48 protein-coding genes (2 of these 48 only partly in view) are annotated in these 57,466 nt (G+C 73.0%); 19 read left to right on the forward strand and 29 right to left on the reverse strand.

Annotated features, from left to right (window positions below; translation table 11 throughout):
* Window positions 1-19: the 3' portion of a mycoredoxin gene (locus tag MicB006_RS21380; RefSeq protein ID WP_091422205.1), read on the forward strand. 224 nt of this gene lie to the left of the window's left edge; the window shows 19 of its 243 coding nt (coding positions 225-243); its start codon lies beyond the left edge, outside the window; it ends in the stop codon at window positions 17-19.
* A 57-nt stretch (window positions 20-76) separates the two neighbouring features.
* Here MicB006_RS21380 and MicB006_RS21385 read toward each other — a convergent pair whose 3' ends face one another.
* Window positions 77-1,330: an MFS transporter gene (locus tag MicB006_RS21385; RefSeq protein WP_116508465.1), complete on the reverse strand. Its 1,254-nt coding sequence runs from the start codon at window positions 1,328-1,330 to the stop codon at window positions 77-79.
* Between the two features lie 204 nt (window positions 1,331-1,534).
* Between MicB006_RS21385 and MicB006_RS21390 the strand changes: the two genes are divergently transcribed.
* The 3 genes from MicB006_RS21390 to MicB006_RS21400 all read left to right on the forward strand — a co-directional run bounded on the left by MicB006_RS21390 (window position 1,535) and on the right by MicB006_RS21400 (window position 3,292).
* On the forward strand, window positions 1,535-2,515 hold the full coding sequence (locus tag MicB006_RS21390; RefSeq protein WP_073828774.1) for a helix-turn-helix transcriptional regulator: 981 nt from the start codon (window positions 1,535-1,537) through the stop codon (window positions 2,513-2,515).
* Window positions 2,516-2,585: 70 nt separating this feature from the next.
* Window positions 2,586-2,825, forward strand: a complete 240-nt coding sequence (locus MicB006_RS21395; RefSeq protein ID WP_116508467.1) for a DUF397 domain-containing protein — start codon at window positions 2,586-2,588, stop codon at window positions 2,823-2,825.
* Window positions 2,826-3,022: 197 nt separating this feature from the next.
* Window positions 3,023-3,292, forward strand: coding sequence for a hypothetical protein (locus tag MicB006_RS21400; RefSeq protein WP_073828776.1), 270 nt, complete (start codon window positions 3,023-3,025; stop codon window positions 3,290-3,292).
* A 1,020-nt stretch (window positions 3,293-4,312) separates the two neighbouring features.
* Here MicB006_RS21400 and nudC read toward each other — a convergent pair.
* The 3 genes from nudC to MicB006_RS21415 are packed head-to-tail and all read right to left on the reverse strand — an operon-like array spanning window position 4,313 to window position 7,907.
* Window positions 4,313-5,260: an NAD(+) diphosphatase gene (nudC, locus tag MicB006_RS21405; RefSeq protein ID WP_116508469.1), complete on the reverse strand. Its 948-nt coding sequence runs from the start codon at window positions 5,258-5,260 to the stop codon at window positions 4,313-4,315.
* Window positions 5,257-6,600 carry a pitrilysin family protein gene (locus tag MicB006_RS21410; RefSeq protein WP_116508471.1) on the reverse strand — a complete coding sequence of 448 codons (1,344 nt, stop codon included), beginning with the start codon at window positions 6,598-6,600 and terminating at the stop codon, window positions 5,257-5,259. Before MicB006_RS21410 ends, nudC begins: the two co-directional genes overlap by 4 nt.
* Entirely contained in the window at window positions 6,597-7,907 is a 1,311-nt protein-coding gene (locus MicB006_RS21415; RefSeq protein ID WP_073828779.1) for a pitrilysin family protein, read from the reverse strand. The genes MicB006_RS21410 and MicB006_RS21415 overlap by 4 nt, the downstream gene beginning before the upstream one ends.
* A gap of 229 nt (window positions 7,908-8,136) precedes the next feature.
* Here MicB006_RS21415 and MicB006_RS21420 point away from each other — a divergent pair, with 229 nt between their 5' ends.
* Genes MicB006_RS21420 through MicB006_RS21435 form a run of 4 tightly spaced genes read left to right on the forward strand, consistent with a single transcriptional unit; the run spans window position 8,137 to window position 11,296 of the window.
* Entirely contained in the window at window positions 8,137-9,198 is a 1,062-nt protein-coding gene (locus MicB006_RS21420; RefSeq protein WP_116508473.1) for an ABC transporter substrate-binding protein, read from the forward strand.
* Window positions 9,195-9,974 (forward strand): ABC transporter ATP-binding protein, encoded by a 780-nt coding sequence (locus tag MicB006_RS21425; RefSeq protein WP_116508475.1) that lies wholly within the window; start codon window positions 9,195-9,197, stop codon window positions 9,972-9,974. Before MicB006_RS21420 ends, MicB006_RS21425 begins: the two co-directional genes overlap by 4 nt.
* The gene (locus MicB006_RS21430) at window positions 9,964-10,848 is read left to right on the forward strand and encodes an ABC transporter permease (protein ID WP_073828782.1); all 885 of its coding nucleotides are present in this window, start codon (window positions 9,964-9,966) and stop codon (window positions 10,846-10,848) included. Before MicB006_RS21425 ends, MicB006_RS21430 begins: the two co-directional genes overlap by 11 nt.
* A gap of 4 nt (window positions 10,849-10,852) precedes the next feature.
* Window positions 10,853-11,296: an Rrf2 family transcriptional regulator gene (locus MicB006_RS21435; protein WP_116508477.1), complete on the forward strand. Its 444-nt coding sequence runs from the start codon at window positions 10,853-10,855 to the stop codon at window positions 11,294-11,296.
* 10 nt (window positions 11,297-11,306) lie between these two features.
* Here the strand turns inward: MicB006_RS21435 and MicB006_RS21440 are convergent, their stop codons facing one another.
* The 8 genes from MicB006_RS21440 to MicB006_RS21475 form a co-directional block, all read right to left on the reverse strand.
* A complete protein-coding gene (locus MicB006_RS21440; RefSeq protein ID WP_225980443.1) occupies window positions 11,307-11,822 on the reverse strand; it encodes a GNAT family N-acetyltransferase in 516 nt (171 codons plus the stop codon).
* A 52-nt stretch (window positions 11,823-11,874) separates the two neighbouring features.
* Window positions 11,875-12,060 carry a hypothetical protein gene (locus MicB006_RS21445; RefSeq protein WP_116508479.1) on the reverse strand — a complete coding sequence of 62 codons (186 nt, stop codon included), beginning with the start codon at window positions 12,058-12,060 and terminating at the stop codon, window positions 11,875-11,877.
* 277 nt (window positions 12,061-12,337) lie between these two features.
* The gene (locus MicB006_RS21450; RefSeq protein WP_116508481.1) at window positions 12,338-13,591 is read right to left on the reverse strand and encodes a DEAD/DEAH box helicase; all 1,254 of its coding nucleotides are present in this window, start codon (window positions 13,589-13,591) and stop codon (window positions 12,338-12,340) included.
* 178 nt (window positions 13,592-13,769) lie between these two features.
* Window positions 13,770-13,973: a cold-shock protein gene (locus MicB006_RS21455; RefSeq protein ID WP_013288421.1), complete on the reverse strand. Its 204-nt coding sequence runs from the start codon at window positions 13,971-13,973 to the stop codon at window positions 13,770-13,772.
* A gap of 204 nt (window positions 13,974-14,177) precedes the next feature.
* A complete protein-coding gene (locus MicB006_RS21460; RefSeq protein WP_116508483.1) occupies window positions 14,178-17,582 on the reverse strand; it encodes an ATP-dependent helicase in 3,405 nt (1,134 codons plus the stop codon).
* A gap of 55 nt (window positions 17,583-17,637) precedes the next feature.
* Window positions 17,638-21,552, reverse strand: coding sequence for an ATP-dependent helicase (locus MicB006_RS21465; RefSeq protein WP_116511688.1), 3,915 nt, complete (start codon window positions 21,550-21,552; stop codon window positions 17,638-17,640).
* 935 nt (window positions 21,553-22,487) lie between these two features.
* A complete protein-coding gene (locus MicB006_RS21470; RefSeq protein WP_116508485.1) occupies window positions 22,488-23,033 on the reverse strand; it encodes a TIGR00730 family Rossman fold protein in 546 nt (181 codons plus the stop codon).
* A 2-nt stretch (window positions 23,034-23,035) separates the two neighbouring features.
* Window positions 23,036-23,917 (reverse strand): TIGR00730 family Rossman fold protein, encoded by an 882-nt coding sequence (locus MicB006_RS21475; RefSeq protein ID WP_073828788.1) that lies wholly within the window; start codon window positions 23,915-23,917, stop codon window positions 23,036-23,038.
* A gap of 154 nt (window positions 23,918-24,071) precedes the next feature.
* Between MicB006_RS21475 and MicB006_RS32065 the strand changes: the two genes are divergently transcribed.
* Window positions 24,072-24,233 carry a hypothetical protein gene (locus MicB006_RS32065; protein ID WP_192900115.1) on the forward strand — a complete coding sequence of 54 codons (162 nt, stop codon included), beginning with the start codon at window positions 24,072-24,074 and terminating at the stop codon, window positions 24,231-24,233.
* Between the two features lie 48 nt (window positions 24,234-24,281).
* On the opposite strand, the gene dapE is transcribed toward MicB006_RS32065, so the two are convergent.
* On the reverse strand, window positions 24,282-25,355 hold the full coding sequence (dapE, locus tag MicB006_RS21480) for a succinyl-diaminopimelate desuccinylase (protein WP_116508487.1): 1,074 nt from the start codon (window positions 25,353-25,355) through the stop codon (window positions 24,282-24,284).
* A gap of 104 nt (window positions 25,356-25,459) precedes the next feature.
* Here dapE and dapD point away from each other — a divergent pair, with 104 nt between their 5' ends.
* Window positions 25,460-26,419 (forward strand): 2,3,4,5-tetrahydropyridine-2,6-dicarboxylate N-succinyltransferase, encoded by a 960-nt coding sequence (dapD, locus tag MicB006_RS21485; protein WP_073828790.1) that lies wholly within the window; start codon window positions 25,460-25,462, stop codon window positions 26,417-26,419.
* Between the two features lie 51 nt (window positions 26,420-26,470).
* On the opposite strand, the gene MicB006_RS21490 is transcribed toward dapD, so the two are convergent.
* A complete protein-coding gene (locus tag MicB006_RS21490; RefSeq protein WP_192900322.1) occupies window positions 26,471-29,785 on the reverse strand; it encodes a S8 family serine peptidase in 3,315 nt (1,104 codons plus the stop codon).
* Window positions 29,786-29,961: 176 nt separating this feature from the next.
* Between MicB006_RS21490 and MicB006_RS21495 the strand changes: the two genes are divergently transcribed.
* Window positions 29,962-30,528 carry a sugar O-acetyltransferase gene (locus MicB006_RS21495; RefSeq protein ID WP_116508491.1) on the forward strand — a complete coding sequence of 189 codons (567 nt, stop codon included), beginning with the start codon at window positions 29,962-29,964 and terminating at the stop codon, window positions 30,526-30,528.
* A gap of 82 nt (window positions 30,529-30,610) precedes the next feature.
* On the forward strand, window positions 30,611-32,074 hold the full coding sequence (locus tag MicB006_RS32420) for a hypothetical protein (protein ID WP_225980444.1): 1,464 nt from the start codon (window positions 30,611-30,613) through the stop codon (window positions 32,072-32,074).
* A gap of 1,127 nt (window positions 32,075-33,201) precedes the next feature.
* Here the strand turns inward: MicB006_RS32420 and MicB006_RS21505 are convergent.
* Genes MicB006_RS21505 through fdxA form a run of 5 tightly spaced genes read right to left on the reverse strand, consistent with a single transcriptional unit; the run spans window position 33,202 to window position 36,949 of the window.
* Window positions 33,202-33,849 (reverse strand): nucleoside/nucleotide kinase family protein, encoded by a 648-nt coding sequence (locus MicB006_RS21505; protein ID WP_116508493.1) that lies wholly within the window; start codon window positions 33,847-33,849, stop codon window positions 33,202-33,204.
* Window positions 33,849-34,493, reverse strand: a complete 645-nt coding sequence (locus tag MicB006_RS21510) for an SIMPL domain-containing protein (RefSeq protein WP_116508495.1) — start codon at window positions 34,491-34,493, stop codon at window positions 33,849-33,851. Before MicB006_RS21510 ends, MicB006_RS21505 begins: the two co-directional genes overlap by 1 nt.
* A 5-nt stretch (window positions 34,494-34,498) precedes the next feature.
* Window positions 34,499-35,515 (reverse strand): prephenate dehydrogenase/arogenate dehydrogenase family protein, encoded by a 1,017-nt coding sequence (locus tag MicB006_RS21515; protein WP_116511690.1) that lies wholly within the window; start codon window positions 35,513-35,515, stop codon window positions 34,499-34,501.
* A gap of 1 nt (window position 35,516) precedes the next feature.
* Window positions 35,517-36,626 (reverse strand): succinyldiaminopimelate transaminase, encoded by a 1,110-nt coding sequence (gene dapC / locus MicB006_RS21520; protein ID WP_116511692.1) that lies wholly within the window; start codon window positions 36,624-36,626, stop codon window positions 35,517-35,519.
* Window positions 36,623-36,949: a ferredoxin gene (gene fdxA, locus MicB006_RS21525; protein ID WP_007464872.1), complete on the reverse strand. Its 327-nt coding sequence runs from the start codon at window positions 36,947-36,949 to the stop codon at window positions 36,623-36,625. The genes dapC and fdxA overlap by 4 nt, the downstream gene beginning before the upstream one ends.
* A gap of 78 nt (window positions 36,950-37,027) precedes the next feature.
* Here fdxA and MicB006_RS21530 point away from each other — a divergent pair, with 78 nt between their 5' ends.
* On the forward strand, window positions 37,028-38,038 hold the full coding sequence (locus MicB006_RS21530; protein WP_116508496.1) for a GNAT family N-acetyltransferase: 1,011 nt from the start codon (window positions 37,028-37,030) through the stop codon (window positions 38,036-38,038).
* A gap of 15 nt (window positions 38,039-38,053) precedes the next feature.
* Here MicB006_RS21530 and MicB006_RS21535 read toward each other — a convergent pair whose 3' ends face one another.
* The 3 genes from MicB006_RS21535 to mshB form a co-directional block, all read right to left on the reverse strand.
* Window positions 38,054-38,518 (reverse strand): hypothetical protein, encoded by a 465-nt coding sequence (locus MicB006_RS21535; protein ID WP_073828799.1) that lies wholly within the window; start codon window positions 38,516-38,518, stop codon window positions 38,054-38,056.
* A gap of 85 nt (window positions 38,519-38,603) precedes the next feature.
* On the reverse strand, window positions 38,604-39,098 hold the full coding sequence (locus MicB006_RS21540) for a hypothetical protein (protein WP_116508498.1): 495 nt from the start codon (window positions 39,096-39,098) through the stop codon (window positions 38,604-38,606).
* A complete protein-coding gene (mshB, locus tag MicB006_RS21545; RefSeq protein WP_192900116.1) occupies window positions 39,095-40,018 on the reverse strand; it encodes an N-acetyl-1-D-myo-inositol-2-amino-2-deoxy-alpha-D-glucopyranoside deacetylase in 924 nt (307 codons plus the stop codon). Before mshB ends, MicB006_RS21540 begins: the two co-directional genes overlap by 4 nt.
* An 85-nt stretch (window positions 40,019-40,103) precedes the next feature.
* Between mshB and MicB006_RS21550 the strand changes: the two genes are divergently transcribed.
* Window positions 40,104-42,248, forward strand: a complete 2,145-nt coding sequence (locus tag MicB006_RS21550; RefSeq protein WP_116508502.1) for a prolyl oligopeptidase family serine peptidase — start codon at window positions 40,104-40,106, stop codon at window positions 42,246-42,248.
* Between the two features lie 94 nt (window positions 42,249-42,342).
* Here the strand turns inward: MicB006_RS21550 and MicB006_RS21555 are convergent, their stop codons facing one another.
* The 6 genes from MicB006_RS21555 to MicB006_RS21580 form a co-directional block, all read right to left on the reverse strand.
* Window positions 42,343-44,088 (reverse strand): ABC transporter substrate-binding protein, encoded by a 1,746-nt coding sequence (locus MicB006_RS21555; protein WP_073828803.1) that lies wholly within the window; start codon window positions 44,086-44,088, stop codon window positions 42,343-42,345.
* A gap of 107 nt (window positions 44,089-44,195) precedes the next feature.
* Entirely contained in the window at window positions 44,196-45,182 is a 987-nt protein-coding gene (locus tag MicB006_RS21560) for an ABC transporter permease (protein ID WP_073828804.1), read from the reverse strand.
* A gap of 13 nt (window positions 45,183-45,195) precedes the next feature.
* Window positions 45,196-46,200, reverse strand: coding sequence for an ABC transporter permease (locus MicB006_RS21565; protein WP_116508504.1), 1,005 nt, complete (start codon window positions 46,198-46,200; stop codon window positions 45,196-45,198).
* Entirely contained in the window at window positions 46,197-47,219 is a 1,023-nt protein-coding gene (locus tag MicB006_RS21570; protein WP_116508505.1) for an ABC transporter ATP-binding protein, read from the reverse strand. The genes MicB006_RS21565 and MicB006_RS21570 overlap by 4 nt, the downstream gene beginning before the upstream one ends.
* Window positions 47,216-48,319: an ABC transporter ATP-binding protein gene (locus MicB006_RS21575; RefSeq protein WP_116508507.1), complete on the reverse strand. Its 1,104-nt coding sequence runs from the start codon at window positions 48,317-48,319 to the stop codon at window positions 47,216-47,218. The genes MicB006_RS21570 and MicB006_RS21575 overlap by 4 nt, the downstream gene beginning before the upstream one ends.
* Window positions 48,320-48,508: 189 nt before the next feature.
* Complete coding sequence (locus MicB006_RS21580) at window positions 48,509-50,140, reverse strand: hypothetical protein (RefSeq protein WP_152037861.1); 1,632 nt, start codon at window positions 50,138-50,140, stop codon at window positions 48,509-48,511.
* A 144-nt stretch (window positions 50,141-50,284) separates the two neighbouring features.
* On the opposite strand from MicB006_RS21580, the gene MicB006_RS21585 reads away from it, so the two are divergent.
* The 5 genes from MicB006_RS21585 (at window position 50,285) to MicB006_RS21605 (ending at window position 57,212) form a co-directional block, all read left to right on the forward strand.
* Window positions 50,285-51,721: a TldD/PmbA family protein gene (locus tag MicB006_RS21585; protein WP_116508511.1), complete on the forward strand. Its 1,437-nt coding sequence runs from the start codon at window positions 50,285-50,287 to the stop codon at window positions 51,719-51,721.
* On the forward strand, window positions 51,718-53,127 hold the full coding sequence (locus MicB006_RS21590) for a TldD/PmbA family protein (RefSeq protein ID WP_116508513.1): 1,410 nt from the start codon (window positions 51,718-51,720) through the stop codon (window positions 53,125-53,127). Before MicB006_RS21585 ends, MicB006_RS21590 begins: the two co-directional genes overlap by 4 nt.
* Window positions 53,128-53,357: 230 nt before the next feature.
* Complete coding sequence (locus MicB006_RS21595) at window positions 53,358-54,179, forward strand: hypothetical protein (RefSeq protein ID WP_073828811.1); 822 nt, start codon at window positions 53,358-53,360, stop codon at window positions 54,177-54,179.
* 10 nt (window positions 54,180-54,189) lie between these two features.
* Window positions 54,190-56,103, forward strand: a complete 1,914-nt coding sequence (locus MicB006_RS21600; protein ID WP_073828812.1) for a fumarate reductase/succinate dehydrogenase flavoprotein subunit — start codon at window positions 54,190-54,192, stop codon at window positions 56,101-56,103.
* Window positions 56,103-57,212 carry a succinate dehydrogenase/fumarate reductase iron-sulfur subunit gene (locus MicB006_RS21605; RefSeq protein ID WP_116508515.1) on the forward strand — a complete coding sequence of 370 codons (1,110 nt, stop codon included), beginning with the start codon at window positions 56,103-56,105 and terminating at the stop codon, window positions 57,210-57,212. Before MicB006_RS21600 ends, MicB006_RS21605 begins: the two co-directional genes overlap by 1 nt.
* Window positions 57,213-57,301: 89 nt before the next feature.
* Here MicB006_RS21605 and MicB006_RS21610 read toward each other — a convergent pair whose 3' ends face one another.
* Window positions 57,302-57,466, reverse strand: the final stretch of a protein-coding gene (locus tag MicB006_RS21610; protein WP_116508517.1) for a (deoxy)nucleoside triphosphate pyrophosphohydrolase. 222 nt of this gene lie beyond the right edge of the window; 165 of the gene's 387 nt are visible here — the last part of the coding sequence; its start codon lies off the right edge, out of view; it ends in the stop codon at window positions 57,302-57,304.

Consider the following 57,466-nt stretch of genomic DNA (forward strand, 5'->3'; position numbering starts at 1 on the left):
GGCCGCGCTCCCCGGCTGATCTCCCGCGACGCCGCGAGCGGCCGTACCCGATCCGGGTGCGGCCGCTCGTCGTCGTTCAGGAGCCGCCGCGGCTGAGCACGCCGTCGTCGGCCGGCTTCCGGGGCCCTGGGATCCGCACCGGTCCGGCGACCGGCGCGCTCAGCCCGCGGCCCCGCCACAGGTAGAGGCCGGCCGCCGTGGTGACCGCCCCGACCAGGGCGAACAGCAGCCGGTAGTCGAACACGCCGACGAGCAGCGCGCCGGTGCCGATGGAGAGCGCCTGCGGCCCGCTGACCAGGGCCTCCGACGCCGCGGTGACCCGGCCCAGCAGCCTCGGCGGGGTCCGCCGCTGGATCAGCGTGTTCAACCCCACCATGGTCAGCGGCAGCGAGAGGCCGGCCAGCAGCAGCGCCACCACCCCGAGCCAGAGCCGGGGGTACGCCAGCGCCAGCGCGGCCGGTCCGAAGAACGTCACGCCGGCGGCCAGCGCGCCCACTTCGCCGTACCGGCGGACCACTGCGGCCGAGAACAGGCCGCCGACCAGGCCGCCGACGCCCTGCACCATGACCAGCACGCCGACGAACGCGGCCTCGCGGCGCAGACCCAGATCGACGTACGCGAAGATCAGCGACTCGGTGAAGCCCATCACCAGCGAGCCGAGCCCGTACCCGAGCAGCGCCCGGCGCAGCGCGGGCTCGCCGGTCAGGTGGCGCAGCCCGGCGCCCAGTTCGGACGGCCCGCGGCGGCCGGACCGCGACGGTTTTCGCTCCTGCACCCGCAGCCGGCCGACCACCGCCGCGGCCACCACGAATCCGGTCATGGCCAGGACGGCGAGCAGCCAGCCGCCGACGGCGGCGTAGACGCCCGCCCCGGCGAGCGGCCCGATCAGCCGCAGGCCCTGCCGGACCGTCTGCAGCAGACCGTTCGCGTCGGCCAGCGAGTCGGCCGGAACCAGATGCCGGATCAGTCCGTTGAGCACGGCGGCGAGCGTGATGTACGACAGTCCGTAGAACGCCGCGACCACGTAGATCACCCAGACGTCGGACCGGTCCCGCACCATGAGCAGCGGGCTGAGCAGCGCGGCCGCGACCAGGTTGGCGGCGATGAAGAAGGGTTTCCGGCGGTAGCGGTCGACCACCCAGCCGACGAGCGGGGCGAGCGCCATCGGGGCGATGACCGCGAAGATGGTCGCCCCCGCCATGCTGTCCGACCCGGTCAGATCCTTGACCCAGACGGCCAGGGCGAGCAGCAGCACCGACTCCGCCGCCATACTCGCCACCAGTGCGGCGAAGAGGCGACGGAAGTCGGGGCGGCGCAGGACGGTGCGCATCGGGTTGCCTCCGGCAGGGGTGCGCCACCAGGGGCGCGTCGGGGGTGGGCGCTGGTGAAGACACCCTCCACAGTCCTCTTTTTGACTCGTGACACGCCCGTGCCGGAACCTCCGACGCCGGTCGCGCCGTCCATACTGACCGTGAGGGGCGAATTTCATACAGTTACCGTCGTGTCCTGCGACGGTCGACGGAAAGAGGACACCGTGCCTCCTGCCGTACCAGGCCCGATTCTGCGCCGCCGTCGACTCGGCATCGAGCTGCGTCGGCTCCGCGAACAGGCCGGTCTGACCGGTGACCAGGTCATCGAGCGGATCGGCTGGGCCTCCGCATCCAAGTTGTCCCGCCTGGAGAACGGCCGCAGCCGACCCGACCCGGACGACGTGGACGTGTTGTTGACGCTCTACGGCGCCGACGAGGAGCAGCGCGCGGACCTGACCGGGATCACCCACGAGGCCGGCGACATGCGCGGGTGGCTGCGCAACTTCCCGGTGATGACGCAGCAGCAGCGCGCCTTCGCCGAGCTGGAGGCCGGCTGCGCGGAGATCTCCGAGTACAACCCGGTGCTGGTCCCGGGGCTGTTGCAGACGCCCGGATACGCCCGGCACCGGATCATGTCGGCCGCGCAGGTCGCCGCCGAGGCCGGCGACCAGGAGCACGAGGACCCGGAGACCGAGGTACGCGCGCGGCAGGCCCGCCAGTCGCTGCTGACCCGCTCCCCCGACGTGCCCCGGTACACGGCCGTGCTGGAGGAGGCCGCTCTCGGCCGGCGGGCCGGCCCGCCGGAGGTGCTGCACGACCAGCTCGTCCACCTGTGCGAGATGGCCCTGCTCCCGAACGTGACGTTGCTGCTGCTGTTGCGGGACACCCGGGTCGGCGACTGGTACCTTCCGCCGACCGCGTTCTCGGTCTACCGGTTCGCCGATCCGCTCGATCCGGAGACATTGGCCATCGAAGGTGGGTTCACCGACGTCATGTCGACCGAGGTGAACACCCTAAATCGCTATAAAGTGGTGTTCGAGTGGCTATGCTCGTCGGCACTCTCCGCATCGGACACCCTCTCCTGGTTGATCGAGGCGACAGGACGGCTGACCGGCACGGCAGTCGAGTCCACGGCGGTGTACGGGCCGGCAACGGCGCCGACCCAGCGCCGCCGGGACTCGGGGCGCCTCACCACGGAGCGGTGATCCGGCAGGACACCGTCCGCGCTCCGGCGTCGCTCGGTCCCATCGGAGCACCTCACCAGGAGCAAGCACCATGAACGAGATCCGTACCAGCACGACCGCCCTCTCGGGAGAGCTCGCCGGCGCCGCCTGGCGCAAGAGCACCCGCAGCCAGACCTCCAACTGCGTGGAGGTCGCGCCGCTCGGCAGCGGGCCGGCGACCATGGCACTGCGGGACAGCAAGGATCCGAGCGGGCCGGTCCTGCTGTTCAACCGGGCCGACTGGCTCGGCTTCCTCGCCGGGGCGAAGAACGGTCAGTTCGATCTGGACTGATCCGGCGAACGTTCGGGGCCGTCGGCGTCACGCCGGCGGCCCCCTCGCGTGTCCGGCCCCGACAACGGTGCTGACCTGGCATCCCCCGATCGGTCGAGCTGGCGAGTTCCACTTGTCGGGAGGACACATCGGCGTAACATGACGCGGGAGTGACGTGGAAGTTCCAGCGGGTAACCGTCCACTCTCCGGGGGACACCATGCGGTTCCTGATCGTCCGCACCGAGATCCGTACCGCCGCCGACGCCGACATCGCCGCCGTCTGGGCCGGCGGGGGCCGCCTGCGGGACGAGACGAGCACGCCGGAACCCCGCCGCCAGGTCGTCCACGCCGAGGACCGGGACGCCGCGCTCCTGCTCGCCCGGGCGCTGTCCGCCGTCGGGGCGGTACGCGCCGGCCGGCACCGGGTCAAGGTGCTGCCCATCGAGGAGCCCGCACCCGGGCACCCGTACCGCTGGGACGGTGGATGACCGGACGCTGACGTCCGTCGTGGCCGGACCGGCTTCCCCCGCCGATCATCGCCTCACCCGGCCACGACGGCCCGTGTTCCCGGCCCGAGACCGTCGCGGCAACGACGGTCCGGGCCGGGACCGTGCCCGCCCGGCCTGTGTCCACCCGGCCCGGCCGGCGGCTTCGCCAGCTCGGCGAGGTGGCTGCATCCCACCGCCCTCGACCACACCACTTCCCCGAGCTGGCACCACCTACCAGCCGAAACCCGCCAACCCGACCCCGAGTCCCGCCACGCACCCGCGGTGGCACGACCACCGAAACTCGGTCCACCCACCAGCTCGGCGAAGTGGTGACATCGCACCCAGCCCGGCCCCACCAGCCCGGCGAAGTGGCGGTAACCACCCACCCCCACCCCACCAGCTCGGGGAGGTGGCGGTATCCCACCGCCCCCGACTACGCCACTCCCCCGAACTGGCGCCGCCCGCCAGCCGAAACCCGCCAACCCGACCCTGAATCCCGCACGCACCGGCCGTGGCACGACCACCGAAACCCGGCCCACCCGCCAGCTCGGCGAAGTGGCGATAACCCACCCACCCCGACCCCGCCAGCTCGGGGAGGTGGCGACACCGCACCCACCCCCGCCTCGCCAGTCCGGGGAGGTGGCGGTATCCCACCGGCCCCGACCACGCCACTTCCCCGAACTGGCGCCGCCCGCCAGCCGAAAACCGCCAACCCGACACTGAATCCCGCCCCACGCACACCCGACGGTGGCACGACCACCGAAACCCGGCCCATCCACCAGCTCGGCGAAGTGGCGATAACCCACCCACCCCCACCCCACCAGCTCAGCGAAGTGGCGGGATCCCATCTACCCCGCCCCCGCCAGCCCGGCGAAGTGGCGGGATCCCACCCACCCCGACCCCGCCAGCTCGGGGAGGTGGCGATATCCCACCGGCCTTGACCACACCACTTCCCCGAGCTGGCGCCGCGGCACCAAGCCGAAACCTGCCAGCTCGACTGGCAGGCAGACGTCGGGTGGGTCAGCAGTGGCCGTCGAGCCAGCGGTGCACCAGAAACAACGCGATCGACGACGGCGGCGGCAGGACCAGCCGGTCTCCCCCGCCCACCGGTACCGGCTCGCCGGCCAGCGCCGCCCCGATCTCCCGGCGGGTGAACCAGCGCGCGTGCGCGATCTCGGCCAGGTCGACCCGGATCGGCGCCTCCGCGTCGGCGCGGGCGAGGAAGCCGAGCATCAGCGAGCCGGGGAACGGCCAGGACTGGCTGCCGACGTACATGATCTCCTCGACCGGGACGCCGACCTCCTCGCGGACCTCGCGGAGCACGGCGGCCTCGGCCGACTCGCCGGGCTCGACGTATCCGGCCAGGCAGGAGTAGCGGCGCTGCCCGGGGGTGCGCGGCCAGGCCGCGTTATTGCCGAGCAGGCAGCGGCCGTCCGGGCCGTCCGCACCGTCGTGCACCAGCACGATCATGGCCGGGTCGGTACGCGGCCAGACCCGGTCGCCGCCCGGGTCGATCCGTGACCAGCCCGCCTCGTCGGCCCGCGTCGCCTTCCCCGTCGTGGACGAGTAGCCGTGCCGCAGGTGCCAGTTGAGCAGCGCCAGCGCGGTGGTGAACAGGCCCGCGTCCCGGTCGGTCATCAGGTGGCCCACCTCGCGCAGGTGCGCCGGGCGGGTCTCCGGCAGCGCCGGCAGCGGCCCGTCCACCGCGAAGACCGGCACGCCGTCCGGCTCGACGCCGAGGAACATCGGCACCGACCGCGGTACCTCCGGCAGGTCGCCGGGGCCGACCAGGACCAGTTCCGGCGGGGCCGCCACGCCCCGGACCAGGGCACGCCCCTCGGCCGCCGAGTCGAGAACCAGCACCCGCGCCCGCTCCCACGCCTCGGCCAGCCAGGCCGGGTCGGTACGCCGGTGGGCGGCCCGGTCGAGCGTGGACCGGGCCAGCGGGGGCGCGGGCTCGCCGCTCATGCGGATTCCGTACGCACCGGTGTGAGCGTGGCGAGCGAGTCGGCCACCCGCTCGGCGTCGCCGAGCACGACGGTGATCGCGCGGGCGGGCGCCAGGTAGCGGGCGGCCACCTCGGCCACGTCGTCCACTGTCGCGGCGGCGAGCCGGGCGGCGTGCTCGGCGAGGAAGTCCAGCCGTAGCCCGTTGCCGGCGTACGCGCTGGTCAGCGACGCGAGCCCGGCCTGGGTTGACATGCCGAGCTGAAGCGTGCCGAGCGCGTACTGGCGGGCCTGCTCCAGCTCGTCGGCCTTCGGCGGCACCGTGGCCAGGCGGCCCAGCTCGTAGTTCGTCTCCACGAGCGCCGCGGCGGTCACCTCGGTGGCCACCTCGGCGCCGGCGATGAGCACCGAACCGGCCACCGAGTGTTCGACGAGCGAGTGCGGCCCGTACGTGTAGCCCTTGTCCTCGCGGATGTTCTCCACCCAGCGGGAGGAGAAGTAGCCGCCGAAGATGAGGTTCGCCAGTTGCAGCGCGGCGTGGTCCGGGTGGGTGCGCGGCACCGCGGGCAGGGCGAGGCGCAGCGAGGACTGCACCGAGCCGGGCCGGTCGACCAGCAGCAGCGGCCCGGGTTCCAGCGGCGGCGCGGGCGGCAGTTCGGCGACGTGCCCGTCGCCGCGCCAGCCGGCGAGCGCCTGCTCGGCCGCGTCCAGCGCCCGTTCCGGCTGTACGTCGCCGACGACCACGAGCACCGCCCCGGCCGGGTGCACCCGCTCGGCGTGCAGCCGCCGCAGCGCGGCCGGCCGGACCGCCCGGACCTGGTCCGGGTCGGGGGTCTGCACGGCGTACGGGTGGCGGCCGTACATCCGCTTGAGCAGCGCGGTGCGGGCCAGGTGCGACGGCTGGCTCTGGGCGACCTGGATGCGGTCGACGAGCCGGTCCCGTTCGGTCTCCACCCAGTCGGCCGGGTAGTTGGCGCCGGTGAGCACCTCGGCGAGCAGTTCCAGCATCCGGTCCAGCCCGGTGACCAGGCCGGCGCCGGAGAGCATCAGCCGGTCCGGGTCGAGACCGGCGGTCAGCCCTCCGCCGACCTTCTGCAGCTCGGCGGCGATCTCGGTGGCGCTGTGCGCCTGCGTGCCGGCGAGCATGGTCTGCGCCAGCATCGCGCCGCGCGCCAGGTGGGCACGGCCGAACGGCATCCACAGTCGCAGCTCGACGAGCGGTACGGAGGAACGGCGTACCGCGATCACGGTGAGGCCGTTGCGCAACGTGCGCTCGGCCTGCTTGGGCACCTTGAGGCGGCGGTTCGGGCGCAGCGCCGGAAGCGGCCGGACGGTGGTGGCGGCGGTCGTACTCGTGCTCATCGGGCTCCTCCGGCGACGACCTCGACGGACGCGCGGCGCTCGGGCCGCAGGGTGGCGGCGGCGGCACGGACCTGGTCCTCGGTCACCGCGCCGACCAGCCGGGGCAGCTCGTTGAGCAGGCCCGGCTCGCCGCGCTGCTGTTCCAGCACCGCCATCCGCAACGCCCGGCCGAGCACCGCGTCGGTGTCGCGCAGCAGGTGGGTGGCCATCCGGGCCTGGGTACGCGCCAGCTCCCCCTCGGTCAGCCCGTCGGTCGCCAGCCGGTCCAGCTCCTCGTCGATCGTGCGCAGCACCTTGTCGACGTCGCCGCCGGGCGGCAGGTGCGCCTGGAGCAGCAGCGCGGTGGGGTCGCGCACGTCGAACGGGTCGCCCATGAAACCGACGTACCCGCCGAGGCTGGTGACCGACCGGTCGCGCTGCACCAGCCGCTCGACCAGCCGGGAGGCGTCGCCGTCGGTGAGCACCTCGGCCAGCACCACATAGGGCAGGTAGCCGGCGAAGTCGCTGATCGGGTCGGGCACCCGCCACGCGCCGGCCACCGCCGGGAGCGGGGCCAGCGCGTCGGTGTACGTGCTGCGCCGCTCGGTGGTCAGGTCGGGCTCGGCGAAGTCGGGCCGCTGCGGCGCGGGACGGGCCGGCACGTCGCCGAAGTGCCGCTCGATGAGCGTGGTCGCCTCGGCCACGTCGATGTCGCCGCTGACCGCCAGTACGGCGTTGCCGCTGGCGTAGTAGCGGCGGAAGAAGTCGGCGGCGTCGGCAACTGTCGCCGACTCCAGGTCGACGAAGGAGCCGTAGCCGTCGTGCGCGTTGGGGAAGGTGTCGAACATCACCGGGGGCAGCGTCAGCCAGGGGAACCCGCCGTACGGCCGGTTCAGCACGTTGACCCGGATCTCCTCCTTGACCACGTCGACCTGGTTGCGCAGGTTCTCCTCGGTCAGCCGGGGGCCGCGCATCCGGTCGGCCTCCAGGAACAGCGCGCGCTCCAGGGCGTTGGCGGGCAGCGTCTCGAAGTAGTCGGTGTAGTCCAGGTGGGTGGAGCCGTTGAACGTTCCGCCCGCGCCCTGGACGTGCCGGAAGTGGGCCAGCTTCTCCAGGTTCTCCGAGCCCTGGAACATCAGGTGCTCGAAGAGGTGGGCGAACCCGGTGCGTCCCTCCGGCTCGGAGCGGATGCCGACGTCGTAGACCACCGCCACCCCGATGACCGGGGCGCTGCGGTCCGGCGTGAGCACCACACGCAGGCCGTTGTCGAGGGTGAGTCGTTCGACCGGGTACTTCGTCGCTGGGATCTTCGCTCTCGGCGTGGGCACGAGATCGACATTAGCGCTTCCGTACCGGCTCTACCGCCGGTGTGCTTCGGCCCGCCGGACGGCGGGGCCGGGGGCCGACCGACCGGCCACGCCTTCTCCACCGAACAGGTGGGAATTATCGGGAAAGCCGAGGTCGCGGTCCCGACCCCCGGATCGGGTCTTGACGCCGCTCGACCTCTGCCCCAGTCTTCCTACCAACTAAATAGGAATACTGCGGATTGGACATTCGATGAGAGGGCTTCCCCTGCGCCGCCTGGTCACCCTGGCGACCCTGGCCGCGGTCGGCGCGGCCACGCTCGGCACCACCGCCGCCTGCGGCGAGGACAGCGACGCCGCCGGCGGGTCCGGCCCGGTGACGCTGCGCCTGGGTTACTTCCCCAACATCACGCACGCCCCGGCCGTGGTCGGCGTGGAGAAGGGGATCTTCAAGGAGAAGCTCGGCAGCGACGTCGAGCTGGACACGAAGACCTTCAACGCCGGCCCGGCCGCCATCGAGGCCGTCTTCTCCGGCGCGCTCGACGCCACGTACATCGGCCCGAACCCGACGGTGAACGCCTTCTCCAAGTCCAAGGGCGAGGCCGTCCGGGTCATCTCCGGCGCGGCGTCCGGCGGCGTCGCGCTCGTGGTCAAGCCCGGCATCACCTCGGTGGAGCAGCTGCGCGGCAAGAAGATCGCCACCCCGCAGCTCGGCAACACCCAGGACGTGGCGCTGCGCTTCTGGCTCAAGGAGAAGGGCCTGGAGACCACCAAGGAGGGCGGCGGCGACGTCAAGATCGTCCCGCAGGAGAACGCGCAGACGATCGAGACCTTCGGCAGCGGCGCCATCGACGGCGCGTGGGTGCCCGAGCCGTTCGTCTCCCGGCTGATCAACGCCGGCGGCAAGGTGCTCGTCGACGAGCGTGACCTCTGGCCGGACAAGAAGTTCGTCATCACCAACCTGCTGGTCAGCACCAAGTTCCTCAACGCGCACCCGGACGTGGTGAAGAAGCTGGTCGAGGGCCAGGTCGCGGCGAACGAGTTCGTCAACACCAAGCCGGACGAGGCGCAGCAGGCCATCTCCGACCACATCGGCAAGATCACCGGCAAGCCGCTGGACCTCAAGCTGATCAAGCAGGCCTGGCCGACGCTGGAGTTCACGAACGACCCGATCCCGGCCTCGCTGAAGGCCGGCCTGGACCACGCCGTCGCGGTTGGGCTGACCCAGCCGGTCGACCTGAACGGCCTCTACGACCTGAAGTTCCTCAACGAGGTCCTCAAGGCGCAGGGCAAGGCCGAGGTCAGTCAGCCGTGACGTCGACGACCACGACCCCGCGCAGCGCGACCGGCTCGGTCGCGCTGCGCGGCGTGACCAAGGTGTACGGCCAGGGCGATCAGGCCGTCCTGGCGCTGGACGGGCTGTCGCTGGACGTCGCGCCCGGCGAGTTCGTCTGCATGGTCGGCGCGTCCGGCTGCGGCAAGAGCACGCTGCTCAACCTGGTCGCCGGCCTGGACCGGGCCAGCGGCGGCACGATCGAGCTCGGCGAGGGCGTCAACCCGGGACTGATGTTCCAGGAGCCGGCGCTGTTCCCGTGGCTCACAGTCGAGGGCAACGTCGAGGTGCCGCTGAAGCTGCGCGGCCTGCCCCGCGACCAGCGCAAGGAGCGGGTGGCCGAGCTGCTGCGCACGGTCCACCTGTCCGAGTTCGGCCGCAAGCGTCCGCACCAGCTCTCCGGCGGCATGCGGCAGCGCGTCGCGCTGGCCCGCACGCTCGCGCTGGAGACACCGGTGCTGCTGATGGACGAGCCGTTCGGCGCGCTGGACGCGATGACCCGCGACATCCTGCACGACGAGCTGGAGCGGATCTGGACCGAGCGCAAGCTCACCGTCCTGTTCGTCACGCACAACGTCCGCGAGGCGGCCCGGCTCGCCGACCGCATCGTGCTGCTCTCCAGCCGGCCCGGCCGGATCATCTACTCCACCGAGGTCGCCGTGCCGCGCCCCCGGCGGATCGACTCGCCGGAGGTCTCGGCCATCGCCGCCGAGGTCACCGACCGGCTGCGCAAGGAGGTGGGCCGGCATGGCCAGTGACACCCTGTCCGCGGCGGCGCGGGCCGACGCGGAGATCTCCGGGCTCGACGCGCTGGAGATCGCCGGCCGGGAGAAGGGCCCGTCCCGGGTACGCCGCCTGTGGTCGGCCACCTGGCCCAAGCTCGCCGCGCTCGCGCTCGCGGTGGCCATCTGGCAGGCGGTGGTCTGGTCCGGATGGAAGGAGCCCTGGGCGCTGCCCGGCCCGGCCGTGGTCTTCGGCGACCTCGGGGAGTACCTGCTCAGCTCGGCGCTCTGGGAGGGCCTGGCCACCACGGCCCGGCGGGCGGCTGTCGGCTTCGCCGCAGCGGTGGCGGTCGGTCTGCTGCTCGGCCTGGGCGTGGCCCGGGTCAAGGTGCTCCGGGCCGCGCTCGGCTCGATGATCACCGCGTTGCAGACCATGCCGTCGATCGCCTGGTTCCCGCTGGCCATCCTGCTGTTCCAGCTCAGTGAGCAGGCGATCTTCTTCGTGGTGGTGCTCGGCGCCGCGCCGTCGGTCGCCAACGGCGTCATCCACGGCGTGGACTACGTGCCGCCGCTGCTGGTCCGCGCCGGCCGCAACCTCGGCGCGCGAGGGCTGAACCTCTACCGGTACGTGATCGCGCCGGCCGCGCTACCAGCCATCGTGGCCGGGCTCAAGCAGGGCTGGGCGTTCGCCTGGCGCAGCCTGATGGCCGGTGAGCTGCTGGTGGTCATCGCCACCCGTACCTCGATCGGCGCTCAGCTCACCTACGCGCGCGAGCTGAGCGAGGCGCCGCGGCTGATGGCCATCATGATCGTCATCCTGGTGGTGGGTCTGCTGGTGGACACCGCGTTCGGGGCCGCCGACAAGGCGATCCGCCGCCGCTGGGGCGTGCTGGACCAGGCCGGCAACTGACGCCGTGTACATCTCCGCGCGCGCCGACTACGCGCTCCGGGCCATGCTCGCCGTCGCCGACGTCGCCGACACCACGGGTGACTCGGGGGTCGGTGGCGGCGAGCTGGTCAAGGCGGCGAGCCTGGCCGAGAGTCAGGACATCCCGCTCAGCTTCCTCCAGGGGATCCTGCTCGACCTGCGGCGGGCCGGACTGCTGCACAGCCACCGCGGCACCGAGGGCGGGTACGCGCTCACCCGCCCGCCGGACGAGATCAGCGTCGGTGACGTGCTGCGCGCGGTGGGTGGCGCGATCACCAGTGTCCGGGGCATTCCCGCCGACCGGACCGGCTACCACGGCGTGGCCACCGGCCTGCGGGACGTGTGGCTGGCGGTGGACGGCGCGATCGCCCTGGTCGTGGACCGGACCACGCTCGCCGACCTGCTGAACGACCGGGCCACGGCGCCCTGACGCGCGTCCGTCACGCCGCCGGCGGCTGCGCCTCGCGGACCATGCGGATCTCGCGTACGCCGTCCTGGACCTGCGTCGTCCCGTCGGCGACGAAGCCGTGCCGGCGGTAGAACGCCTGGGCACGAGGGTTGGGATCGGCGACCCACAGCGCCGCCGGCTCCGCCGGGTCGAGGACGGCCCGCAACAACGCCGGACCGGCCCCGGTGCCGTGATCGGCCGCGTGCACATAGAGGACGTACAACTGCCGTGCCCACCACGCCGCCTCGGCATCGAGCGGCGGGCCCGACATCGCGATCCCCACCAGCTCGCCTGCCCGCTCGGCCACCGCCGCCCGATTCTCGCGGTAGCGCTCGTCGGTCAACGCGGCGGTCCAGAACCGCTCCCGGAAGGCCGGCAGACCCGGATCGTCCAGCACCGCGTCCGGCATGAGCCCGCGATACGTCTCCTGCCAGCACCGCACATGTACGCGCGCCATACCGGCGGCGTCCTCGGCCCGGGCCGAGCGGACGGTGAGCGACGACTGCACCGCCGCATCGTAGGCGGCCGACCGGTTCCGGCATCGCCCCTTTTCGGAGCGGCTACTGAGGGTGCGGGGCGCTCATCCCGGGCGTGAAGCTGCGGGCGGCGCCACGGTCCGGCGGGCCGTCGTCGGACGGCTGCCACGGCCCGAACGCGGCCACCGCGGCGAGCACCAGGCCGGCGCCCGCCACCGCGAGCACCAGCAGCACTTCCCGTGCTCCGCCTGAGCCGGCGTCCCCCGCCATGACCGCTCCCTCCGCGTCCGGCCGACCCCCCGACCGGTCCCCCGCCCGACAGCATCGTCGTCACGGCCAGGCCGGACAGTCGGGCAGCCGACCGAACGTCGACTGATTCCCGACTCAGGAAGGAACGCTCGGCCCGATCGAAGGCGAGCCGGTCAGGCGCGGGCCGCCCGGGCGCGGCCCGGACAGACGCCAGGCCGGGGCCCGGACAGACGCACGGCCGACCGGACGCGAGGCCGAGGCTCGGACACACGCGGGCCGGTCAGCCGAGGGGTCGCGGTCAGCGGCGGCGCGGACGCCGACGGGGGCGGGTCGCCGGGGCGGGATGCGCGGCGGCGGGCGCGGTGATGGTCACCGGCACACCGGACGGCTCGCGGGCGCCGGTGAGCCGGCTCAGCTCGCTGTCGCCGGCGCGTACCCGGGTGTTCTTGGGGTTGATGCCCGCGGTGCTCATCAGCCGGGCGACGTCCCGGCGCTGCTCCGGCAGCACCAGCGTGACCACGGTGCCCGACTCGCCGGCCCGCGCGGTCCGGCCACCCCGGTGCAGGTAGTCCTTGGCCTCGGCGGGCGGGTCGGCGTTGACCACCAGGTCCAGCCCGTCGACGTGGATGCCCCGGGCCGCCACGTCGGTGGCCACCAGCGCGGTGACCTGGCCGGTGCGGAACTGCTCCAGGATGCGGGTGCGCTGCGGCTGCGACTTGCCGCCGTGCAGCGCCGCGGCGCGTACGCCCTTGGCGAGCAACTGCCGGGCCACCCGGTCGGCGCGGTGCTTGGTGGCGATGAAGACGATGGTGCGGCCCTCGCGGGCGGCGATGTGGGCCAGCGCGGCCTGCTTGTCGTCCGCCTCGAGGTGCAGCACGTGGTGGGTCATCGCGGTGACGGTGGCGGTGCCCGGGTCCACGGAGTGCGTCACCGGATTGGCCAGGAAGCGGCGGACCAGCCGGTCCACGCCCCCGTCCAGGGTGGCCGAGAAGAGCATCCGCTGCCCACCGGGCGCGACCTGCTCCAGCAGCTTCGTCACCTGCGGCAGGAAGCCCATGTCGGCCATCTGGTCGGCCTCGTCCAGCACGGTGATGGTCACCTGGTCCAGCCGGGCGTCCCCGCGGTCGATCAGGTCGTGCAGCCGACCCGGGGTGGCCACCAGTACCTCGGCGCCGGCCCGCAGCGCGGCCGCCTGCCGGGTCAGGGAGAGCCCGCCGACCACTGTCGCGCAGCGCAGCCCGAGCGTGGCCGCGTACGGGGTGAGCGCGGCGGTGACCTGCGCGGCCAGTTCCCGGGTGGGTACGAGCACCAGCGCGAGCGGGCGGCCCGGGCGCGCCCGGCGACCGGCCGTACGGTGCAGCATCGGCAGCCCGAACGCGAGAGTCTTGCCGGAACCGGTACGGCCCCGGCCGAGCACGTCCCGGCCGGCCAGGGAGTCCGGCAGCGTGGCCGTCTGGATCGGGAACGGCGCGGAGATGCCCTGCGCGGCCAGCTCGGAGATGAGCGCCGGAGCCAGGCCGGTGGCGGCGAACGTGGGCAGGGTCGTGGTCATGCGGAAAGCCTTCCTCGAGGCGGCACGTGTCGAGGAAGGGCGCCGGGCTGCGGCGCGTCACCGGCGTCACCGGTGGTCACAAGCACGAACCGAAAGGGACGGGCCGGCCCAGCAGAGGCGGGCCGGCCCGTGCACCGCGCCCGAGAGGGCGCGGTGGTGGTACCGGTTGATCCGAAGATCAGAGCGGGCGGATGTTCTCCGCCTGCGGGCCCTTCTGGCCCTGGGTCACCTCGAACTCGACCCGCTGGTTCTCGTCCAGGCTCCGGTAGCCGGAGGTCTGGATCGCCGAGAAGTGGGCGAAGACGTCGGCGCCGCCGTCGTCCGGGGTGATGAAGCCAAAGCCCTTGTCAGCGTTGAACCACTTGACGGTGCCAATTGCCATGTGTTTCGTCTCCTTGACGGAACGGTCGGCCCGCACGTGTTGCGGGCCGGAGAGGAGCACCCCGCGCGTGGAATACGCGGCGTGCTTGTCGCTGCTGGTCGCCCCGCCCGGAGAACTCCGGACACAACAAAGAGCGCCTGGGGCCACAATCCGCCAGGCGCACACAGAGTCTCTGGAAACCAAAACTGCAACCCGGACAACGTATCACGGATTCGTGCGCTGCGGGAGACCTCCCGGGATTTCCGGCACGGCGGCCACCAGATCGGCCAGCCCTTCCGCGTCGAGCAGGTCGGCTGCGCGGACGGTGACGGAGTCCCGGACGTAGTGGAACGCGGCGCCGACCCGCTCCACCGGCACCCCGGCCAGTTCCGCCCAGGCCAGCCGGTAGACCGCCAACTGCACCGCCGCCGCGTCGGCCTCCCGGCCGGTGGGCTGCCGCCCGGTCTTCCAGTCGACCACGTCGTACCGCCCGCCGGGGCGGGCGAACACGGCGTCCATCCGGCCCCTGATCACCACCCCGGCGACGACGGTGGCGAACGGCACCTCCACCTCCACCGGCACCCGGTCGGCCCACTCGCTGGCCAGGAAGCGCTCCTGCAACTCGGCCAGCGCCTCGTCCGGGGCCGCGTCCTCGTCCGCCGCGCCGGGCAGCTCATCCACGTCGAGCAGCCGGTCGGCGCCGAAGCGTTGCTCCAGCCAGGCGTGGAACGCGGTGCCGCGCCGGGCGTACGGTGTCGGTTCGGTGGGCATCGGGCGGCGCAGCGTCCGGGCCAGCGCCTCCGGGTCGCGGCGCAACGCCACGAGCTGGGTCACCGAGAGCTGGCCGGGCAGCTCCACCTCGACAGCCTCGGCCTGCCGGGCCAGCTCCGCCCGCTCGGCGAGCAGCAGCTCGGCCTCGCGCCGCCAGCGCGCCACCTCGGCGTCCTCCGCCGCGCCCGTGGTGGCGAGCAGCGCCGCCTCGCGCCGGGCCACCTCCGGGTCGGCGAGGTACCGGCGGACCAGCGCCGCCGCCTCGGTGAGCGCGGGACGGCGGGCCCCGAGCGGGTCGGCCGGCCACTCGGCCCGCAGCACAGCCTCGGTGGTCGGGTTCACCGCGTCACCGGCCGGCTCGGGCGTCCAGGCGTCGACCACGTGGCCGTCCGGGTCGGCCAGGCAGGCGTCGTGCACCTCGCGCAGGAAGACCGACGGGCCCCGGAACCGCTTGGTCCCCTCCCCCCACCAGTAGCCCGAGCAGAGCAGCAGGCGGCGAGGTCGGGTCACCGCCACGTACGCCAGCCGGCGCTCCTCCCGCTCGTCGTGCGCCCGCCAGGCATCGGTGAACTCGGTCAGCGCCCGGGCCACCCCGCGCTGGTCCTCGGCCTCCGGCAGGGCCAGCTCGGGCAGCCCGTCCGCGTCGCCGCGCAACGGGAACGGCAGCACGCCGAGCCCGCCCAGCCAGTGGTCGGAGTTGCGGACCGGCCCCGGCCAGACGCCCCGGGTCATCCCGGCGACCGCCACCACGTCCCACTCCAGGCCCTTCGCGGCGTGCGCGGTGAGCACCTGCACCGCGCCGGACACCACCTCGACCTCACCGGGCGCCAGCCCGCGCTCCTCGTCCTCGGCCGCGGCCAGGTAGGCGAGGAAACCGGCGAGCGTCGCGCCGGGCGTCTCACCGCTGAACCGGGCCGCGACGTCACCGAGCGCGTCCAGGTGCGCGCGGGCCAGCCCGGCGTCGCCCGCGCCGTCCCGGCCGGCCCGGACCGCCACCTCGACGTCGAGGCCGATGGTCCGCTCGATGTCCGCGATCAGTTCCGGCAGCGACTGGTCCAGGCGGTAGCGCAGCAGCGCCAGCTCCATCCCGTACGAGCGCAGCCGCGCAAAGCCCTCAGCCGAGTACGCCTGCGCCGGCCCCAGGTCGGCGAGCGCCTCCACGAGCGTCGCCTCGTCCAGCGCGTCCACGGTGATCTCCGGGCCCTCGTCCCCGGTCAGCTCCCGGCGGCCGCGGGCGATCGCGCGGGCCCGGCGGTGCAGGGTGACCAGGTCACGCGGGCCGATCCGCCAACGCGCGCCGGTGAGCAGCCGCAGCAGCGCCGCGCCGTCGGTCGGGTCGGCGAGCACGCGCAGCGTGCACACCACGTCCCGTACCTCCGGGGTGTCCAGCAGCCCGCCCAGGCCGACCACGTCGACAGGCAGCCCGCGGGCACGCAACGCCGCCTCGATCGCCGGGATCTGGCTGCGCACCCGCACCAGCACCGCCGTGGTGGGGCGGCGGTCGGCCGGGATGTGCTCGGGCAGCGCGCCCGGCATCCCGGCCGCGCCCCGCCACGCCGCCAGCACGCTGTCCGCGATCCAGTCGGCCTCGTCGGCGTACGTCTCCAGCAGCGCGCAGTGCACGGTGCCGGCGGCCTGCCCGCCCGGAGTGCGATGCGGGATCGGGTCGCGGACGCTGAGCGCGGCGTGCAGTTCCGGCACCCGGGCACCGGCCGCCCGCAGCGGCACCGACAGCGCGTTTGCGACGCCGAGGATCTCCGGCCGGTTGCGCCAGCTCGTGGTCAGGCTGAGCACGTCGGCAGGCCTGCCGTCGGCGCGGGCGAACTCGGCGGGGAACCGGTCGAGCGTGCCGGCGCTGGCGCCGCGCCAGCCGTAGATGGACTGGCACGGGTCGCCGACCGCGGTGACCGGGTGGCCGCCGCCGAAGAGCGCGTTGAGCAGCACCACCTGGGCGTGGCTGGTGTCCTGGTACTCGTCGAGCAGCACCACCCGGAACCGGTCCCGCTCGATCACGCCGACGCCGGGGTGGTCGCGGGCCACCCGGGCGGCGCGGGCCAGCTGGTCGGCGAAGTCCATCGCCTCGAAGTCGTCCTTGCGCCGGGCGTACGCGCGCACCAGCGGCAGCAGCTTCAGCCGGGTCCGCTGGAGCTGGAGCGCCTTGCGCACGTCGGCGTAGACCCGGCCCGGCCGGGACTGCACCTCGGCGAAGAAACGGCCGGTCCAGGCGGCCAGCGCGTCCGGGTCGACCAGGTGCTCGTCCAGCTCACCGGCGAGCGCCAGCACGGCGTCGGTGATCGTGGACGGCATCCGGTCCACCTCGGACATGTCGCCGTCGTAGTTGCGTACCAGCAGGTCGACAAGCTGCCAGCGGGACGCCTCGGTGAGCAGCCGGGTGGTCGGCTCGTACCCGGCGCGCAACCCGTGCTCGGTGACGATCCGCCCCGCGTACGAGTGGTACGTGGACACCGTCGGCTCGCCCGCCAGCGGGTCGTCGTGCGGGTCCCGCCCCTGCCGGCCGAGCCGCCGGATGAGCTGGTCGAGGCGGGTCCGGACCCGGTGGGCCAGCTCACCGGCCGCCTTGCGGGTGAAGGTCAGGCCGAGGATGTGCTCGGGGCGTACGTAGGAGTTGGCGACCAGCCACATCACCCGCGCCGCCATCGTCTCGGTCTTGCCCGAGCCGGCGCCCGCGACGACCAGCAGCGGCTCCACCGGCGCGGCGATGATCGCGGCCTGCTCCCGGGTGGGCGCGGGCAGCCGCAGCAGCCGGGCCAGCTCGACAGGCGTGTAGCGGGGCCCGGCGTCGGCGGTACGCGGCGCGGGCGTGGCGGAGGCGCCGAACAGCGCCGGTTGAACAGTCATGGTCCGGTCCTTGTTCGCGACTGCGCGGCTCGCAGAACCGGCTCACTCCTCGCGCTCACGGCTGACCCTCCGGGGGTGGCTCGACCACCTGGCGGCCCTGGCCGGAGACCGGGCAGCTGGTGCGGACCGGGCAGACCCGGCACTTGGAGTTGGCCACGGCGGCGAATGTCGAGGCGGCCATCGTCTCGGCGGTACGGCGCACCAGCGCGGTGGCCCATCCGGCCTCCGGCCCCTCCCCGGCCGCTGCCTGGGTCTGCTCCTTCGCGTCCCGCGCTCCGGTGCCGAGCTGCACAAGCGCGGCCCCGCCCGGCTCCTCGCCGAACTCGGCGAACCCGCCCGCCTCCACCGCCGCCTGGTACGCGCCGAGCTGCGGATGCTCGGCCACCTCCCGCTCGGTGACCGCCGTCGACTTGCCGGTCTTCAGGTCGATCACCACGAGCCGCCCCTCGGCGTCGACCTCCAGCCGGTCGACCCGGCCGGTCAGCTGGATCGGGCGGGCCGGGTCGTCGAGGCGGACCGCGAACTCGTGCTCGATCGCGAGCAGCCGGCGCGGGTTGCCGGCCAGCCAGCGCAGCAGCTTGTCCACCATCGCCTCGGCGCGCTGCCGCTCCGGGCCGGCCATCCACCGGGCGGCCAGCTCGATCGCGTCGAACCGGGCGGCCACGTACTCCAGCAGCGCCTCCCGGTCGACGCTGGCGTCCTCGGCCAGCATCGCGGCGGCGTGCACCAGGTTGCCGACGCCCTGCGCGGCGCTTGCCGGCGGGCTACCGCCGTGCCGTTCCAGCAGCCAGCGCAGGCTGCACCGCAGCGCGCTCTCCATCGCCGACGGCGTGACCCGCACCGGCTCGCCCTCGTCGACCAGCGGCCGGTCGTCGGAGAGGCCACGCAGCCCCCACCAGTCGTCCGGGTGCGCGCCGGGCACCCCGGCGGCGGCCAGCCGCGCCAGCTCACCCGCCGCCGCGTGCCGCCGGGTGACCGGCGCCGCCGGGTCGGTGACAGCGGTACGCAGCTCCGCCACCAACGCGGACAGGGTGAGCCCGCGCGGCGGCAGGGTGACCGGGAGCGCGGTCGGCGGCCCGTCCTGCGGATGCTCGTCCCCGTGCGGCACCGGCCCGTCCGCGGCTTGCCCGCGGGTGACCTGGCCGGTCGGTCGGTTCCCGGCCGGTCCGTTCCCGGCCGGTCCGTTCCCGGCCGGTCCGGGGCCGGTCGGGCCGGGGCCGGTCGGAGCCGGGGCGCGCGGCGCGGCGTACTCCGGGCCGGTCGGGTTCGGACCGTTCACGCCGTTGCCAGCCCGGTCAGCCGAGCCGTTCCCAGCCGGACCGGTCGGGTCGCTTCCATTCGGAGCCGGGCCGGTTCCGCCGGTGGCGGGTGGGTCGGCGGCCGCCAACTCGTGCAGGAAGCGGCTCGGCTGCTCCTCGTGGTCGTCCCCGCCGACCGCCGCGGACGCGACAGCGGTGACCAGCAGCCGCCGCCGCGCCCGGCTGATCGCCACGTGGAACAGCCGCCGCTCCTCGTCCAGCAGCGCTGACGTCTGCCCGACCAGGCTGGCGCGCAGACCGGCGCCGTCGGCCCGGCCGGCCAGCACGTCGACCAAGCGCTCCGAGCCGAGCAGGCTGCCGCGCAGGCGCAGGTCCGGCCAGACGCCCTCCTGCACCCCGGCCACCGCGACCAGGTCCCATTCCAGGCCCTTCGCGGCGTGCGCGGTGAGCAGGCGTACCGCGTCGCCCCGGTCGGCGGCGGCGGCGAGCGTGTCGGCGGGCAGCTCCTGCCCGAGGACATGGTCGAGGAACACCTCGGTACGCGCGCCGGGCAACCGGTCGGTGAACCGGGCCGCCGCGTCGAAGAGCACGAGTACGGCGTCCAGGTCCCGGTCGGCGGCCTCGGCCCGCCACCGCTGGGCGGTCTCGTGCTCGCCGGTGGCCGCCCGCCCTCGGGTGATCGCCCCGGCCCAGCGTTCGGCCAGCCCGCTCTCCCGCCACACCGCCCAGAGCACGTCCTCGACTGTCGCGCCCGGGCTGGCGGCGGACTGCCGGGCGGTCTCCAGCAGGTGCGCCACGGCCTGCGCGGGGGCCGCCCAACGGCGCTCGATGGTGGACAGCTCGGCCGGATCGCGCAGCGCCTCCACCAGCAACTCGCCGGAGGGACGGCGGTCGCCGCCGGCCAGCGCCAGCGCCCGCAGCCCTTGACGCAGCCGCCGCTCGGCCAGCGGGTCGGCCCCGCCCAGCGGCGAGTGCAGCAGCGCTACCGCCGCCTCCTCGTCCAGCCGGTCCGGTTCGAGCGCGCAGCGCAACAGGAGCAGCAGCGGGGCCACCGCCGGCTGGAGGTGCAGCGGAAGGTCCTCGCCGTGCACGACTGTCGGCACGCCGGCCGTGTGCAGCGCGCGCCGCAGCGAGGGCAGTTGCCGGCCGGTGGAGCGGACCAGCACCGCCATCCGGGACCACGGCATGCCGTCGAGCAGGTGCGCCTCGCGCAGCGCGTGCGCCAGCCAGGCCGACTCGCTCGTGGCCGAGCGGAACGTCCGCACCTCCACGGCGCCGGCCGGCGCCCCGGGAAGCGGGCGCAGCCGCCGGTGCGCCGCCGGGCCGCGCAGCCGCCGGGCCAGCCGGGCGGTGGCCGCCAGCAGCTCGGGCCCGGCCCGGTACGAGGTGGTGAGCGTGACCTGGGCCGCGGGCGCGCCGGAGGCGGTCCGGAAGCGGTGCGGGAACGTGGCGACCCCGGCCGGATCGGCGCCCCGGAAGGCGTACGTGGACGAGTCCGGATCGGCGAACGCCACCAGGGACCGGCCGCCCCCGGCCACCACGGCGAGCAGGTCGAGCTGAGCCGGGTCGGTGTCGGCCAGCTCGTCGACGTAGACGTGGGTCAGGCGGCGGCGCTCGGCGGCGAGCAGCTCGGGATCGTCGAGCAGCATGCCGGTGGCGGCGCGCACCAGCTCCGCCGGGTCGTACGCCACCGAACCCCTGTTGCTCACGTCGCGCAGCGCGAGCACGGCGACGTACTCCCGGAGGAAGCGGGCGGCGGCCGGCCAGTCGGCGCGGCCCAGCTTCTCGCCCAGCCGGGCCAGCTCCACCGGCCCGACACCGCGCTCCGCGGCCCGCATCAGCAGGTCGCGGAGCTGCTGGGCAAAAGCCCGGGTACGCAGCGCGGGGCGCAGGTCCTCCGGCCAGCCGACCGGGTCGTCGCCGGGCTCCTCCCCCACCACGTCGAGCAGCTCACGGATGATCAGATCCTGCTCCGGACCGGTGAGCAGCCGGGGCGAGGGCTCGCCCCGTTCGGCCGCGGCGCGGCGGAGCAACCCGAAGGCGTACGCCGGGAACGTGCGCACCAGCGGCTCGCGGATCACGCGGTGTCCGTCCCCGGCGATCCGCGCCTCGATCCGGTGGCGCAGCTCGGTGGCGCCCCGCCGGCCGAAGGTGAGCACCAGGATGCGCTCCGGATCGACGCCCTCGGCCACCCGGGCGGCGACCGCCTCGACGAGCGTGGACGTCTTGCCGGTGCCCGGACCGCCCACGACGAGCATCGGCCCGTCGGTGTGCGCGACCACCTCGGCCTGCACCGGATCGACCCGGCGCGAAACGTTAGTGCCCTCCCCGGCCTCGATCCGCGGCGGGCCGCTCCCGCTCGACGGCGGGGATGCTCCGACCCCGGTCTGCGGCATGCCGCTCCCGCTCGACGGCGGGGATGCTCCGACCCCGGTCTGCGGCGTGCCGCTCCCAGGCGACGGGGACGGCGCTCCGGTTCGCGGCGTGCCACCCCCGCTCGACGGCGGGCATGCTCCGGTCTCGTTCTGCGGCGAGGCGTTTCCGGGCGGCGTGGCGGTCTGCGGGTGCGCGGCCTCGCCCGCCGACCCCCCGGATCGCGGCTCCGCATCGGCCGGCCCACCGGGCCGACCCACCCCCTGCCCCGCCCCGGCGTCGTGGGTGACCCCCGCCCCCGCGCCGCCGGGCCGGCGCACCAACCGGTACGCCTGCATCACCGACATCCCACCACGCCGGTACGACACCCGGAAACCGCCCGCCGTCCCGCCCGCCACCAGCTAACCCGCCCGCAGCGTGCACCACCGCCAGGCTCCGCCCACGCCCCGGCTTCCCGGGCGTCCGCGCCACTTCGGCGAAGTGGCGGCATCCCACCCCTAGATCAACACCACCACGGGGAAGTGGCCACATCCCACAAGCCCGGACACCACCACCTCCCCGAGATGGTGACGATCAAGCTCGCCAAGATGGTGTGGAACGAGCCCGGGCCGAGCGCACGCGAACCGAACCGCGCCACCGCAGCGAGCAACGCACCCACACCCCCGGCACCAGCGCGTCCGCGCCACTTCGGCGAAGTGGCGGCATCCCACCCCTAGATCGACATCATCACGGGGAAGTGGCCACATCACACACGCCTGGACACCACCACCTCCCCGAGATGGTGTCGATCAATCACCCGAGACGGTGTTGAACAAGCACGGGCCGACCGGGCGAACGCGAACCGAACCGCGCCACCGCAGCGAGCAACGCACCCACACCCCCGGCACCAGCGCGTCCGCGCCACTTCGGCGAAGTGGCGGCATCCCACCCCTAGATCGACATCATCACGGGGAAGTGGCCACATCACACACGCCTGGACACCACCACCTCCCCGAGATGGTGTCGATCAATCACCCGAGACGGTGTTGAACAAGCACGGGCCGACCGGGCGAACGCGAACCGAACCGCGCCACCGCAGCGAGCAACGCACCCACACCCCCGGCACCAGCGCGTCCGCGCCACATCGGCGAAGTGGCGACATCCCACCCCTAGATCAACACCACCACGGGGAAGTGGCCACATCACACAAGCCCGGACACCACCACCTCCCCGAACTGGTGACGATCAAGCACCCGAGACGGTGTTGGACAAGCACGAGCCGAGCGGGCGCGCGTCAGGTCAGGCGGGCGTCGATCAGGTCGAGTGCGGCGGGCACGCTGTCGGCGACCATCAGCAGGTCCAGCGCGGCCGGCTTGAGGAAACGCTGCTCGCCGAGCCCACGGATCCAGTCGAGCAGCGGCCGGTAGAAGCCGTCGACGTCCACGATCACCATCGGTTTGGCGTGCAGGGCCAGGGTGGCGGTGGTCCACACCTCGAACAGTTCGTCCAGCGTGCCCAGGCCGCCGGGCAGCGCCACGAACGCGTCGGACTTCTCGTCCATCAGCGTCTTGCGGTCGGCCAGGCTGTCGGTGACGAGCAGTTCGTCGGAGGCCAGGTCGGCGACCTCCAGGTCGACCAGGGACTGCGGGATGACGCCGATCGTCCGGCCGCCGGCCGCCCGCGCGCCCTCCACCACGGCGCCCATCATCCCGACGCAGCCACCGCCGCTGACCAGCGTGTGACCGCGCCGGGCCAGTTCCTCGCCGGTCTCGGTGGCCAACGTGAGCCAGCGGGCGTCGAGGGTACGGGAGGACGCGCAGAAGACACAGACGTTCGCCACGCTCAGCTCCGTCCGGCCGGGCCCTCGGGGGCGGCCTCGGCGGCGGCTCGCTGGTCGGCGGCGACCCGGGCGACCGCCTCCTCGCGGACCGCCTCCTGTTCGGCGGAGAGCACGGCCTCGGCCTCCACGATGTGCCGGACCGCCTCGTTGACGTCGTCGGTGAGCCGGATCAGGTCGAGGTCGGCCGGGCCGATCTTGCCCTCGGCGGCCATCGTCGCGCGTAGCCAGTCGAGCAGTCCGCGCCAGTAGTCGGTGCCCATCAGCACGACCGGGAACCGGGTCACCTTGCCGGTCTGCACCAGGGTGAGCGCCTCGAACAGCTCGTCCAGGGTGCCGAAGCCACCGGGCAGCACCACGAACGCCTGGGCGTACTTGACGAACATGGTCTTGCGGGCGAAGAAGTAGCGGAAGTCGATGGCCAGGTCGACCCAGTCGTTGAGGCCCTGCTCGAACGGCAGCTCGATGCCGAGCCCGACGGAGAGACCGCCGGCCTCGCCGGCGCCGCGGTTGGCCGCCTCCATCACGCCGGGGCCGCCGCCGGTGATCACCGCGTAGCCGGCCCGGGCCAGTGCCGCGCCCAGTTCCTCGGCCAGCCGGCACTCGGGACTGTCCGGCTTGCTGCGGGCGGAACCGAAGACGCTCACCGCCGGGGGCAGGTCGGCGAGGGTGTCGAAGCCCTCGACGAACTCGGACAGGATCCGCAGGGCCCGCCAGGCGTCCTTGGTCTTCCAGTCACTGCGTCCCCGGGAGTCGAGCAGTCGCTGATCGGCGGTACTCGTCGGAAGCGCCCGGTTGCGCAGCGTCACCGCACCGCGGTGCCGTTCTCCCCGGCGCCGATCCTCCCGCTGCCCCTGCCCGGCCGACTTCCCGCTGCTCTCGCCCATGTGGTCACCGTAATGGAGCGGATCCGGCGCTACGCGCTGGCCCGGGAGCCCGAGAAAATCTGGGATACGGGCAACTAAATCGCTGGCTCGTACGTCTTACTATTCACATACCCGGTATACCCCGGGCGACGCGCCTTCGGGGGAGGAGCCAGCGTTGATCAGTAACAGCGAGATGATCCGGATTCGCCGTCAGATGCAGCGGCGGATCCGCGACGTGGTGGCCGAGCGCCGCCGCGCCCGGATGATGGAGACCCACCGCACCGACCTCACCGGCGAGACCTGCGAGGCGGATGCGCCCCTGACGACCAGCGTCTGACGATCCGGGGCCCGCCAGGCGGGTGCGGGCCCCGGATCGTGGCGCGCGTCAGGCCGGGGCGAGCCAGCGGTGCAGGGTGGCCGCGCCGTCCCGGATCTTGGTCAGTTCGACGTGCTCGTCCTTGTGGTGCGCCAGGTTCGGGTCGCCGGGGCCGAAGTTCAGCGCCGGGATGCCCATGGCCGCGAACCGCGCCACGTCCGTCCAGCCCAGCTTGCCGATCGGAGCGGCGCCGACCGCCGCCAGGAACTCCTGCGCCGCCGGGCTCTCCAGCCCGGGCGGGGCACCGGCGGCCGCGTCGGTGACGGCCAGGTCGAAGCCGGCGAAGACCTCGCGCAGGTGCGCCTCGGCGCCCGCCGGGTCGCGGTCCGGGGCGTACCGGTAGTTGATCTCGATCTCGCACCGGTCGGGGATGACGTTGCCGGCCACCCCGCCGGTGATCCGTACCGCGTTGAGGCCCTCGCGGTAGTCGCAGCCCTCGATCGTCACCCGGCGCGCCTCGTACGTGGTCAGCCGCCGCAGCACCTCGCTCGCGCCGTGGATGGCGTTCACCCCGTGCCAGGAGCGCGCCGCGTGGGCCCGCTCCCCGTGCGTCGTGACCACCGCCCGCATGGTGCCCTGGCAGCCCGCCTCGACGATCCCGTACGTCGGCTCCAGCAGCACCGCGAAGTCGGCCTCCAGCCACTCCGGGTGGCTCTGCGCGACCAGGGTGAGGCCGTTGTACTTCGACTCGATCTCCTCGGCCTCGTAGAAGAAGTACGTGACGTCGTAGCGCGGGTCGGGCAGCGTGACCGCCAGGTGCAGCGCGAACGCCACGCCGGACTTCATGTCGGAGGTGCCGCAGCCGTACATCAGGTCGCCGCGCATGGTCGAGGGGAAGTTGCCGTTGAGCGGGACGGTGTCCAGATGGCCGGCGAGCACCACACGCTGTGCCCGGCCCAGGTCGGTACGGGCCATGACGGTGTTCTGGTGCCGGTACGTGGTCAGGTGCGGCACGCGGCGCAGCACCTCCTCGACGCAGTCGGCGATCGCCTTCTCGTTGAGGGAGACCGACTCGATGTCGACCAGGGCGCGGGTCAGCGCCACCGGATCGGCCAGGACCTCGGGGGTCAACGGGTTCTGCATGTCTCGCACGGTACCGTCAACCTCGGCGGGCCAGGGAACACGTTCGGCGAGGCCCGCGGCCGCGAGCAGCGGCGGACGCCGTTGCCGGAACGAAAGGTGACATCGTGACGTCCGCACCATCCGCCTGGGGCATCGGCCTGGCCACCGTCACCGCCGAGGACCAGGTGCTCGACACCTGGTACCCGACCGGCAAGCTGGGCCTGGGCGAGCTGCCGCTGGTGCCCGGCGAGGACCAGGCCGACGTGCTCGACCTGCCGCCGGGCGCGATCGGCGCGCGTGCGCTGCCCGGCCTGCGCACCGTCGAGGTGACCACGGTGATCGGTTCGCTGGACGACCCGATCAAGGACGCGGCCGACGCGTACCTGCGGTTGCACCTGCTCTCCCACCGCCTGGTGCGGCCCAACGAGCTGAACCTCGACGGCATCTTCGGCAAGCTGGCGAACGTGGCCTGGACGTCGGCCGGGCCGTGCCCGCCGGAGCGGGTGGACGAGCTGCGTGTCATCGAGCGGGCCGCGGGCCGCCACCTGGCCGTGTACGGGGTGGACAAGTTCCCCCGGATGACCGACTACGTGGTGCCGTCCGGGGTGCGGATCGCCGACGCGGACCGGGTCCGGCTGGGCGCGTACCTGTCCTCCGGCACGACCGTGATGCACGAGGGCTTCGTCAACTTCAACGCGGGCACGCTGGGCACCTCGATGGTCGAGGGCCGCATCGTGCAGGGCGTGGTGGTCGGCGACGGTTCCGACATCGGCGGCGGCGCCTCGATCATGGGCACGCTCTCCGGCGGCGGGACCGAGCGGGTGCGCATCGGTGAGCGGAGCCTGGTCGGCGCGAACGCGGGCGTCGGGATCACGCTCGGCGACGACTGCGTGGTGGAGGCGGGCTGCTACATCACCGCCGCCTCGAAGATCACCCTGCCGGACGGCCGGGCCGTGAAGGCCCGCGAGCTGTCCGGCGTCGACGGGCTGCTGTTCTGGCGCAACTCGGTGACCGGCGCGCTGGAGGCGAAGCCGCGTACCGGTCAGGGCATCAAGCTCAACGCGGCGCTGCACGCCAACGACTGAGCCGTACCCCCGTCCGGGTCCGCGCTCACCGCGCGGACCCGGACGGCCGGCTCACCGCAGGCGGTACGCCTGGATGATCCGCTGGGTCACGGTGTTGCCGGCGTCGTCACGGGCGGTGGCCCGCAGCGACGCGTACCCCGGGCCGGCCGGGTGCCGGACGGTGGCCGTCCACGCCCCGCCCTGCTTCTTCAGGGCCGCCTTGTGCCAGGTCTTCCCGCCGTCGTAGGAGACGTCGACGGTGAGCGCGACGACCCGGCCGGACGGAGCGCCGGGCTGGCGCTGCACCGCCACCGGCACGATGAACGTCCGGCCCGCCGGGGCCGAGCTGTCCACCGCCAGCGGCGGGGTGAACCGGACCGCCATGGCCGGCAGCCGGGCCGGCACGTCGCCCGGCACCCGCTTGGAGCGGAACGTCCAGCTCGCCGAGACCTCGGTGCTCAGATCGGTGAAGCCGCGCGTCGCGGTGGTCTCCAGCCGGTAGTTCGCCGCGCCCGGCGGCACTGTGAACTCGCCGTAGCCCGGGTAGGGCGACTCGCCGACCAGCTTGCCGTTGCGGAACAGCCGCGTGTGCTCGGTGTCGTTGAGCGAACCGCCCGGGTGCCCGGCCGCGTCGCTGTGCACCGGCAGCGCGACCACGATGCTGTCGCCGATACGGGTGATGCTCTCCTCCGGCCAGCGCGGCTGCGGGAACGACGGGCCGAAGGGGCCCTTGTTCCACTCCTCTGTGTAGGTGTGCCCGGCCCGGTAGCGGGTGGGCACGGACTGCAGCACCGCCCGCGGCTCCAGCCAGCCGTCCTCGTCCCGCTCACCGAAGTCCAGCTCGGTGCTCCATCGGGTCCGGGTGGTGGTGAGGTGGTCGATCCGTTTGCCGGGCACCTGGACGGGCAGGATGATCGCCGAGCCGCCCATGTTGTAGTCGGGCTCCACGTACACGACCAGTTCGTTGTCCATCCCGGTGTAGCCGGCGGCGAACCGGTTGACGACGGTGGCCAGGTCGGCGGGCCGGTAGTTCCGGACGAAGCCGGTCGGGAAGCGGCCCGGGAACAGCTCGTTCAGCCCGTAGAAGTACGGGCTGCGCTCGGGCGCTGTCGGCTCGGCCCACTGGCTGGCGAGCGCGCCGACGAACACCTTGTCGGAGACGCTGCGGCCGATCTGGGCCGAGTAGAGGCCCTCGAACCTGTCGGTCCACAGCCCGAAGCTGGCGTAGTAGTCGCCGAATCCCCAGGCCGCGGTGAGGTCGATCAGCAGTGGTGCCGCGCCGCGCTGCGGCACCGTGGTGCGGACCGGCTTCGCCCGCCGGGCGTCCAGCGCGAGCCGCTGGTTGCCGGTGACCACCAGCTCCGGCTGGGCGAGGAAGGAGACCTCGGACCAGCCCTGGTCGCCGTCCACGAAGATCAGGCTCTGCACGCCGTAGCGGCCCTTCGGTACCCGGATCCGGGCCTCGCCGTCGGCGTCGTACACGTCGCGGTAGCTGCCGTCGTCGAGCCCGAGCAGGCTCGTGTAGTAGCCGTCGGTCAGGGCGCCGGAGCGGTTGCGGTGCGTGACGGTCAGGTCGTAGCTCTCCACTTCGCGGTCGACAGCGAGCGGGGTCACCGCCACGGCGTCGCCGGCGCGGGCGAGCAGGCGGCCCGTCCAGTAGCCGTCGGCGCCGCCGAGCCGGGTGTCCACGACCACTGTCACCTGGGCGGCGCCGCCCGCCGGGACGGTGAGCCGGGAGGCGCTGAGGGTGAGCATGCCGGCCGGCGCGGACCGCCCGCCGGGACCGGTGAACTCGCTGCTCAGGTCCACCGTGATCGCGGCGTTCCCGCCGTTGCGGTAGGTGACCGTCCGGCTGATCGGCTGGTCGTCGGTGTGCGGCCAGGTCGCCACACCGAACGAGACGGACGCCGGTTCGCTCGTCACCTGCTGGGTGATCGCGCGAGCGAGGTCGACCCGGCCCGCGCCCTGCTGGAACGCGGTCTGCTCCGGGTGCGGCTTCGCCGAGGCCATGAGCGTCGCCTTGTAGCGCTCGGGCGTCCAGCCGGGGTGCTGCTGGGCGAGCAGGGCGACCGCGCCGGCCACGTGCGGCGTGGCCATCGACGTGCCGGACAGCGAGGCGTACTTGTCGCCCACCGGGTCGCCGATCTCGCCGTGCGCCGCCCGGGCGGCCACGATCTCCACGCCGGGCGCGGTGATGTCCGGCTTGATCGCCCCGTCGCCGACCCGGGGGCCGCGGCTGGAGAAGTCGGCGAGCGCGTCGTCGCGGTCCACCGCGCCGACCGCGAGCGCGGCGTCGGCGGTGCCCGGCGAGCCGACCGAGCCGTCGGCGCCGTCGTTGCCGGCGGCGACCACGAAGAGCGTCCCGTGCTGCTCGGTGAGCGTCCCGATCGCCTCCTCCAGCGGGTCCACCTCCGGGGAGTCGCCGCCGCTGAGGCTCATGTTGACCACAGTGGCGTGCTGCTCGGCGGCGGCCCACTGCATGCCGGCCAGGATGGCCGAGTCGGTGCAGCCGTAGATCTCGCACACCTTCCCGGACAGCAGCGTGGCGTCGGGTGCGACGCCCCGGTACTTCCCGCCGGAGGCGGCCCCGCTGCCGGCGATGGTCGAGGCCACGTGGGTGCCGTGCCCGACGATGTCGTCCGGGTTCGTCTCCTCGGTGAAGTTGCGCGACTCGGCGATCTTGCCCGCCAGGTCCGGGTGGGTAAGGTCGACGCCGGTGTCGAGCACCGCGACCCGGACGCCCTTGCCGGTGTATCCGGCGGCCCAGGCGGTCGGCGCGCCGATCTGCGGCACGCTGTGGTCGAGCGTCACCCGCCGCCGGCCGTCGAGCCAGATCCGCTCGACACCCCCCGCCGCGTCGAGCCGGGCTCCGGAACGGTCGGCGCTGACCGCGTTCCAGAGCGCGCCGGTGTCGCTCTTGGACGCGACGACCGCCGCGCCGGTGATCGCCGGCAGGTCGCGGGTCACCCGCGCGCCGGCGAGCGGGGCCGCCGTCCGCCGGTTCACCCCCGGCCGGTACGACACGAGCAGCGGTACGGTGTCGCGCCGTGCGTCGTCGTAGCCGGCCTCGATCAGCCCGGTGACGTCGAACAGCCGCCGGTCGAGCTTGCCGGCGCGGACCAGTGGGAGCGCGTCCTGCGGCAGCACGGTGAGGCGGTCGCGCTCGCGGCGGACCATGAACTCGATGCCGGTACGGCCGGCGCCGGGGCGTACCGCGGCGCGGCCTCCGGCGGCGACGGTGACCCGGTCCCCGGTGATCAGGGTGACTGTGGTCGCGCGGCTGCCGGCCCGGTCGGACGGACCGGTGGGCGCGGACGGGCCGGCCGGGCCGGTGGGCGCGGCGGCCTGCGCGGGCACGGGCAGACCGAGCGCCAGCGCCAGGGCCATGCCCAGCGCGGCCAGTTTTCTGCGATTCCGGAGCAACCTTCCTCCTTCGTCGAACGTTTCATCGATGAGGGACACATCGATGCGGGTATCAGCATTACATACCGCGTATGCATCGGGAAGTCGCTGATCCGACGGAACCGCCACCACGCTCCCGGCCGGGCCGGGACGATCGAGCGATGACCTCCATGAAGGACCGGATGCTGGCGGGCGAGCAGTACATCGCCGACGATCCGGCGATCATCGCCGACCTGGAGCGCGCGGCCCGGCTCAGCGAACGCTTCAACCGCAGTTCCGCCGACGACCCGGCGGGCCGTCTCGCCGCGCTGCGCGAACTGCTCGGCTCGCTCGGCGAGGACGCCTGGGTCCGGCCGCCGCTGTACTGCGACTACGGGTACCAGACGCACATCGGCCCGCGTACGTTCGTCAACTTCAACGCGGTCCTCCTCGACGTCGCCCGCATCACCATCGGCGCCGACGTCCAGATCGGACCGAACGTGCAACTGCTCACCGCCACCCACCCGGTCGAACCGGAGGCACGCCGGGCCAAGTGGGAATCCGCACAGCCGATCACCATCGGTGACAATGCCTGGCTCGGCGGCGGAGTGATCGTCCTGGCCGGGGTGGCCATCGGCGAGAACACGGTGGTGGGCGCCGGCGCGGTGGTGACCCGCGACCTGCCGGCCGATGTCGTGGCGGTGGGCAACCCCGCTCGTCCGATCAGAAGCCTCACCGAACCATCCTGAGCTGCGGAAACACCGTTCCAGCGGATGCGAATTCCGAACCCGGCATGCACTCTGAGTAGTAGGGCGTTCACCGGGAGGCACTATGGAACGGGTCCTCGAACTGCGGGTGCACGGAGTCTCCAACACCCCGCCGGATCAGCTGCTCGGCCTGAGGCCCGGCGCGAACGGTGACGGTGGGCAACCAGCACTTGTCGCCGGCGGTCAGGTGACCGGCTTCTACCGGTCCACCACGGCCGGCCGGGACGACCCGATCACCGTCGAGGCGTACAGCTGGGGGCAGCTGACCTCCGGCGCGCGGACCCGGCGGGACGTGGAACGGGCGCTATGGACGCTGATGCTCCCTTTCGCGCTGGCGAACGTCGCGCTGCACGCCCGCGCGAGCATCCCGCCGGACCCGGACCAGGAACGCTGGGCCAGCCGGTCCGGCATCACCGCCTGGCTCATCCGCCTGTTCTGCCTGAGCCTGACCTGCACCCTCGTCATGACCGTCACCGGCGTCGGCGTGGACCTGATCGGCTGGCAGTGCGTCGAGGCGGACTGCCTCGGCCGGCTCCCCGGTCCGTGGGAGTTCCTCGGCGACCCCTGGTGGCGGCAGGGCACCCGGACGCTCGCGCTCGGGCTGCTGCTGCCGCTGCTCGTGCTGGCCGCGATCGGGCTCGTCGCCTTCCGCACCTACCAGTACGAGGCACAGATGCCCGCCGACCCGCACCACCACGCGCCCGTCGCGGAGAACGGTGAGCCGGCCGAACGACCCGAGCCGCGCGAACCGCCGGAGAACCCACTCCAGGACCCGACGTTCTGGAACGGGGAAGGGCAACTGCGCCGCGCCGCGGTGCTGCACCTGTGCACCGGGGCGGTCACCGCCGCCGCCGTACCCGTCACCGCGGTCCTGATCATGGATCCGCCGCGCGGCCTGCGGGCCGCTGTCGCCTGGCCGACCGTCGCGCTGCTCGCCGCCGTGGTGGCGATCGCCGTGGTCGCGGTGGCCCGGCCTTGGTTGAGCCGACGCCAGGGCGCCACCCCGCTCGGCCGGTGGAGCGTGACGGTCGCGGCGCTCACCGCGCTCGGTCTGGTCGGCACGTTCGTTCTGCTGCTGCTGCCCGAGGGCCCGGCCGGCGAACCGCTGTCGACGTACCGGCCGCCGCTCGGGTGCGCGGCGCAGCCAGAGGCCGCCGGCTGCCGTGCCGACCGGTCACTGCCCGGGTACGACACCGCCACCGCCTGGCTCGTCGCCTACCAGGTGCTGCTGCTGGTGGCCATCGCCGCGGCGAACCGCTCCGGCCGGCGGGCACTGGCGGTCCGGCCGCCGGTGCGCTGCTGCTTCCGCTGGGCGCGGTCTGGATCGAGCACGGGCTCCCCGGCCTGCCCGACGCGCCGGACGCGCTGCACACCTGGATGCTCGTCGGCCCGGCCGCCGCGCTGGCCGGTGCCGGACTGCTCCTGCCCCGCCTGCGCCCGGCGGTGCCGACCCAGCCGCTCGGCGCGTACACCGATCTCGCCTGGCGGGGGTGCGCCCCGGCGGTCATCGCCGGTTTCGGCTGGATGATGGCGGTCGCCTACTGCGCCGGACTGCTCTACTGGGTCAGCGACCGGCTGGACGCGTCGGCCGAGCCGAGCGGCCCGAGCCGGGTGGTTCCGCCACTCGCCGTCTTCTGGGCCGGGCTGGCCTGCGCGGTCGGCCTGCTCGCGCTGCTCGGGCTGCTGATCCGGGTCGCGGTCCTGCTGCACCGCCTGCGCCGGGTGGAGTACGCCCGGCTCACCGCCAACCCCCGCCTGTCCGCGCACGACCGGCGACGCTGCCGCGACGTCAGCACGTACCGGGCACTGCACCGGCTGGTCGGCGAGCACGCGGTCCGGCTGATGGGCTGCTACGCCGCGTTCTGCGCGGTCCTGGTCACGCTCTGCTGCGCCGCCGCGCTCTCCGGCGAACGGCCGAGCCCGCTGTCCCCGTCCGGCTGGCAGACCGCCATCCACTGGACCGCCGAACGGGGGGACGCCATCCTCGGCTGGCTGCCGGTGGTGATGGCGGCGCTCGGGCTGCTGGTCTACCGCACCGACTCGGTACGCCGCTCGGTCGGCGTGATCTGGGACGTGTGCACGTTCTGGCCCCGGGCCGCGCACCCGCTCGCCCCGCCCAGCTACGCCGAACGCGCCGTACCGGAACTCCAGACGCGGGTCGCGGGCCTGCTGGCGCTACCGCCGCACCACAGCGACCGGATGGACGGCGTCATCCTCTCCGGGCACAGCCAGGGCACCGTCATCTGCGCCGCGGTGCTTCTGCAACTGCCCCGGCGGTGGCGGATGCGCACCTGGTTCTTCTCCTACGGCTGCCAGCTCACCCGGCTCTACGGGCGGGTCTTCCCGTCCTACTTCGGCCCGGAGCGGCTCCGTACGCTCGCCGGCGCGCTCACCTGGCCCGGCGGCCACGTGGCCTGGACGAACTTCTGGCGGGACACGGACCCGCTCGGCTGGCAGGTCAGTGCCGGGCAGCGGGACGTACCGGTGGTGGACCCGGAGGCGCTGCACCCGACCGGCGGCGAGGTGGCCGACCCGCCCATCCGCAGCCACAGCGGCTACCCGGAGGCGGCGGAGTTCACCCGCGAGCGCGCCGTGGTGGCCCGGCTGCTGCGCCGCACCGTGCCGTCACCCCGGCAGCGGGCCGGCTGACGCGCGTCACTCCGGCGCCGGGTCGGCCAGGCGTACCACCAGATCGGCGTGCACGGCCGTGCCCGCGACCAGCCGGGCGTTCTCCTCGTCGCTGCCCAGCGCCCAGGCGCGGGCCTGCTCCGACGACTTCCCGTACGCCTCGTGCCGCGCGGTGAGCCGGCGCACCCGCACCTCCGCGTCCAGGTCGAGGAACCACACCTCGTGCAGGAGCGTCCGCACCTCCTCCCACGGGTCGTCCCGCAACAGCAGGTAGTTGCCCTCGGTGACCACCAGGCGCACCTCGGGCGGGACCTCGATCGCCCCGGCGACCGGCTCCTCCAGGTCACGGCGGAACTCCGGCGCCCACACCGACGTCGGTTCGAGCCGCCGCAACCGGCGCAGCATCGAGGCGAACCCGTTGACGTCGAACGTGTCCGGCGCGCCCTTGCGCCCCGACCGGCCGAGCCGCTCCAACGCCGTCCCGGCCAGGTGGAAGCCGTCCATCGGGACCAGCCGGGCGACCGGGCCGAGCGCGGCCACCACCCGCTGGGCGAGCGTCGACTTGCCCGCCCCCGGCGCGCCCGCGATGCCGAGCAGCTGCCGTGGGCCCGCCCCGGCCAGCGTCCGCGCCCGGGCGACCATCTCGTCGAACGGGAGCACCTGTGCCGGCGGCATCAGTCCAGCACCGGCTCGCTGATGGTGAACCGCGCCTCGACCGCCGCCTGCACCGGCTGCGGCGCCGGGTCCAGCTCCAACTCCAGCTCCGGCTGCTCGCCGGAGCGCGCGTACGCCGCCTTGACCATCATCGGCGGGGACGCGCTCAGCCCGGTGTCGGCCAGCTCCCGCAGCGCTGTCACCCGGGCACCGAGCGCCTCGGCGTACTCCCGGGCCCGGACCAGCGCGTCCGCGATCGCGGCCTGCCGCGCCTCCCGGTAGGCCGGGCTGTCCGGCCGCAGCGACCACACCGGGCCGGCCACCTCGACCTGATCCTGATCGGCCAGACGGAGCATCAGCTCGCCGAGCGCGGTGAAGTCGCTCGTCGTGACTGTGGTGCTCACGCTGCCCTGGTAGGCCACCACCCGGTCGCCGGAGCGCCTCGTCACCGGCCAGACGTGGACCTGGCCGGTCTCCCGCCGCTCCACGGCCGGTTCCGCCGCGTCGAGCAGCGCCCGCACCGCGGCGGCCCGTTCGGCCAGCCGGGTCAGCGTGGTCTCGCGATCCCGGTCCCGGGCCGTCGCCGTCACAGTGAATCGCGCCAGCTCGGGCGCCACCTCCCGGTACGCCTCACCGCGTACCGCCACGACCGGTGCGTCCGCCATGCCGATCAGCCTAACGGCGGGGTGGCCGGCAGGTGCCCCGTGTAGGTGACCGCGCCGCCGGCCTCGCGTACCTCGGTCAGGTGGCCCCCCGCGGCGCCCAGCTCCCGCAGGTACGCCAGCTCGCCGACGTGGTCGGCGGCGCAGGGGAACTCCCTCCGGTGCGCGGTGAACTCGCGCGCCCGCAGCGTGGACCGGGTCTGCCGCCCCTCGGCGAGCCGGTCGGCCAGCGTGGCGGCGTCGCCGGCGCGCAGCGCCTCGGTCAGCTCGCCCAGGAAGACGCCGAGCGCGTCCAGCTCGGCGAGTACGCGGTCCCGGTTCCCGAGCAGCATGTTCGCGGTCCGTTCGGGGGGCCCGCCGGCGACCCGGGTGCCGTCGGAGAAGCTCCCGGCGGCGAGCGTCAGCACCGCGTCCCGCAGCGCCGACCGGTGCACGGCGCCGGCCAGCGCCCCGGCGAGCACGTGCGGCACGTGCGAGGCGAGCGCCGCCGCTCCGTCGTGCTCCGGGGCGGACATCGGCACCACCCGGGCCTGGAAGACGTCCACGAGCAGCGCGGCCAGCCGCCGGAAGGCGTCCAGCCCGGTCGGCCCCGGGCAGAGCACCCAGGCGGCGCCGGCGAGCAGGTCCGTAGCGGCCGCGTCCGGCCCGGCCCGGTCGGCCCCGGCCATCGGGTGGCCCGGCACGAACCGGTGCCCGAGCCCCTGCACGGTGGCGGCGGTGCTCACCTCGGCCTTGACGCTGCCCACGTCGGTGAGCACGCAGCTGTCGTCGGTGACGGCGGCGACCCGGGTCAGCGTCGCCGGCAACGTGGGCAGCGGGCCGCAGAGGAACACCACGTCCCGTTCGGCCACCGCGTCCTCGACCGTGTCGGCCACCGCGACGCCCCGTTCGCGTACCCGCCCGCGGATCGCGGGGTCCGGGTCCCAGCCGGTGGCGTCGAGCCCGGCGTCGCGCAGCCGGAGCAGCACCGAACCGCCGATCAGCCCGGTGCCGAGCACCGCCGCCCGTGCCAGCTCGCCCGCCATGTCAGGACCCGGCGAGCCGCCCGGCCACCGCGTCGACACGCTCGTCGGACTCGGTGAGCGCCACCCGGACGTGCCGGGCGCCGGCCGGGCCGTAGAAGACCCCGGCCGCGACCAGGATGCCCCGGCGGGCCAGCCAGTCCACGGTTTCCCAGCAGTCCTCGTCCCGGGTCAGCCAGAGGTAGAGCCCGGCCTCCGAGTGCTCGACGGTGAAGCCGGCTCCGGTGAACGCGGCCCACAGCTTCTCCCGCCGGACCCGGTAGCGCTCCCGCTGGGCGTCGGCGTGTTCCTGATCACCGAGCGCGGCCACCATCGCGGCCTGCACCGGGGCCGGCACGATCAGGCCCGCGTGCTTGCGGATCTTGAGCAGCTCGGCCACCAGCGCCGGGTCACCGGCGACGAAACCGGCCCGGTATCCGGCCAGGTTCGAACGCTTGGACAGCGAGTGCACCGCCAGCACGCCGTCGTACGAGCCGCCGCACACCTCGGGCGAGAGCACCGAGACGGGTTCGGCGTCCCAGCCCAGCGGCAGGTAGCACTCGTCGCTGGCGACCACGGCCCCGCGCTCGCGCGCCCACTCGACCACCTTGCGCAGGTGGGCGGCGGGCAGCACCCGGCCGGTCGGGTTACCCGGCGAGTTGACCCAGACCAGCCGTACCCGGGGATCCGGGCCCAGCGCGGTCAGCGAGTCGGTGCGTACGGTGGTCGCGCCGACCAGCCGCGCCCCGTCCTCGTACGTCGGGTAGGCCACCGACGGCACCACGACCACGTCGCCGGGGCCGAGCCCGAGCAGCGTGGGCAGCCAGGCCACCAGCTCCTTGGAGCCGATCGTGGGCAGCACGCCGAGCCCGTCGACGCCCGCGCCACAGGCCCGCGCGACCCAGGCCCTGATCGCGTCCCGCAGGACGGCGGTGCCGGCGGTCAGCGGGTAACCCGGCGCGTTCGACGCGTCGGCCAGCGCCTGCCGGATCAGCTGTGGCACCGGGTCGACCGGCGTGCCCATCGACAGGTTGACGAGACCGCCCGGGTGCGCCGCGGCCGTGGCGGCCGCGGCGTCCAGGGTGTCCCAGGTGAAGTCGGGCAGCCGCGCCGAGACCGGCGTGGGCCGGTTCAGTGGCCCTCGCCGCGCGGCGGCTGCGCGGCGACGAAGGTGGCGTCCTTCTCCACCTTGCCGATCTTCGAGGCGCCCCCGGGCGAGCCCAGGTCCTCGAAGAACTCGTAGTTGGCCCCGGTGTAGTCCTTCCACTGCTCCGGGACGTCGTCCTCGTAGAAGATCGCTTCCACCGGGCAGACCGGCTCACAGGCACCACAGTCGACGCACTCGTCGGGGTGGATGTAGAGCATCCGGTTGCCCTCGTAGATGCAGTCGACCGGGCACTCCTCGATGCAAGCCTTGTCGAGCACATCCACGCACGGCTCGGCGATGATGTAGGTCACCGGTCTTCTCCTCCGCAGACTCGTCGCGATCACCCGCAACGGTAAGAGCCTAGTATCTCGCCGGGGAGGGGGTCGATCGTGCTCCGACAGCAGGACGTGGGACACCGTATCGTGGTCCGCCGGATTGTGGGGATTCGTGAGGGCCGCACGCTGTTCTCCGACGCGCTCGGCGAGCTCGTCGAGCTGAGCGAGACCCACATCACCCTCTCCACCGACGCCGGTCCGCTGCGCGTACCGGTCGCCGAGGTGCACCGGGCCAAGCGGGTGCCGCCGGCCCGCCGGCCCACCGCAGCCGCCGTGGTCGCGCTGGAGCTGGCCGCCGACGAGGCGTGGCCCGCACCGGTACGCGGACGGCTCGGCGACTGGCGGCTGCGCTGGGCAGACGGCTGGACCGGCCGGGCGAACAGCGCGCTGCCGGTCGGCGACCCGGACCGTCCCCTGCCCGCCGCGCTGGACGCCGTGCAGCGCTGGTACGCCGAACGCGGCGGCACCGCCCTGGTGAACACCCCGCTGCCGCTGGCCGCCCCGGTCGGCGCCGAGCTGGACGCGCGCGGCTGGACGGCCCGGCCACCGGTGCTGGTGCAGACCGTCCCGCTGCGCGCCCTGGCCGGGCCGCCGGACGCCGGGCTCGCCGACACGCCGCCGGATGCCGACACGCCGCCGACCGCCGGTCCGGCGGGCACGCCGCCGGTGACGCTTGCCGACGCGCCCGCCGACGACTGGCTGGCGATCGCGGCCGGCCGCAAGGGTGGCCTGCCGGACGCGGCGCGACACGTGCTCACGGCCGTCGACCGGGTCCGCTTCGCGGAGCTGCGGATCGACGGCCGGCTGCTCGCGGTCGGCCGGGGCACGGTGACCGGCGAGGGCCGCTGGCTCGGCGTCAGCCTGCTCGAAGTGCTGCCCGAGGCGCGTCGGCGCGGATTCGCCGTCGCGGTCGTCCGCGCCCTGGCCGGATGGGGCGCGGCCGAGGGCGCAACGCGCGCGTTCCTGCAGGTGGAGCAGAGCAACACCGGCGCGGTCGAGCTCTACCGCAGGCTCGGGTTCACCACCCACCACACCTACCTGACCCGGGTCGCCCCGGCCCCCTGAGCGGCGGGCCGGCGGTCAGCGGCGGACGATCCGGCGCGGCCGGGAACGCCGCATCTCGGCGTACCGCTTGAGCTGGCGGGACCGGTAGTCCCGGCCGAGCGCGGTGAGGATCAGGTAGCCGACGAGCACACCGGCCGCGGTGGCGGCGAGATAGAGCCAGATCTGCGCGAAGAAGAGACCGGCGCCCCCGCCGAACGGGTTCTCCCCGACCACCAGCGGACCGACGAACACCGTGAGCGCCAGCGCCACCCCCACCGCGGCGGCCAGGTCACCGGCCAGGCGGCCGAGCGGCCGGTCGGCCCCCCACCGGAACGCGGCACCCGCCAGGATCAGCCCGATCACCAGGAACATCACCAGCGAGACCCGGTCGGACGCGGCGTCGTCGTCCGGGAACGCGAATCTGGTCACCAGCCGGGCCACCACGTTCACCACGAACAACGCGGCCGCCAGCACGCCGACCGCACGCCACCGCTGACCCATCGCACGCCTCCCGCCGTACCGCCCGCTCCCTCCGCGGGCCTCTGGCAGGAATGTCTACCACCGTCGCCTGTGTGGCGTCAGCACCTCATCGGCCAGGCGGCGGCGTCACCAGGTGCCGGAAGCCGACCACCGCGAACGTGACCGCGCCGGCCACGATCAGCGCCAGGCCGAGCACGTTGTCGCCGACCAGCGCGAGATCACCCTCGACGGTCCGGACACCGCCCGCCACGATCACCACGAACCACGGCAGCGCGGCAAGCACCACCGCCCAGCGGCCCCCTGTCGACCGGTGCCCGAACGAGCCCAGCAGCACCGTCGCCGCCACCACTACTGGAACGCCGACGACCACCGCGCCCACCCCGACCAGCGCCTGCGCCGCGCCGGAGCGGCCCTGCACCAGTTCCCAGGCCCAGGTCGAGAAGATCAGTTCGAGCAGCGCGAGCAGCACGCCGCCCCAGACCGTCAGCACGCCGCCGGTCACCCGCAGCGCGCGGTCGAGCGTCCGCTCCGCCCGGCTCGGCGGCACGGCCTCCGGCGGCGGCGCGGCAACTGTCGACACGGGTGCGGCCGGCAGCGTCACCGGACACCGGCCGCCGCGACCGGGGACCGGTCCGGGGCGTCCAGGGCGATTCCGGCGAAGAGGTCGTCCTCCCAGCCGTACGGGCCGTGGCCCGGCCCCTTCTCGCCCACCGCGAGCGTGAAGTACTCGACGCCCATGAACTCGCCGCCGAAGTTGCCGGCGATCGAGTAGAGCCAGGAGTTCGCCGGGATCTGCGTGGCGTGTGCCCGCATCGCCGCCTCCTTGGCGACGTGCTGCTCGGTGCCGTCGATCCGGGCGGCGATCTCCGCGTCCGGCGTGCCGAACGGCAGCTCGTCGGCGCTCTCGATGCCGGCGAACGGATTGTCCGAGGACTCGGTGAACGTCTCCAGCCCCGCGTCGAGCACGCTGCGCGGCATCGCCGTCCAGTAGACCTTCGCCGGGGCGATCCCCTCGGCCGCGGCCAGCTCCACGCCGCGCATCGCCACTCGGTGCGCCTGGATGTGGTCCGGGTGGCCGTAGAAGCCGTGCGGGTCGTACGTGACGAGCACCTGGGGGCGGACCTCGCGGATGACCTCCAGCAGATGGCCGGCGGCGACGTCCAGGTCGGCCTGCCAGAACGCCCGCGGATGCTCGTTGGTGGCCATGCCCATCATGCCCGAGTCGCGGTAGCGGCCCGCGCCACCGAGGAACCGGTGGTCGGTGACGCCGAGCGCGGCGCAGGCGGCGGCCAGCTCGCCGATCCGGTAGCCGCCGAGCTGGTCCGCCTCGGCCGCGCAGAGCTGGGCCAGCTCGGGGACGTGGATCTCGCCCTCCTCGCCCAGCGTGCAGGTGACGAGCGTGACGTGGGCGCCGGTGGCGGCGTAGTGCGCCATCGTCGCGCCGGTGCCGATCGACTCGTCGTCGGGATGCGCGTGGACCAGCAGAAGGCGTCGGTCGGGCAGCGTCGTCACGCCCGTCACTCTAACCGGCGGTCCTGTCCGCTCGACGGTGATGCGTCCGCGCAGGTCGGCCACATCACCTCCGGTGCCCGCCTACGCTGCAGGCGTGGACTTTCCCGAGCTGGCCGCCCGTACCCGTCGGTTCAGCCACGGGGCGCCGCGCGCCGTCACCGTCTCCGGCGACGGCTCCCGGGTCGTCTTCCTGCGCTCCGCGGGACCGGAGGACCCGGCCGACGCGCTCTGGCTGCTCGACATCGACAGCGGCGAGGAACACCTGGTAGCCGATCCGGCGGTGCTGCTGGGCACGGACGCCGACCCGGCCCGTCTGGCCCCCGGTGAGCGGGCGCTGCGCGAGCGGCTGCGGCTCAGCTCCGGCGGCATCGGCTCGTACGCCCTGGACGCGGCCGGCCGGGTGGCCGCGTTCGCGCTGGCCGGGCGACTGTTCCGGGCCGACCTGGTGCACGGCGACGTGGTCGAGGTGGCCGCCGGCGGCCCGGTGATCGACCCCCGGCCCGACCCGACCGGCGAGCGGCTCGCCTACGTCACCGACGCCGCCGAGGGCGTACGCCGGGGCCAGCTGAGGGTGGTGGAGCCGGACGGTACGGACAACCTGCTCGCCGGTGAGGACAGCGGCGTGACCTGGGGGCTGGCCGAGCACATCGCCGCCGAGGAGTTCCACCGCTACCGCGGCTACTGGTGGGCGCCGGACGGGCGCAGCGTGCTGGCCGCCCGGGTCGACGACTCCCGGCTGGAACGCTGGTACCTGCACGACCCGGCCGACCCGGCGAGCCCGCCGACGTCGCTGGCGTACCCCGTCGCGGGTGGCCCGAACGCGGAGGTCAGCCTGCACCTGCTCGACCTCGACGGCGGCTGGGTCGACGTGCACTGGGACCGGGAGACCTACCCCTACCTGAGCTCGGCGGACTGGGCCGACGGCGGGCCGCTGATCACCGTGCTGCGCCGCTCGCAGCAACACGGCCTGGTGCTGGCGGTGGACCCGCGCACCGGGGAGACGCAGGTGCACGCGGAGCTGGCCGACCCGCGCTGGGTGGAACCGATCCCCGGCACCCCGGCCCACCTGCCCGACGGGCGGGTGCTGGTCGGCGGCGAACTGGCGCACGACGGGTACGACGCACGCTGCCTGTTCGCCGACGGCACCCTGCTCACCCCGCCCTCGCTGTACGTGCGGCGGGTGGTCGGGCGCCTGCCGAACGGCCCGAGCACGACCGCGGACCTGCTGGTCGAGGCGAGCGAGGGCGAGCCGAGCCAGCGCCACCTCTACCGGGTGCGGACCACCATCGGCGGCGGCATGGACGCCCGCCGGATGGGCAGCGACCCCGGCTGGCACACGGCCGCGATCGGCGGCTCCACGCTGGCGGTGGGCGTCGCGTCGCTGGAGCACCCCGGGGTCCGCTGGCGGGTCTGGCACGGCGACCGCGAGGTGGGTGAGCTGCGCTCGCTGGCCGCCACCTGCTCGTACGCGCCGCGGCCGACGATGGTCCGGGTCACCGACCGGCGGCTGCCCAGCGCGGTGCTCTACCCGGCCGAGCACGTCAAGGGCACCCGGCTTCCGGTGCTGCTGGACGTCTACGGCGGCCCCGGCCACCAGGAGGTGGTGGCGGCCCGCAGCGTCTGGCTGGAACGGCAGTGGTGGGCCGAGCAGGGCTTCGCGGTCGTCACCATCGACAACCGGGGCACCCCCGGCATCGCGCCCTCGTTCGAGAAGGCGATCCACCGCCGGGTCGCCGACGTGATCCTCACCGACCAGGTGGACGCGCTCACCGCGCTCGCCGACAAGCACCCCGACCTGGACCTGGAACGGGTGGCGGTGCGCGGCTGGTCGTTCGGCGGCTGGCTGGCCGGGCTGGCGGTGCTGCGCCATCCGGAGTTGTTCAAGTGCGCGATCGTCGGCGCGCCGGTCACCGACTGGGCGCTGTACGACACCGCGTACAGCGAGCGCTACCTGGGCATGCCCGACGACGGCATGGACGTCTACGCCCACCACTCGCTGGTCGAGCTGGCCGCCGAGCCGCTCGGCGACCCGGCGCAGGCCCGGCCGATGCTGCTGGTGCACGGCCTGGCCGACGACAACGTGCTCGCCGCGCACACGCTGCGGCTGTCGGCGGCGCTGCTGTCCACCGGCCGCCCGCACGCGGTGCTGCCGCTGACCGGGGCGAGCCACCTGGCCGCGGGCGGGGTGTCCGAGCGCCTGCTCCGGCTGGAGCTGGACTTCCTCCGCCGCTACTTGTAAGGAAGGGCCCCCTTTTAACGCCTGCGGTAGAGGAAGGGCCCCTTCTTAACGCCTGGCGTTAAGAAGGGGCCCTTCCTTGCAGCTCAGCTGCGGGCTACTGCTTGACGTACGCGTCGACGAAGCTGGGCCAGCCGAAGATGCTGCCGATAAAGATGCCACCGGCCTTCTCGCCGTGCGCCACGGAGACCACCTCGTTGTAGAGCGGCACCGCCGGCGCGGACTCCTTCATCAGCTTCTCGTCCAGCTTGCTCCACTCCTCGGCCTGCTTGGCCGGGTCCAGCGCCAGCACCCGGTCGAACTCGGCGTTGATCGCCTCGTTGTTGAGCTGGGACGTGTTGCTGTTGCCCTCGGCCTTGAGGCTGCGGCCGTCGAAGAGCACCGGCAGGATCGAGGCGCCGCTGGGCCAGTCGGCCGCCCACGAGTCGACCCACAGGTCCCACGGGTTGCTCTTCTTCTTCACGAAGTCGAGGTAGCCGTCCTCGGGGATCGGCTTGACGGTCACCGTGAAGCCGGCCTTCTCCAGCGCGTTCTTGACCTGGGTGGCGGTCTCCTGCGAGGCGGTGTCGTCCGAGGTGCCGAGCACCAGGTTCACCGACTTGCCGCCCAGCGTCTCCTTCGCCTTCGCCGGGTCGCCGCTCTCACCGGCCGGGTACGCGTCGAACTTCTTGTACCCGAGCGTGGTCGGGGGAAGCAGCGTGGTCAGCGGCACCGCGCCGTACGGTCCGCCGAGGTTCTTGGTGATGCTGCTGCGGTCGATCGCGTAGTTGATCGCCTGCCGCACGGTCAGGTCGGTGACCCGGGTGGTGTTGATGCTCAGCCGGTACGCGTTGGGCGTCGCCGCGACGATCATCCGCGCCTTGAGCGCCGGGTCGCCGGTCACCTTCGCGATCAGCTCGGGCGGTACGCCGCCGGTGGCGACCGCCGCCGCGTCGTTGCCGGTGCCGGCGAGGACCCGGTTGGTCTGGGTGGTGTTGTCCGAGCCGAGCGCCCAGACGAACTTGTCCGGGTACGCGTGCCGCACCGGGTCGGTGGCCGGGTCCCAGTTCGTGTTGCGCTCCAGCACCATCTCCACGCCGGGCTGGATCTTGGTGAACCGGTACGGCCCGGACGAGAACGGCATGTTGTCCAGGTTGACGCCGGTGTCCTTGTCCGGCGGCAGCGGCGCGGTGGCCGGCAGCGACACCGCGAACGGCAGGTCGCAGCGGGGCTTGTTGAACTCGAAGCGCAGCGTGCGCGGGTCCGGCGTGGTCAGGCCGGGCGGCAGCGAGGTCTTGTTCTTCTTGAAGTCCCACTTGGTGTCGTACTGCGGGCTGTCGGCCAGCCACTCCTGCAGGTAGGTGGGGCCGCCGGTGAGGTCCGGGTCGAACGAGCGGGCGATGCCGTACGCGATCTCCTTGGAGGTGATCGGACGGCCGTCCTCGAACTTGACGCCCTCCTTGATCGTGAACTCCCAGACCTTGCAGTCGTTGTTCACGTTCTTGCCGGGCGTCTCGGCGAGGTCGCCGACCAGCGTGACGTTGCCCTTGCCGTCGTCCTTGAAGGTGGTGAGGAACCGGGCGTAGAGCTGGCTGCCCATCAGGCCGGCGAACGAGTAGACCCGCTGCGGGTCCAGGTGGGAGATCTTGCTCTCGCGCAGGATGTAGAAGGTTCCGCCCTTGGCCGCGCCGGGCACGTCGGCCGCCGGGCCGAGCGAGTCCTTCGGGTCGGTCGCGATGGCGCCGCTGCGGGGCTTGTTCGTGTCCGCGGTGTCGCCGTTGTCGCCGGTGTTCTTGCTGCACGCACTGAGGGCGACCACCAGTGCCATCGCACCGCCCACGGCGGTGGCGAGTCTTGCTCGCATACTCAACTCCTCGGGTCCGATGAAGGAAAGCTTCGCTTAGCTTTCACTCGCGGTAAATTTCGAGCAGGTAACGGGGCCACAACGATCGACCACCGGCGACGCCCGGATCAGCCCAGACGCACTCGCGGATCGATGAACGCGTAGAGCAGATCGACAACGATGTTCGCCACCACCACGAACAGCGCCGACACCAGGACGGTGGCCATGATGGTCGGCAGGTCGCCCTGCCGGACCGCCTCCACCGCCGTACGCCCCAGCCCCTGGATGCCGAACGTCGTCTCGGTGATGACAGTGCCGCCCAGCGCCGCGCCGACGTCGATGCCGGCGATCGTCACGATCGGCGTGATCGCCGCGCGCAGCGCGTGCCGTCCGTACACATTGCGTTTCGCCACGCCCTTGGCCCGCGCGGTCCGCACGAAGTCCTCGGAGAGCGTCTCCAGCATCTGCGCCCGCGACAGCCGGGCGTAGATCGCGGAGAAGAGCAGCGCGAGCGTCACCCACGCCAGCACCAGGCCGCGCGCCCATTCGATCGGATTCTCCAGGAAGGGCACGTAGCGGGGTGTCGGCAGGATCTTCAGCGAGTACACGAAGACCAGCAGCAGCACGGCGCCGACGAAGTAGAGCTGCAGCGAGGCGAACGTCAGCGTCAACCCGATCGAGATGCGGTCGAGCAGCGACCCCCGCCGTAGTGCCGAGATCATCCCGAGCCCCACGCCGAGCGCCAGCCAGAGCACCGCCGCCGGGAGCACGATGTTCAGCGTCACCGGCAGCACCCGGGCGAACGTGTCGGTCACCGACTCGCTGTTGACGTAGGAGTAGCCGAGGCAGGGCGCCTCGCACTTGCCGCCCTGCGCGCTGCCCAGGTCACGGCCGACGAAGATGCCCTTCATGTAGTTGACGTACTGCGTCGGCTTCGGGTCGTTGAGCCCCAGTTCCGTGCGCACCCGTTCCAGCCGCTCGGCGTTGCAGTTCTTCGGGCACATGCCGGTCACCGGGTCGCGGGGCAGCGCGAAGAACATGAGGAAACTGACGATGCTCACCGCCAGCAGCACCGAGACGGCGAGCAGCAGCCGCTTCAGCAGAAACCGCACCATGGCGTCGAACCCCCTACCGTGACGACTTCGGGTCGAGCGCGTCGCGCAGCGCGTCGCCGAAGAGGTTGAACGCCAGCACGAGCGCGAAGATGGTGATGCCGGGGAAGAAGACGTACGCCGGGTCGGTCTGCAGGTAGTCGATGCTCCGGTAGATCATCCGGCCGAAGCTCGGCACCGACTCGGGCAGGCCGACGCCGAGGAAGGACAGCGCCGCCTCGCCCGTGACGTACGACGGCACGGCGAGCGAGAACGCCACCAGGATCGGGGCCCAGATGTTCGGCAGCAACTGCCGGAACAGCATGTGCCCGAGCCCGGCGCCGCTGGCCCGCGCCGCCTCCACGAACTCCCGCTCGCGCAGCGAGACCACCTGGCCCCGGACGAGCCGGGCCGTTCCGGTCCAGCCGAACGCGGCGAAGACCACGATCAGCGTGGTCACCGCGAACCAGGTCGGCACCGCGTCCCGGGGGCCGTAGAAGCGCAGCGAGAACGTCGGCACCACGGCGAGCGCGAAGATGAGGAACGGCAGCGCCAGCGCGACGTCGGTGATCCAGCTGATCACCGAGTCGACCACGCCGCCCACGAATCCGGCGACGATCCCGAGCACCACGCCGATCGTCGTGGTGACGAGCGCGGCGCCGAGCGCGATCAGCAGCGACGTCCGGATGCCGTAGATCATCCGGATGAAGATGTCCCGGCCCAGGCCCGGTTCCAGCCCGAACCAGTGGTCGCCGCTGACGCCGCCCACGTAGCCCAGCGGCATGCCGGTGGCGTCCAGCAGCTCACCGAACTGCTGGTTCGGCGACACGCCGTAGAGCCGCTGGATCAGCGGCGCGGCAACCGCCACCAGGATGAACAGGGCCAGCACGATGCCGCTGACCATGGCGGTGCGGTCGCGCCGCAGGCGGGCCCAGACGAGCTGGCCGGGTGAGCGGCCGACCAGCCGCTTCTTCTCGTCCGGCTCCTGCCCGGGGGACTCGATCTCGGCGAGCGCCACGCCCTCGACCGGCGACAGGCTCATTTCGACACCTCCACGGGTTCGCCGGTCGGCACGCCGACCGGTCCGCTCTCCGGGTAGTGGCACGCGGTGAGTTGCCCGCCGCCGTCGCGGGTGGTCAGGGCGGGTTCTTCGGCGGCGCAGTGGTCGGTGGCTTTCCAGCAGCGGGTGCGGAAGCGGCAGCCCGACGGCGGGTTCAGCGGTGTGGGCCCGTCACCGGTGAGACGGATGCGGCCGGCGGGGCCGAGGGTGGTGACGTCGGGGATGGCGGAGAGCAGGGCTCGGGTGTAGGGGTGCTGGGGGCGGGTGTAGATGTCGTCGCGGTCGCCGATCTCGACGATCTTGCCGAGATACATCACGGCGACGCGGTGGCAGAAGTGGCGGATGACGGCCAGGTCGTGGGCGATGAACACGAATGCCAGGTCGAGGTCGCGTTGCAGGTCGCGCAGCAGGTTGATGACCTGCGCCTGGATCGACACGTCCAGCGCGGAGACCGGCTCGTCGGCCACGATCAGCTTCGGTTTGAGCGCGAGGGCGCGGGCGATGCCGATGCGCTGGCGCTGCCCGCCGGAGAACTCGTGCGGGTACCTGTTGTAGTGCTCCGGGTTCAGGCCGACCAGTTCGAGCAGCTCCTGGACACGCTTCTTGACGCCGCCGGGTGGGGTGATGCCGTTGACCTGCAACGGCATCGCCACGATCCGCCCGACCGTGTGGCGGGGGTTCAGCGAGGCGTACGGGTCCTGGAAGATGATCTGCAGGTCCTGCCGCAGCGCGCGCAGCTCACGCCGCCCGCCGTGGGTGATGTCCCGGCCGGCGAACTCGATCGACCCGGCGGTGGGTTCCAGCAACCGGACCAGCATCCGCCCGGTCGTGGTCTTCCCGCACCCCGACTCCCCCACCAGCCCGAGCGTCTCCCCCGGTCGCACATCGAAGTCCAGCCCGTCCACCGCCCGCACCGCACCCCGCGCCCGCAGGCCCTGCCGCACCGGGAAATGCTTGGTCAGCCCGCGTACCCGCAGCAGCGGCTCGGTTTCGGCGCTCATCGGGCCACCCCCACCTGTGCGACCTCGTCGCGGTAGATCCGCTCCCGGTCGGCCGCCGACAGGTGGCAGGCCACCAGGTGACCGGGTGCTCCGGCCGGCCCCAGCTCGGGCACGTCGGTGCGGGAACGGTCCCCGTTGACGTCGGCGTACCGGCAGCGCGGATGGAACGCGCACCCGGACGGCAGGTTGATCAACGACGGCGGGTTGCCGGGGATCGGCACCAGGTCCGCGTCCGCGTCGCCGTGCAACGACGGCACGCTCGACAACAACCCCCACGTGTACGGATGCTGCGGCGCCCGCAACACCCGCTCCACACTCCCGTGCTCCACCGCCCGGCCGCCGTACATCACCAGCACGTCATCAGCGACCTGAGACACCACACCCAGGTCATGCGTGATCAGAATGATCGCCGACCGGAACTCCTCCTGCAGATCCGCCAGCAGGTCCAGGATCTGCGCCTGCACCGTCACGTCCAACGCCGTCGTCGGCTCATCGGCGATCAGCAGATCCGGGTCGTTGACGAGCGCCATCGCGATCATCGCCCGCTGCCGCATCCCACCGGAGAACTCGTGCGGATACTGGTCGAACCGCTTGGCCGGCTGCGGAATACCGACCCGGCCCAGCATGTCCACCGCCCGCGCCCGCGCCTCCCGCTTCCCGGCCCTCGGATGGTGCACCCGGTACGCCTCGGCGATCTGCTTCCCCACCGAGTAGTACGGATGCAACGCCGACAACGGATCCTGAAAGATCATCGCCATGTCCCGGCCCCGCAACCGACGAATCTCCTCCTCGGCCAGCCCGACCAACTGACGCCCACCGACGGAGATCTCCCCGGAGATGGTCGTCCGCTTCGCGTTGTGCAGACCCAGGATCGCCAGCGACGTGACGCTCTTACCGGACCCGGACTCGCCCACGATCCCGAGCGTGCGGCCCCGCTCGACGGCGAACGACACGCCGTCCACGGCCCGCACCACGCCGTCCTCGGTGTCGAACCGCACCCGCAGGTCCCGGACCTGGAGATAGGGCCCGTCGCCGGAGCGCTGCTCCGGCACCTCCGGACGGTCCGGCTCCCTGGACGGCACCGCCTCCGACCTGCCCATTGACCGCCTCCCCTTCGGTGATGAAGAGAACCTACAGGAAAACCCAGGAGGCGAAAATAAGCTACATCGGGCGGTCTGTCAGCGGCCGTAGCGTAACGACATGGTTTCTGGTCCGCCGATCCTGCCGCAGAGCCAGACCCACCACCCGCGCTCCCGGTGGGCGGGGCTCGGCCCGCCCACCGGGAGACATCAGCCTGCGGCGGTGAGGGTGAGGACCACCGGGCCGCCGGGAAGCGTGCGGCTGTTCGAGCGATCCGGCATGTTCCAGGCGGTGCTGTTCCGGGCGGCGTCGCTCAGCTCGAAGCCCACCGTGTACGCCCCGGCGGGCAGATCCTGCCACCACGGAAGGTAGAGCCACGCGGTAAGCGTCCCGTCGGGGGCCTGGCTGCTACCCCCACCCGACTGGGACACCACCTCGCCGTTGGCGTCGTACACGTAGACGCTCACGCCGGTGATCGGTGCGACCTTCACATCGGCGTCGATGGTGAGCTTGATCGAGGTCTGCCCCACCTCGCTCACCGGCAGCGAGGACGGGTCGAGGCTGGCGCTGCGGGCCGTCGGCGGCTCGGTGCTCGGCACCCGCGTGATCGTCAGATCCGGATCCGGCGCGCCGTACATGCTTCCGTAGAGCGCGACGTTGCCGGCACCGTCGATCACCGCCAAGCCCTCGACCTCACACTGCGCGGTCTGCTGATACACCACGACCTTCACGGCGACACGACCGTCCGCCCTGGTGGTCGGGAGACCCCACTGCTGGCAGCCGCCGACGAGATCGAGCTGCACTGTCGACAGACCCTTGCGGGTGTCGGTCACGACCATGGTGATGTCGGTCATCACCGAGTCACGCCAGTTGTCCACCGGGTTCGGCTCGATCGCGAAGTCGCTGGCCCGTACTGTCGAGTTGGTCGTCGTGGTGACGGACGGCGCGGTCGGGTTCTTGTAGGTGGTCGTCCCGCCGGCGTTGTTGCGCAGCACCAACGCGGCAACCCGCCAGTTGCCGGTGGCGGCATCCGCGGGCACGGTCACGTCGAGCACGCACGGCATGTAGATGCCGTCCTGCTGGCCGCCGGTGACCCGGCCGCATCGCAGCCCGGTGCTGTACTCGTCCCGCTCCCAGGTGAAGGCGGTGGTGACGCTCGCGCCGCCCGGACCGGCCAGCCGGATGGTGCCCTTCCAGAAGCCGGACTGCCCGTCCTGCACGGTGAAGTCGTAGGTCACAGTGGCCGCGCCGTTCCCCACGTAGAAGTAGGGACGGCGCACCGGGGAGCTCAGCGAGATGGAGTCGGCGCTCGGCCCCGACGAGTCGATCAGCGTCCGGGCCGTGAACCGGTAACCGAACGCCTGGAGGCGGGTGCCCGAGACCGTGGTGGTGGTGCCCTGGGAACCTATGGTGACCTTCGTGACCTCCCAGATCGCGGTGTCCGCGTCGGAGTAGGCCCGCACCGGAAGGTCGAAGGAGTAGGTGGACTCCTGCGGCGTGCCCGACTCGTACACACCGTCACCGCAGCAGGTCTCCTGGTACGCGTAGCGCGCGACCATGTCGTGACCGACCAGTTCACCGGTGACGGTGCTGCGCATGCGCATGGTGACGGTGCCGAAGATGGAGCCGGCCTCCGGGTCGGTGTTGGTGACCGTCCAGGTGAGCTTGTTGCTGGCGTAGTTGCCGGTGGCGTCGACCGTGTCGTTGGTGAAGGCGAGGGCGGTGAGCTTGAGTCGCGGGGCCGCGGCGTGGGCGGCAGTGGCACCGAACATGGTTGCGGCGACCATGACGACGAGCGTCAACGCACCGCGGAGTAGTCGGTGCGCGGAAGTGGCAGACATGGACCATTTCTTATCAGCGTCCGGCGACTCGGGTTGTCCCCTTCACGCGCAGGTCGGCATCGATTTCACCACAGCCCACCTCGGAGCCGGTCGGATGACGTCGTCCCCTGACGGATGTCGGTGCGCTGGCCTAAGGTCGGGCGCATGAGCGAGTTCGACGCGGCGACCGCCGCCGTCCAGGCCGCCCTCGACGCGGGCGCCCGGTACGCCGACGCCCGGGTCATGCACCGCAGTTACGAGTCGATGTCGGCGCGCAACGGCGACATCGAGGAGCTGAGCCAGGACGAGAGCATCGGGCTGGGCGTACGCGCGCTCGTCGGATCGGGGTGGGGCTTCCACGCCGTACCCGATCTGTCCGACGCGGCGGCCCGCGACGCCGGCCGGCGCGCCGCGGCGATCGCCACCGCGAGCGCGCGAGTTCCCGGCCCGCCGATCGACCTGGTGCCGGCCGAGGCGGCGGTGGCGAGCTGGGCCTCGGAGTGCGCCGTCGACCCGCTCGGGGTGCCACTGTCGGACAAGGGTGACCTGCTGGTCCGAGCCACGGCCACGATGCGTGAGCACGGCGCCGACCTGGCCGAGGGGCTCTACCAGATCTGGGACACCACGAAGTGGTTCGTCTCCAGCGAGGGCCATCGGATCGACCAGCACATCCGGGAGTGCGGCGGCGGCATCTCCGCCACGTCGATCGGCGACGGCGAGACGCAGCGCCGGTCCTACCCGAGCTACCGGGGGCAGTACGGCACGACCGGCTGGGAGCTGGTCACCTCGCTGGACCTGGCCGCGCACGCCGCCCGGATCGCCGAGGAGTCCCGTGAGCTGCTCACCGCGCCGCTCTGCCCGGCCGGCGAGACCGACCTGATCCTCGGCGGCGAGCAGCTCGCCCTGCAGATCCACGAGTCGGTCGGGCACGCCATCGAGCTGGACCGCATCCTCGGCTGGGAGGCGGCGTTCGCCGGCACGTCCTGGCTCGACCTGGCCCGCCTCGGGTCGCTGCGCTACGGCTCGGAGCTGATGAACGTGACCATCGACCCGACCATCCCCGGGGCGCTGGGCAGCTTCGGCTACGACGACGAGGGCTCCCCCGCGGTGGCCCGGGACGCGGTTCGCGAAGGGCGGTGGGTCGGGGTGCTCGCCGGCCGGGACTCGGCCGCCGTCGCCGGCCTGGACTACGGCGGCAGCGTACGGGCCGACGGCTGGGCGCGTCTGCCGATGGTGCGGATGACGAACGTGGGCCTGGAGCCCGGCCCGCACACGCTGGACGAGATCATCGCGGCCACCGACGACGGGGTGCTGATGGACATCAACAGGTCCTGGTCGATCGACGACAAGCGGCTCAACTTCCAGTTCGGCTGCGAGGTCGGCTGGGAGGTGAAGAAGGGCCGTCGGGGGCGGATGCTGCGCAACCCGACGTACACCGGTATCGGGCCGGCCTTCTGGCGCTCGATGGACATGCTCTCCTCGGAGACCGTCGCCTGGGGCACGCCCAACTGCGGCAAGGGGCAGCCCGGTCAGGTCGGGCACACCGGCCATCCGGCCGCGCCGGCCCGGTTCCGGGGCGTCCGGGTGGGGGTGCGCGCATGAGCGCCGAGTTGGGGATCGCCGCGGGAGTGGTGGACCTGGTCCGGCGTACCGCCGGGGCGGATGCCGAGGCCGAGGTGCTGGTGACCCGCTCCGACCTGGCGCTGACCCGGTTCGCCAACTCGTTCATCCACCAGAACGTGGCCGAGACCGGCGTCGCCGTACACCTGCGGTTGCACGTGGACGGGCGGACCGCGACCGGCAGCGGTAGCCGGGCCGACGCCGACGGGCTGGCCGCGCTCGTCGAGCGGACCCGGGCCGCGGCCCGGCTCGCGCCGCCCGACCCGGCCTGGCCGGGACTGACCGCGCCGACCCCGACGCCGTCCGGCCCGGCCGTCGACGAGGCCACCGCGTTCGCCTCGCCCGACGAGCGGGCCGAGCGGGTACGCGCGTTCGTGGACGCGGTCGACGGGCTGGAGGCGGCCGGCTACTGCCGCACCGCGTACCGGTCGGGGGCGTTCGCCAACTCGGCCGGGCACACGGCGGCCGGAAGCGCGGCCGAGGCGGCCATGGACGGCATCGCCCGCGCCGGCGCGGCGGACGGGGTGGCGCGGCTCTGCGCCGACCGGCTCGCCGACCTCGACGGCGCGGCGCTCGGCGCGCACGCGGCGGCGAAGGCACGGGCCGCGGCCGACCCGGTCGAGCTGCCGCCCGGGCACTACGAGGTGGTGCTCGAACCGGCCGCCGTCGCCGACCTGCTGCAGAACCTCGCCTGGTTCGGCTTCAACGGCAAGCGGTACGCCGAACGGCAGTCCTTCGCCGAGCCGGGCACCGCCCAGTTCGATCCGCTGGTGACGCTGGTGGACGACCCGCTGCACGCCGGCACGCTGCCGTTCGACCTGGAGGGCACGCCCCGGCGGGCGCTGCCGCTGGTGGAGGCGGGCACCACCCGGGCGGTGGCGTACGACAGGCGCGGCGGTGCGGAGGCGGGTGCCGGGTCCACCGGCCACGGTATGCCGGGTAGCGCGACCTTCGGGCCGATCCCGCACAACATGCGCCTGCTGGCGGACCCGGGCGTCGCCGATGCGGGCGCCACAGTCGCGGCCGGGCCGGTGAGCGCGGGCGTCACCGGAGCGGTGGGCGACCCGGACACCGCCGCGCTGGTGGCCGGGATGCGGCGCGGGCTGCTGGTGAGCGACTTCTGGTACACGCGGGTGCTGGACCCGAAGCAGTTGGTGGTCACCGGGTTGACCCGCAACGGGGTGTGGCTGGTCGAGGACGGCGTGCCGACGCGGGCGGTGCGCGACTTCCGGTTCACCGAGTCGTACCCGCGGGCGCTGGGGCCGGGGCGGGTGCTGGGCCTGGGCCGGGCGCCGGTCCGGCAGCCGGGCCGGGACGACGGGTCCTGGTACGAGGCGCCGGCGTTGCGGCTGTCCTCCTGGCACTTCACCGGCGGCGCGTCCGGGTGATCCCGGCGGCGCCGCCGGGCGCACCGCGGCGCCGGTCCGGCGCACCGTTCGACCGACCCGCCACATTGATCATGAAGTGACTCTTTCCAAGCTGCGGGACACACGGGACACTGCGTTGCGCGGCCGGGCCGTGAAGATCGGCGTAACGTGTGTCACTTAGCCGCACCGGTTCGCCGGTGTGGCCTCGTGCGTGCGCAGGACGTGACAGTGACGTCAGGGAGATGACTCGAATGACAACTACGTCGGCCAAGACGCCGAGATCGCAGCCGCGGGGAGGGCGGGCGCGCGCCGCCATCGCGGCGAAGACCTTGCGGACCGACAGGTGGTGGTTCGCTCCGCTGATCACCGTGGTCGGGCTCAGCGCCTGGGTCATCTACGCGACGGTCCGGGTCTTCATGCACAAGTGGTACTGGGTGGAGCAGTACCACTACCTGACACCGTTCTACTCCCCCTGTGTCACCGACCGCTGCGTCGAGGGCTCCTCGCACTTCGGCCAGTTCCTGCCCGGCTGGTGGATCATCCCGGACGCGGCGCTCACCCTGCCGTTCCTGCTGCTGTTCCGGCTGACCTGCTACTACTACCGCAAGGCGTACTACCGGTCGTTCTGGCTGTCGCCGCCGGCCTGCGCGGTACCGGACGGGCACCAGTCGTACAGCGGCGAGACGCGGTTCCCGCTGCTCGGGCAGAACCTGCACCGCTACTTCTTCTACGCCGCCGCGATCATCTCGCTGGTCAACACCTGGGACGCGATCCTGGCCTTCCACTCCCCCGAGGGCTTCGGCTTCGGCCTGGGCAACATCATCCTGGTCGGCAACGTGGTGATGCTGTGGGCGTACACGATCTCCTGCCACTCCTGCCGGCACATCATCGGCGGGCGGCTCAAGCACTTCTCCAAGCACCCGATGCGCTACAAGGCGTGGACCGGGGTGTCCTGGTTGAACGTCCGGCACATGCAGCTCGCCTGGATCACCCTGGGCACCCTGGCCCTCACCGACTTCTACGTGATGGCGGTCGCCGCCGGCTGGATCAACGACCTGCGGTTCATCAACTGAGAGCCTGGACATGACTGAGACGCGAATCGAACGACACCACTACGACGTCGTCGTGATCGGGGCCGGTGGCGCCGGCCTGCGCGCGGCGATCGAGGCCCGGCTGGCCGGCAAGAAGACCGCGATCATCTCGAAGTCGCTGTTCGGCAAGGCGCACACGGTGATGGCCGAGGGCGGCGCCGCCGCCGCGATGGGCAACGTGAACTCGCGCGACAACTGGCAGGTGCACTTCCGGGACACCATGCGCGGCGGCAAGTTCCTCAACAACTTCCGGATGGCCGAGTTGCACGCCAAGGAGGCGCCGCAGCGGATCTGGGAGCTGGAGACGTACGGCGCGCTGTTCGACCGCACCAAGGACGGGAAGATCTCGCAGCGCAACTTCGGTGGCCACGAGTACCCGCGCCTGGCGCACGTCGGCGACCGGACCGGCCTGGAGCTGATCCGTACGCTCCAGCAGAAGATCGTCTCGCTCCAGCAGGAGGACAAGCAGGAGTTCGGCAGCTACGACGCGCGGATCCGGGTCTTCTCCGAGACCACGATCACCGAGCTGCTGCTCGACGGGGACCGCGTCGCCGGCGCGTTCGGCTACTACCGCGAGTCCGGCGAGTTCGTCCTGTTCGAGGCGCCCGCCGTGGTGCTCGCCACCGGCGGCGTCGGACGGTCCTACAAGGTCACCTCGAACTCCTGGGAGTACACCGGGGACGGTCACGCGCTGGCGCTGCGCGCCGGCGCGACGCTGATCAACATGGAGTTCCTCCAGTTCCACCCGACCGGCATGGTCTGGCCGCCCTCGGTGAAGGGCATCCTGGTCACCGAGTCGGTACGCGGCGACGGCGGGGTGCTGAAGAACTCCGAGGGCAAGCGGTTCATGTTCGACTACGTCCCCGACGTGTTCCGCAAGCAGTACGCGGAGACCGAGGAGGAGGCGGACCGCTGGTACACCGACCCGGACAACAACCGGCGTCCGCCGGAGCTGCTGCCCCGTGACGAGGTCGCCCGCGCGATCAACAGCGAGGTCAAGGAAGGCCGGGGTACGCCGGCCGGCGGCGTCTACCTGGACATCGCCTCCCGCAAGTCGGCCGAGGAGATCCGCCGCCGCCTCCCGTCGATGTACCACCAGTTCAAGGAGCTGGCCGACGTCGACATCACCAAGGAGCCGATGGAGGTCGGCCCGACCTGTCACTACGTGATGGGCGGCGTCGAGGTGGACCCGGACTCCGGCGCGGCGTTCGGCACGGTGCGCGGGCTCTACGCCGCCGGCGAGGTGTCCGGCGGCATGCACGGCTCCAACCGGCTCGGCGGCAACTCCCTGTCCGACCTGCTGGTCTTCGGCAAGCGCGCGGGCGGGCACGCGGCCACGTACACCGATCAGCTCACCAGCCGCCCGGCGGTGTCGGTGGCGGCGGTGGAGGCCGCTGTGGAGACGGCGCTGGCGCCGTTGCAGCGCGACACCGGCGAGAGCCCCTACCAGCTCCAGCAGGACCTCCAGGTGGTCATGGGCGACCTGGTCGGCATCATCCGCCGGGAGGGCGAGCTCGCAGACGCCATGCGCAGGCTGGCCGAGCTGCGGGAGCGGGTGGCGAAGGTGAGCGCGGTCGGCGGCCGGCGCTACAACCCGGGCTGGCACCTCGCGCTGGACCTGCGCAACATGCTCGTGGTCTCGGAGTGCACCGCGATGGCGGCGCTGGAGCGGCAGGAGTCGCGCGGCGGGCACACCCGGGAGGACTACCCGGCGATGGACCCGAAGTGGCGCGGCGTCAACCTGGTCTGCTCGCTGGACGGGGAGACGGTCCGGCTGACCCACAAGCCGCTGCCGAAGATGCGGCCGGAGCTGATCGGGCTGTTCGACCGGGCCGAGCTGGCCAAGTACCTGACCGACGAGGAACTCGCCGAGTTCGACGCCCTCACCGAGGAGGCGAACAACTGATGGGAAACAAGCGCCAGTTCCGCATCTGGCGGGGCGACGAGACCGGCGGCGACCTGAAGGACTACACGGTCGAGGTCAACGAGGGTGAGGTGGTCCTCGACGTGATCCACCGGCTCCAGGCCACCGAGGCGCCCGACCTGGCGTGCCGGTGGAACTGCAAGGCCGGCAAGTGCGGCTCCTGCTCCATGGAGATCAACGGCAAGCCGCGGCTGGGCTGCATGACCCGGATGTCGACGTTCGAGGAGGCCGAGACCGTCACGGTGACCCCGCTGCGCACGTTCCCGGTGATCCGGGACCTGGTCACCGACGTCTCGTTCAACTACGAGAAGGCCCGGGAGACCCCGGCGTTCGCGCCGCCGGCCGACGTGGCGCCCGGCGACTACCGGATGCAGCAGGTCGACGTGGAGCGCTCGCAGGAGTTCCGCAAGTGCATCGAGTGTTTCCTGTGCCAGAACGTCTGCCACGTGATCCGTGACCACGAGGAGAACAAGCCGGCGTTCTCCGGCCCCCGGTTCTTCATCCGGGCGGCCGAGCTGGACATGCACCCGCTGGACGCCCGTACCGACCGCCGGGAGTACGCGCAGTCCGACATGGGACTCGGCTTCTGCAACATCACCAAGTGCTGCACCGAGGTCTGCCCCGAGCACATCAAGATCACCGACAACGGGATCATCCCCATGAAGGAACGGGTCGTCGACCGCAGGTACGATCCCCTTGTGTGGCTCGGTAACAAGATCTTCCGGAGGGGTCAGGTGCCTCAGACCAGCGCGACCAGCGGGCATTCCAGCGGTGCCGTCACGTCCGGAGGGGCGCACGGCGGGGCGCACGCACACTCCGGCGGGACGCACTCGCACGGCGGGGTGCACTCGCACGCGGGCGGCTCGCACGACAGCGGCGCCGAGCGGCAGGCCCAGCAGGGCGTCAACTGGCACCGCGAGGTGCCGCACCCGACCGCCCCGGCGGTGGACGCCAACGGCAAGCTGCCGCTGACCGAGCTGACGTTCAACCGGGCCGCCGCGCCGTCGCCGTTCGGCGACGACGTGACGTTCCCGCTACCCCCGGAGCACCTCAACTTCGCTCACCCGCAGCAGGACGAGCCGAAGCACTGAGCAGCAGCGCGACGACGACGGGGGCCAGCGGCACACGCCGCCGGCCCTCGTCCCGTTTCAGCCCGGTTGTCCGGCTCGACGCCCGCGCCTCAGCCGGTGGCGAGCAGCGGGCGCAGCGCGGCCACGATCGGCACGTCGGCCGGCAGCCAGTCGACGCTGTCCAGCTCGGCGGCGGAGAGCCAGCGCAGGTCCGCGTGCTCCAGGGCCTTCGGCTGGTCGCCGTGGAGCAGCCGGGCGGCGTAGACGCGCAGCAC

Origin of the sequence: Micromonospora sp. B006, from assembly GCF_003408515.1 — a bacterium.
Taxonomy (GTDB): domain Bacteria; phylum Actinomycetota; class Actinomycetes; order Mycobacteriales; family Micromonosporaceae; genus Micromonospora; species Micromonospora echinospora_A.

Coding starts and splice junctions, on each gene's coding strand:
- MicB006_RS21570 (WP_116508505.1), bottom strand. CDS start 47,219: ATGAGCGCCGAAACCGAGCCGCTGCTGCGGGTACGCGGGCTGACCAAG.
- MicB006_RS21555 (WP_073828803.1), bottom strand. CDS start 44,088: ATGCGAGCAAGACTCGCCACCGCCGTGGGCGGTGCGATGGCACTGGTG.
- MicB006_RS21505 (WP_116508493.1), bottom strand. CDS start 33,849: ATGCCGCCGGCACAGGTGCTCCCGTTCGACGAGATGGTCGCCCGGGCG.
- MicB006_RS21490 (WP_192900322.1), bottom strand. CDS start 29,785: ATGGCCCTGGCGCTGGCGCTCGGTCTGCCCGTGCCCGCGCAGGCCGCC.
- MicB006_RS21510 (WP_116508495.1), bottom strand. CDS start 34,493: ATGGCGGACGCACCGGTCGTGGCGGTACGCGGTGAGGCGTACCGGGAG.
- MicB006_RS21605 (WP_116508515.1), top strand. CDS start 56,103: ATGGGAAACAAGCGCCAGTTCCGCATCTGGCGGGGCGACGAGACCGGC.
- MicB006_RS21450 (WP_116508481.1), bottom strand. CDS start 13,591: ATGACCACGACCCTGCCCACGTTCGCCGCCACCGGCCTGGCTCCGGCG.
- MicB006_RS21590 (WP_116508513.1), top strand. CDS start 51,718: ATGAGCGCCGAGTTGGGGATCGCCGCGGGAGTGGTGGACCTGGTCCGG.
- MicB006_RS21575 (WP_116508507.1), bottom strand. CDS start 48,319: ATGGGCAGGTCGGAGGCGGTGCCGTCCAGGGAGCCGGACCGTCCGGAG.
- MicB006_RS21430 (WP_073828782.1), top strand. CDS start 9,964: ATGGCCAGTGACACCCTGTCCGCGGCGGCGCGGGCCGACGCGGAGATC.
- MicB006_RS21535 (WP_073828799.1), bottom strand. CDS start 38,518: ATGGGTCAGCGGTGGCGTGCGGTCGGCGTGCTGGCGGCCGCGTTGTTC.
- MicB006_RS21420 (WP_116508473.1), top strand. CDS start 8,137: ATGAGAGGGCTTCCCCTGCGCCGCCTGGTCACCCTGGCGACCCTGGCC.
- MicB006_RS21460 (WP_116508483.1), bottom strand. CDS start 17,582: ATGACTGTTCAACCGGCGCTGTTCGGCGCCTCCGCCACGCCCGCGCCG.
- MicB006_RS21515 (WP_116511690.1), bottom strand. CDS start 35,515: ATGGCGGGCGAGCTGGCACGGGCGGCGGTGCTCGGCACCGGGCTGATC.
- MicB006_RS21595 (WP_073828811.1), top strand. CDS start 53,358: ATGACAACTACGTCGGCCAAGACGCCGAGATCGCAGCCGCGGGGAGGG.
- MicB006_RS21600 (WP_073828812.1), top strand. CDS start 54,190: ATGACTGAGACGCGAATCGAACGACACCACTACGACGTCGTCGTGATC.
- MicB006_RS21585 (WP_116508511.1), top strand. CDS start 50,285: ATGAGCGAGTTCGACGCGGCGACCGCCGCCGTCCAGGCCGCCCTCGAC.
- MicB006_RS32420 (WP_225980444.1), top strand. CDS start 30,611: ATGGAACGGGTCCTCGAACTGCGGGTGCACGGAGTCTCCAACACCCCG.
- nudC (WP_116508469.1), bottom strand. CDS start 5,260: ATGAGCGGCGAGCCCGCGCCCCCGCTGGCCCGGTCCACGCTCGACCGG.
- dapE (WP_116508487.1), bottom strand. CDS start 25,355: ATGCAGAACCCGTTGACCCCCGAGGTCCTGGCCGATCCGGTGGCGCTG.
- MicB006_RS21465 (WP_116511688.1), bottom strand. CDS start 21,552: ATGCAGGCGTACCGGTTGGTGCGCCGGCCCGGCGGCGCGGGGGCGGGG.
- MicB006_RS21455 (WP_013288421.1), bottom strand. CDS start 13,973: ATGGCAATTGGCACCGTCAAGTGGTTCAACGCTGACAAGGGCTTTGGC.
- MicB006_RS21445 (WP_116508479.1), bottom strand. CDS start 12,060: ATGGCGGGGGACGCCGGCTCAGGCGGAGCACGGGAAGTGCTGCTGGTG.
- MicB006_RS21475 (WP_073828788.1), bottom strand. CDS start 23,917: ATGGGCGAGAGCAGCGGGAAGTCGGCCGGGCAGGGGCAGCGGGAGGAT.
- MicB006_RS21560 (WP_073828804.1), bottom strand. CDS start 45,182: ATGGTGCGGTTTCTGCTGAAGCGGCTGCTGCTCGCCGTCTCGGTGCTG.
- MicB006_RS21400 (WP_073828776.1), top strand. CDS start 3,023: ATGCGGTTCCTGATCGTCCGCACCGAGATCCGTACCGCCGCCGACGCC.
- MicB006_RS21410 (WP_116508471.1), bottom strand. CDS start 6,600: ATGAGCACGAGTACGACCGCCGCCACCACCGTCCGGCCGCTTCCGGCG.
- MicB006_RS21580 (WP_152037861.1), bottom strand. CDS start 50,140: ATGTCTGCCACTTCCGCGCACCGACTACTCCGCGGTGCGTTGACGCTC.
- MicB006_RS21565 (WP_116508504.1), bottom strand. CDS start 46,200: ATGAGCCTGTCGCCGGTCGAGGGCGTGGCGCTCGCCGAGATCGAGTCC.
- MicB006_RS21395 (WP_116508467.1), top strand. CDS start 2,586: ATGAACGAGATCCGTACCAGCACGACCGCCCTCTCGGGAGAGCTCGCC.
- MicB006_RS21495 (WP_116508491.1), top strand. CDS start 29,962: ATGACCTCCATGAAGGACCGGATGCTGGCGGGCGAGCAGTACATCGCC.
- MicB006_RS21385 (WP_116508465.1), bottom strand. CDS start 1,330: ATGCGCACCGTCCTGCGCCGCCCCGACTTCCGTCGCCTCTTCGCCGCA.